The 57,671-nt window shown below is 72.3% G+C and carries 17 protein-coding genes (1 of these 17 running past the window's edge); 4 read left to right on the plus strand and 13 right to left on the minus strand.

The window, feature by feature from the left end; all coding sequences use genetic code 11:
• Both ACGFN2_RS06555 and ACGFN2_RS06560 read left to right on the plus strand, forming a co-directional pair.
• On the plus strand, positions 1–2,704 hold a 2,704-nt coding region (locus ACGFN2_RS06555), incomplete at its 5' end, for a type I polyketide synthase (RefSeq protein WP_393358023.1).
• Between the two features lie 38 nt (positions 2,705–2,742).
• A complete protein-coding gene (locus ACGFN2_RS06560; protein WP_393358025.1) occupies positions 2,743–3,777 on the plus strand; it encodes a ketoacyl-ACP synthase III family protein in 1,035 nt (344 codons plus the stop codon).
• Between the two features lie 311 nt (positions 3,778–4,088).
• Here ACGFN2_RS06560 and ACGFN2_RS06565 read toward each other — a convergent pair whose 3' ends face one another.
• The 4 genes from ACGFN2_RS06565 to ACGFN2_RS06580 form a co-directional block, all read right to left on the minus strand.
• A complete protein-coding gene (locus ACGFN2_RS06565) occupies positions 4,089–5,300 on the minus strand; it encodes a macrolide family glycosyltransferase (protein WP_393358027.1) in 1,212 nt (403 codons plus the stop codon).
• Between the two features lie 310 nt (positions 5,301–5,610).
• On the minus strand, positions 5,611–6,048 hold the full coding sequence (locus ACGFN2_RS06570; protein WP_393358029.1) for a cold-shock protein: 438 nt from the start codon (positions 6,046–6,048) through the stop codon (positions 5,611–5,613).
• Between the two features lie 154 nt (positions 6,049–6,202).
• Complete coding sequence (locus ACGFN2_RS06575; RefSeq protein WP_393358031.1) at positions 6,203–7,240, minus strand: ketoacyl-ACP synthase III family protein; 1,038 nt, start codon at positions 7,238–7,240, stop codon at positions 6,203–6,205.
• 36 nt (positions 7,241–7,276) lie between these two features.
• Positions 7,277–9,895 carry a type I polyketide synthase gene (locus ACGFN2_RS06580; RefSeq protein WP_393358033.1) on the minus strand — a complete coding sequence of 873 codons (2,619 nt, stop codon included), beginning with the start codon at positions 9,893–9,895 and terminating at the stop codon, positions 7,277–7,279.
• A 549-nt stretch (positions 9,896–10,444) separates the two neighbouring features.
• Between ACGFN2_RS06580 and rfbH the strand changes: the two genes are divergently transcribed.
• Complete coding sequence (rfbH, locus tag ACGFN2_RS06585) at positions 10,445–11,746, plus strand: lipopolysaccharide biosynthesis protein RfbH (RefSeq protein WP_393358035.1); 1,302 nt, start codon at positions 10,445–10,447, stop codon at positions 11,744–11,746.
• Between the two features lie 35 nt (positions 11,747–11,781).
• Here rfbH and ACGFN2_RS06590 read toward each other — a convergent pair whose 3' ends face one another.
• From ACGFN2_RS06590 to ACGFN2_RS06610, 5 genes are all read right to left on the minus strand, one after another.
• Positions 11,782–13,008, minus strand: a complete 1,227-nt coding sequence (locus tag ACGFN2_RS06590; RefSeq protein WP_393358037.1) for a macrolide family glycosyltransferase — start codon at positions 13,006–13,008, stop codon at positions 11,782–11,784.
• Positions 13,009–13,018: 10 nt separating this feature from the next.
• A complete protein-coding gene (locus ACGFN2_RS06595; protein WP_393358039.1) occupies positions 13,019–14,110 on the minus strand; it encodes an NAD-dependent epimerase/dehydratase family protein in 1,092 nt (363 codons plus the stop codon).
• A gap of 17 nt (positions 14,111–14,127) precedes the next feature.
• Positions 14,128–15,129: a dTDP-glucose 4,6-dehydratase gene (rfbB, locus tag ACGFN2_RS06600; RefSeq protein WP_362611799.1), complete on the minus strand. Its 1,002-nt coding sequence runs from the start codon at positions 15,127–15,129 to the stop codon at positions 14,128–14,130.
• Positions 15,130–15,233: 104 nt separating this feature from the next.
• Positions 15,234–16,301, minus strand: a complete 1,068-nt coding sequence (locus ACGFN2_RS06605) for a glucose-1-phosphate thymidylyltransferase (protein WP_362611797.1) — start codon at positions 16,299–16,301, stop codon at positions 15,234–15,236.
• 66 nt (positions 16,302–16,367) lie between these two features.
• On the minus strand, positions 16,368–17,615 hold the full coding sequence (locus tag ACGFN2_RS06610) for an activator-dependent family glycosyltransferase (RefSeq protein WP_362611796.1): 1,248 nt from the start codon (positions 17,613–17,615) through the stop codon (positions 16,368–16,370).
• 536 nt (positions 17,616–18,151) lie between these two features.
• On the opposite strand from ACGFN2_RS06610, the gene ACGFN2_RS06615 reads away from it, so the two are divergent.
• A complete protein-coding gene (locus ACGFN2_RS06615; protein WP_393358042.1) occupies positions 18,152–19,249 on the plus strand; it encodes a cytochrome P450 in 1,098 nt (365 codons plus the stop codon).
• Between the two features lie 32 nt (positions 19,250–19,281).
• On the opposite strand, the gene ACGFN2_RS06620 is transcribed toward ACGFN2_RS06615, so the two are convergent.
• The 4 genes from ACGFN2_RS06620 to ACGFN2_RS06635 all read right to left on the minus strand — a co-directional run.
• Positions 19,282–19,485: a ferredoxin gene (locus ACGFN2_RS06620; protein ID WP_189101938.1), complete on the minus strand. Its 204-nt coding sequence runs from the start codon at positions 19,483–19,485 to the stop codon at positions 19,282–19,284.
• Between the two features lie 183 nt (positions 19,486–19,668).
• Positions 19,669–30,600, minus strand: a complete 10,932-nt coding sequence (locus ACGFN2_RS06625) for a type I polyketide synthase (protein WP_393358045.1) — start codon at positions 30,598–30,600, stop codon at positions 19,669–19,671.
• 46 nt (positions 30,601–30,646) lie between these two features.
• Positions 30,647–44,485 (minus strand): type I polyketide synthase, encoded by a 13,839-nt coding sequence (locus ACGFN2_RS06630; protein WP_393358047.1) that lies wholly within the window; start codon positions 44,483–44,485, stop codon positions 30,647–30,649.
• A 45-nt stretch (positions 44,486–44,530) separates the two neighbouring features.
• On the minus strand, positions 44,531–57,671 hold the 3' portion of the coding sequence (locus ACGFN2_RS06635; RefSeq protein ID WP_393358049.1) for a type I polyketide synthase. Its footprint extends 12,242 nt past the window's final position; 13,141 of the gene's 25,383 nt are visible here — the last part of the coding sequence; the start codon falls outside the window, past its right edge — the gene reads right to left on this strand; its stop codon occupies positions 44,531–44,533.

The following is a 57,671-nucleotide window of genomic DNA, read 5'->3' on the forward strand; positions in this document are numbered from 1 at the left end:
CTACACCCACGGCATCCCCCTCCACACCCCCACCACCACACCACCCCACCCCAACCTCCCCACCTACCCCTTCCAAGGCCACCACCACTGGCTGAAGGCGGCCCCAGGGGCGTCCCGCGGTGGTGCCGGTATCGGGGCGGTGCGCACAGAGCACGCGCTTCTGGGGGCGGCCGTAGAACTCCCCGACTCCGAAGCAGTGTTGTTCACGGGCCGGCTGTCGACGGCCGGCTATGGCTGGCTCGCTCGGCGCGACATCGGCGGTGCGCCCCTCGTACCTGAATCGGTGCTGGTCGAACTGGCCGGCCGGGCCGGTGACCAGATGGGCGTCGGGAAGCTGGCGGAGCTGACGGTGCAGACCCCGCTGGTGCTGCCGGAGTCCGGTGCCGTCCAGCTCCGGGTCACGGTCGGTGAGCCCGGGGAGACGGGGACGCGTCCGGTGACCGTGCACACGCGACGGGGCGACGAAGGCGTCGGGCGGCCATGGACGTGCCATGCCACGGGCTTGCTGACTGAGGAAGGTCCGACGCCCTCATGGGACCTGGCGGCGTGGCCCCCGGCCGAGGCCGAGGCCGAGGAGGCACCGTACGCCCCGGAAGGGGCGGACGTCCGAAGGAGCTCCGAGGCGGTCGTATCCCCGGTGTGGCGACGTGGCGACGAGCTCTTCGCGGAGATCGCCCTGCCCGAGCAACTACGAGCGGAGGCAGCGGAGTTCGGACTGCACCCGGTCCTGGCCGACGCGGTGCTGGATCTGCTGCGGATCGAGGACGTGCTGCCGGAGCCCGCACAGCCGTCGCGGGCCGTGGTCTGGCAGGGGGTTTCCCTGCACGCCTCCGGGGCCTCCGTGCTGCGGGTGCGCATCAGCCCCCTGCCCGACGGCTCCTTGTCGGTACGGGCGGGCGATGCCACCGGTGCTCCGGTGCTGACGGTGGACTCACTGACGCTGCGACCGGTTTCGCGGAGCGGTGTCCGGGCGGCGGGCGCCGCCCAGCAGGACGGGCTGTTCGGCGTGGAGTGGACCGATGTGGACCTCGCGGCGGTGGCCGGCGCGGCGCCCGCCACGTGGGCAGTCGTCGGCGAGGACCCGCTGAGGGTGCGGTCGGGGTTGATGTCAGCGGGCCAGTACGCCGAGACCTACCCTGATCTGGCGGCGTTGTCCGCGGCCGTCGGTGACTCCTCCGAAGCACCCGCTGTGGTCGTGGTGACCTGCGCGTCCGACGCGTCGGGCGCAGCGGGGCGGACCGGCGAGGATCTCGCGGGCGCCGTCCACGACACCACGCGCCGAGCGCTGGAGTGGGCACGGTCCTGGGTGACGACACCCGCGTTCGACCGGTCCCGGATGGTGTTCCTCACCCGGGGCGCGGTGCCCGCCTGGGAAGGCGGCGGGGTGAGCGGCCGGCTCGACCTCACCGCAGCCGCGGTCTGGGGGCTGGTGCGCTCGGCGCAGACCGAATTCCCGGGCCGCTTCCTGCTGGTGGACACCGACGGCCGCAAACCGGCCTGGCGTGCGCTGCTCAAAGCCGCGGGCTCCGAAGAGCCGCAGTGGGCCCTGTGCAAGCGGGCGGTACGGGTGCCGCGACTGGCGCGCCTCTCTCCCGTGAGCGATGCCGCTGTGCCGGCTCTTACCGGAGGCACGGAGGGCACGGTACTGGTCACCGGCGGAACGGGCATGCTGGGCTCCGCGGTGGCTCGTCACCTGGTCGCGGAACACGGCGTACGGGACGTGCTGCTGATGAGCCGGCGGGGCCTCGGCGCACCGGGCGCGGTCGAGCTCCAGGCGGAGCTGACCGCATCGGGTGCCCGGGTCACCGTGGCCGCCTGCGATATGACGGACCGCAAGGCACTGGCTGATCTGCTGGCGGGTCTTCCGGCGGACCGTCCGCTACGGGCCGTGGTGCACGCCGCCGGTGCGCTCGACGACGGAGTCATTCCGTCCCTGACGCCCGACCGGCTGAGTGCGGTGCTGCGGCCCAAGGTGGACGCGGTGCTCGCGCTGCGCGAGGCGACCCGGGATGCGAACCTCTCGGCGTTCGTGTTGTTCTCGTCGGTCGCGGGCATCCTCGGCGGCGCGGGACAGGGCAACTACGCGGCGGCCAATGTCTTCCTGGACACGTTCGCGTACGAGGCACGCTCCCAGGGAGTCCCCGCCGCCTCGATCGCCTGGGGCATCTGGGGTGGTCATGACCGGCTCACCGCGGGCAAGGCACGGCTCGCGCTACCGGGGGTGGGAGAACTCTCCCCGGTGCACGGGCTCCAGTTGTTCGACGCGGCGCGCGGGCTGGGGCACGGGCTCACCGTCGCAGTACGCCTGGACTTCGGCGTGCTGCACGAGCGGGCCAGGGCCGATGAGGCACCTGCGCTGCTGCGTTCGCTGCTGCCGGCCCCGGCGCGCCGGTCGGCGCAGGACACCCCGGCACAGCCGTCGGAATTGCGGCACCGGCTGGCCGCGATGACCGACGAGGAACGCGACGCGACGCTGACCGATCTCGTGCGGGAACAGATCGCGGCCGTGTTGGGGTACTCGTCCGCTGACTCGGTGACCGCGACCACGGAGCTGAACGGTCTCGGCTTCGACTCCCTGACCTCGCTCACCCTCCGCAACGCCCTGAACAACGTCGTCAAGCTCCCCCTGGCTCCTGGCGTGGCGTTCGACTTCACGACACCCGTCGAACTGGCCCAGCACATCAAGGAACAGCTGCTCGCCTGAACCGGCCCCGAGGCCGGACGGAAACGGAGAGATCCCGCATGAGGGTAGAGAACGTCCACATCAACTCCCTGGGAGTCGCTCTGCACGAGTGGGTGAGCGCGGAACAGGCCGTGGCCGACGGCCTGCTCAGCCCGGAGGTGCCAACGGCGAACGGCCTCACCGGAACCCATGTGTCCAAGGACGTGCCGGCCGTCGACCTGGCCGTGTCGGCTGCCCGGACCGCCCTGGAGCGTTCGAAGCTCGACCCCGAAGAGATCACGTCGCACCTCCACAGCGGGGTCTATTACCAAGGGCCTGCGGGCTCCTATCCGCCCGGGTACATCCAGCGGGAGCTGGGCCTGGAGGGTCTCTCCGCGCTCTACCTCCAACAGGGCTGCAACGGCATGCTGGGCGCCTTGGAGGTGGCCATCGGCCAGATCACCGGTGCCTCGGAGACGGAGGCCGTGCTGCTGACCACGGGAGAGAACTTCACCTCCCCGGAGATCGACCGGTGGACGGGCTATGGCCAGTCGTACTTCCTGGGCGATGGGGGCGCCGCTGTTCTGCTCAGCGCAGAGGAGGGTTTCGCCGAGGTGCGGTCACTGCACGCCGGACTGCTGCCCGCCCTGGAGAAGTGGCACCGCGGCGACGCCCCGCTGCTGCTGCGCGATGAGCCCGGGTCGATGGCGGACATGGCGGAGCGGGCCGAACGGTTCACCGAGACGGAACTGTCGCTGTCGGAGACGCTGGAGAGGCTGAGCGTCTTCGACCTGGGCGTCATCCACCGGGCCCTGGTCGACGCCGACGTGAACGCATCCGACCTCGCCAAGGTGGTGCCGATCCACATGGACGGCCGGATGATCGAGTACTCGGTCATGACGCCGCTCGGGTTGCCGATGTCGAAGTCGTCCTTCGACATCGGCAAGGGCGTCGGTCATGTCGGCGGCGCGGACGTCTTCCTCTCGCTGGAGCGTCTGGTTCGCACGCGGGAGGTCGGCACCGGTGACCACGTCCTGCTGATCTCCCAGGGCCCCGGCTGGATCTGCACCGCGTGCGTCGTCACCATCAGCGAACTCCCCACCTGGTCGGGGTGACGGCGCCCCCGGCCTTCCCGTGCGGCACGGACCGAAAGCGCCGGGGGGGGGGGGGGGGCCCGGGGGCCCCGGCCCCCCCCCGGGGGGGGGGGGGGGCCCCGACACAACCCCCACCACAGGCGGCGCAACCCCCCCCGGGGGGGGGGGCGCCGCCCCCCCCGCCCGCCCGGGGCCCCCCCCCCCCACCCCCCGGGGGCGCCCCCCCACCGCCCCCCCCCCCCCGCTCCGGCCTTCCTGGGGACGGTCACGCAAACCGTCAGCAGCAGCGGGCTTCCTCGCCCGCCCCGCGGCACACCTTCGGAGACACGTGCTCAGCCGGCCACCCCGGCCCGCGATTCCAGCATGTCCGCCGCACGGGTCACTCCGCCGGCGGCGTCCGTCAGCTCCCGCATCCGGCGCAGCCGGGTACGTGTGGCCTCATCGGCGATCAGGTGCTCCAAGGTGGTGACGATCTGCTCCTCAGTGGCCTCCCGGGGGTGGTCGAGCAGCACTCCCAGGCCCAGCTCCGCCGCACGTACGCAGGTGACCTGATGCTCCGGCAGATGGGGGGCCATGAGCATCGGGGTGCCGGTGTGCACCGCGCCCATGAGGCTGCCCAGGCCGCCGGAGGTCACGAAGACATCGGCCTGTTCCAGGACGGCGAGCTGGGGTATCCACGGACGCACCTCGATGTTGGCGGGCACGGCCCCCAGTGTGGTGGTGTCGAATCCGTTGCCCACCGTGATGACGGCGCGCCAGGGCCGGCCGCTGAGCGCACGCACGCAGGTGCGGAAGAACTCCGACTGCGCTTGGGACATGGTCCCCATGGAGATCACGATCAGGGGGGTGTCGTCCTGCGGGGTGTCCCAGGTTGCGGTGAGGTCTTCCGTGAGGAAGCACGGCCCGACGAAGGCGGTCTCGTCACCGAAGGTCTCCTGGGCGGTCTGGAACACTCGGGGTGCGTACACCACGCTGTCCACCGGCCGGTGCCAGCCCAGCAGTTCCTCGACGGTCGCGGAGATCCCGCGTTGCTCGGCGAACTCTCCGGCACGGCGGAAGACTTCAGGGAACGCCGGGTGGTCCTCGGGGACGCCGATCATGGCGAACATGGTGTCGAGGTCCGAGTAGTGCGCATTGGAACCCATGGCGGGGGTGGACTGCACGGCGGGGCGGTTCCAGAGCATTCCCAGGGCCCGGCCTGCGAAGGAAAGGGATGTGTCGTGGAAGAGGAGATCGGGCGGATCGTCGGTGAGGTGCTCCTCGGCCGCCCGTATCACTGCCTCGCTCTCGTACTGGAGCATGACGAGTGACCAGGCCATGTGGTCAGGGGGGAGATCTACGTCCTGCCCGGCGGCGAACGCCTCGGCCAGCGGCGAAGCGTAGGGAATCACGCTCGCGCCGGTTTGCTCGACGGCCCCGGTGAATCCTCCCGGCGTCAGAAAGCTTACGCGGTGCCCCCTTCGCACAAGCTCTTCGGTGACGGCCAGGGAGGGGCGCATATGCCCGTGAGCGGGAATGCAGAGAACAGCGATATGGCTGGACACGGCGACGCTTCTCCTCGTTGAGTACAGGGCCGCAGGGAACTCCGGCTGCGCACGGACAGGCCGGCGGGCCCTACCCGGATACGGGTTTCCCTGCGAGCGTGCGGGGTCCTGAAATGCGGAGTCAACGATGGCGACGCATGACTAGTTGATTCCTTGAGTGCGCAGCGGCAGGCCAGCGCCGGGTGTCGCCGACCGGGCGGAGACACACCGAAGGGCGGAGGTGTCAGTGGGTGTCCGACGCTCGCAGCACCGGGACGGCACCGACTCCTCCGCCCTGCCTCGTTCCAGCCCGTCGCCGGGGCGCGGTGGGTCAGTCTTCGGTCCAGTTGTGCCCGTCGACCAGTTCCATGACGCGCCGGCGCACCTGAAGGAGCTGTGCGGCGGTGAGCGAGGGAACAGCTTCGAGCAGCGCCTCGGTCAGTTCGTTCCGGAATTCGGCGTGGGACAGGACATCGCACAGCAGGTCCCCGTCGGACTCCGCGCTCCCCTGCCCTTCCGGGCCGTCGGCCACCGGAGCCGACCGCCGCACCGCGGCCGCTCGCACGGGCCCCAGCAGCTTCACGTCGCTGGCCTTGAGCCCGCGCTCCCCGACCTCCGTGGTGAACTCGACCCTGAGCCCACTGCCGAACAGGTGCTTGTCGTCCCGCAAGTCGTTGGCATGGACGAAGACATCCTCGCCACCGGCGTCGGGGGCGATGAAGCCATACCCGCGCACCTCGTCAAATCGCACCACTGTACCTGTAGCCACCACAGCGTTCCTCACCCTCTACACCCTCTGCCACTGCACATTGTCGCCCTCAAGCACCCCACAGGGGCTCGGCACCTGGGCCCGGCAGGCAGGAGTGCGCCGTTCCGTCCCCTCTTCGGTCCCGTCCCCCCTGGTGCGGTCGTTCGCCGAGGTGTCACACGGCCCATGGGGGAGGATTCAGCACGGTCACCACGCTCGCAGTGCACATCCAACCGGGCGCCTGGGAGAACAACAGGACGTTATCACCCGTACCCACCTCGCCCGTACGGACCAGATGCTCCAGCGAGATGAAGACATCGGCCCCTCCCATATGCCCGACCGACCTCCCGAAATCGAAGCTCGACCGCTCCATGGGGAGGCCGAGCGGCATCATCGTCCCGTAGTCCAGCATCCGCCCGTCCATATTGATCAGGACGACCTTGGCGAGATCGGAGGCGTTGAGTTCCGCGTCCACCAAGGACTCATGAATGATGTCCATGTTGAAGTGCGTGATCTTCTCCAGGGCCTCGGACAGCGGCATTTCGGTTTCGTTGAAGTGCTGCGCCCGCTCGGGCATGCTCGGCGTTTCCTCGGGACTCCCGGGCTCCAGCAGCGGCCCGTTGCCGCGGTGCCACTTTTCCATGGGGCTCAGGACGCCGGAACTCAGGGAACGCACCTGGGCGAACCCCTCGTCGGCGGTGAGCAGAACCGCCATGCCGCCGTCGGAGAAGAAGTGCGACTGGCCGAAGCCGTCGTTCCAGCGGTCAGCTCCCGGCGCGGTGAAGTTCTCGCCCGAGGTCAGCAGTACCGCCTCGGCTTCCGCGGCACCCGTCATCTGTCCGATGGCCACCTCCAGTGCCCCCAGCATGCCGTTGCACCCCTGCCGGAGATACTGCGCCGTGGCCTTTCCGATGCCGAGCTCCCGCATGATGTAGCCCGGCGGGTAAGACCCCACGGGGCCCTGGTAGTTGACCGCACTGTGGATGAGTCCGTCGATGGCGGCGACATCCGTCTTCGAGCGCTCCAGGGCGGTCCGAGCGGCACTGACCGCCATGTCCATCGCCGGGATGTCCCCCGCGGCGTAGGTGCCGGTGAGTCCGTTGGTCCTGGGAATCTCCGGGTCCAGGATGCCGTCGGCGACCGCCTGCTCCACGCTCAGCCATTCAGGAAGGAACACTCCCAGGGAGTCGATGTAGACATCATCCACCTTCACGAACAATCTCCTCATTCCGTGTGGCGCCCGAGGCCGTCAGCATGCGAGCAGTTCTGTCTTGAGGTGCTGCACCAGCGCCTGCGGGCTGGCGAAGTCGAACACCACCGCAGGGGGCAGGGACAGTTGGGTGACCTCGTTCAGTGCGTTGCGGACCGTCAGGGCCGTCAGCGAGTCGAAGCCGAGATCCCGGAACGCGTGGTCCGGCCCGATCTCCTCGGCAGAGGCATGACCCAAGCCGGCGGCCACGTGCCGGCGTACCAGTTCGAGGAGGGTCTCGTCCCGCTCGGCGTCGGTCATCGCGGCGAGGCGGTGGCGCAGCGCGGACGCCTCCGCCGGCTCGTCGCGCGCCATCGGCCGGGCCGACGTCCGCACCAGTCCGCGCAGCAGGGGCGGGAGGGCGCCGGCCGCGGCCTGGGCGCGGATCTCGGCGCCGTCCAGCCGCGCCGCGACCACATGGCCCTCGTCCAGGCCGCGCACCGCATCGAACAGTTCCAGGCCCTCGTCCAGGGGGAGGGGCTGCACCGGCAGCCGGATGGAGCCGGGCGCCAGGACGTCCCGGCCGGCCCACAGGCCCCAGGCGATGGACAGGGCCGGGGCGCCCTGCGCCCGGCGGTGCTGAGCGAAAGCGTCCAGGAAGACGTTGGCCGCGGCGTAGTTGCCCTGGCCCGCGCCGCCGAGTACCCCCGCGATGGACGAGAACACCACGAACGCCGACAGGTCGTCCAGGCCCTTGGTCGCCTCGTGCAGCACCAGCGCGGCGTCCACCTTGGGCCGCAGCACCGCCTCCAGCCGATCAGGTGTCAGGGACAGCACGATCCCGTTGTCGGCGACGCCTGCCGCGTGCACCACGGCAGTGAGCGGACGGTCGTCCGGCAGCGTCGCCAGCAGGTTGTCCACCGCACCGCGGTCGGCCACGTCGCAAGCCGCCAGCGTCACCTGTGCGCCGAGCGCGGTCAGCTCGGCGCACAGTTCCGCTGCCCCCGGGGCGTCAGGTCCACGACGGCTGGTCAACAGCAGGTCGTGTACGCCGTGTTCGGTGACGAGGTGCCGGGCGAGGGCTGCGCCCAGCAGGCCGGTGCCGCCCGTGAGGAGGACCGTGCCGCGACGGCCGGCGAACAGCGGCGCGCGCTCGGCCGGGGCAGCGCACCGGACCAGCCGGGGTACCCGTGATGCGCCCTTGCGCAGGGCGAGTTGGGGCTCGTCGGACCCGGCGACGCCGAGCAGGGTACGCCAGGCTGCCTTGCTCGCGTCGGTGTCGACGAGGCGGAAGCGGCCGGGCGCCTCGGTCTGCGCCGAGGCGATCAGGCCCCATACGGCGGCCGCGGCGAGGTCCGGTGCGGTGGTCTCGTCCCAGGCGGCGACCGCGTCGCGGGTGAGGACGAGCAGCGTGGCAGCGGTGAAGGCGGGAGTGCGCAGCCACTCCTGGGCCCAGGACAGTGCCTGCCGGGTCAGCCGGTGGACGGCGTCCGCGGTGTCGACACCGCCGGCCTCCGTACTAGCGGTGACCACCACGACGTCCGGTACGGACGCGCCGCCGTCGACCTCCTTTGCCAGGGCCTCCAGCGTCGGGTACCGCTCGGCGTACTGTCCGGCCCGCATCAGTCCGGACCGCGCCCGGAGCGGGTCGTCGCCCACGACGGCCCACGACATGGGGACGTCCGCCGCGGCCGACGCGCTCGGCGCATCGGCCCACTCCACCCGGAACAGGCTGTCCTGCTGGGCCGCACCCGCGACCCGGAGGGCATGGGAGGACACCGCTCGCGGTTCAAGGTGCTCGACGGTGAGCACCGGCCTGCCGGTCGCGTCGGCGGCAACGACAGTGCACTCCCCCGACGGCGCCCGGGTGATCCGTACGCGAAGGACCGACGCTCCCGCCCTGTGCAGGCACACCCCGCGCCACCGGCCCGGCTCCCTCGCCGTTCGCGCGTCGTCGCCGCCCTGCGCCCACAGCGGGTGCAGCGCCGCGTCCAGCAGGGCGGGGTGCAGGCCGAACGCCGCGGCCTGCGCGCGATGCTCCTCGGGCAGGGCGATCTCGGCAAAGAGGTCGTCGCCGCGCCGCCACACCCCCCGCACCCCCTGGAAGGCAGGGCCGTACTCGTGGCCGGCGGCGGCCAGCGCGGGGTACAGCTCGGTGGTCTCCACAGCGGTGGACTCGGCCGGGGGCCAGACGTCGAGGCGCCACGACGGGGCGGGGCCGCTCGCGGCGACGGTGCCGGTGGCATGGCAGGTCCACGGCCGGCCGGTGCCCCCGTCCTCACGCCGAGCATGAACGGTGACCGGCCGGCGGCCGGTCACGTCCGGTGCGCCGACCCTCACCCGGAGCTGGACGGCTCCCTGCTCCGGAAGAATCAGTGGCGCCTCCAGGGAGAGCTCCTCCACCAGGCCGCAGCCCACCTCGTCACCCGCGCGGACCGCCAGCTCGACCAGCGCCGAGCCGGGTACGACCGTGCGCTCCGCCACCCGGTGGTGGGCCATCCAGTCGTGGGCCGGTGCCGAAAGGCGCCCGGTGAACAGCACCGGCTCGGAGTCGGGGAGTTCCACGGTCGCGCCCAGCAGGGGGTGCTCGGTGGCGGCGGCCCCCACAGCGGGGGCCGCCCCGGCATCGTGCGGCGCGTCCGGCGACCGCGTCGGTTCGGTGCGCATCGTGGCACTCACTCTCAGGCGCTCCCAACACATCAGAGAAGGGTGTTCCGGCATCGGGGAGACACGGCCGCCCGGGCACCCCCGGCACATTCCCGCCCGCGCTTCCGGTGCCCGGCACAGCTCCGGGCTCGGCGGAACGCCCTCGCGTCTGCCGGGCAAAGACCTGCGCTGCCGGCACACGACCGCGAGAAACGCCTGCCTGTCCGGCACCAGTATCCGCAGTGTGATGGTGGGAGATTCCCTAGGACTTGTCCGGCCGCACTCCTGCGCAGCGACCTCATGGGGAAAGGCTCGTCCCGTGTGCTCCGGCCGCGATCCGGGCAATGGCGTGGTGGTTCACCGCCCCGGCTCTATGGCAATTCCTAGACTTCACGGGCCGATCTGGCTCCTGCCGGAGCAGCGTGCTGAAGTGAAGGCCCCCGATCAGCCGACCGGATACGCAGCGCCTGTGTGCCGCGTGGCAAATCGTCGGACATTCGCGCTCGGCGCCGGGCACCGGGATCACCCCCGGTGGCAGTGCGACGGAACTTCGAGCAGGACACTCACAGGAGGCGGCAGTCGATGGGGTACAGCAAGAGCGACATTCTGGAGCTGGTACGCGAGTACCACCAGGGGAACGTCGCTTCCGGATTCGTGCCAGGGGTGACGCCGGTGCCGGCCTCGGGCGCCGTCCTCGACGAGGACGACCGGGTCGCCCTTGTCGCAGCGGCCCTCGACCTGCGGATCGCGGCCGGGACCAGTTCGCGCAGGTTCGAGCGTGCGCTCGCCAAGTACTTCGGGCTGCGGAAGGCGCATCTGACCAACTCCGGCTCGTCGGCCAATCTGCTGGCGCTCAGTGCGCTGACCTCGCCTCAGTTGGAGGATCTGCGGCTGATGCCGGGGGACGAGGTCGTCACGGTGGCAGCAGGTTTCCCCACGACGGTGAACCCCATCATTCAAAACGGCCTGGTACCGGTCTTCATCGACGTCGAACTCGGTACGTACAACGCGTCCCCGGAACGCATCGAGGAGGCCATCGGCCCGCGCACCCGGGCCATCATGATCGCCCATGCGCTCGGCAACCCGTTCGCCGTCGAGGAGGTCGCGGAGATCGCCGACGAGCGGGGCATGTTCCTGATCGAGGACAACTGCGACGCGTTGGGCAGTACCTATCGCGGCAAACTGACCGGGACCTTCGGGGACCTGGCGACAGAGAGCTTCTATCCGGCCCACCACATCACCATGGGCGAGGGCGGGTGCGTGGTGACGGACAACATGGTGCTGGCCCGGATCGTGGAGTCACTGCGGGACTGGGGGCGCGACTGCTGGTGCGAGCCCGGTGAGGACAATCGCTGCTTCAAGCGATTCGACCAGCAGATGGGCGACCTGCCGCACGGCTACGACCACAAGTACATCTTCTCGCACGTCGGGTACAACCTGAAGTCGACCGACCTGCAGGCCGCGCTCGGCCTCTCGCAATTCGCAAGGATCGAGGACTTCGGTGCCGCCCGGCGGCACAACTGGTCACGGCTGCGCGCCGGGCTGGACGGCCTGCCCCATCTCCTGCTTCCCGAACCCACGCCGGACAGCGACCCGAGCTGGTTCGGCTTTGTGATCACCGTCCGGGACAGCGCGCCCTTCTCGACCGCCGACATGATCGAACACCTGGAGTCCCAGCGGGTGGCCACCCGCCGCTTCTTCGCCGGTAACCTCATCCGCCACCCGGCCTATCTGTCACGGGAGTTCCGGGTGAGCGGGCCGCTGACCAACAGCGACCGCATGGCCGAGCGCACCTTCTGGATCGGGGTGTTCCCCGGGCTGACCGACGAGATGATCGACCACAGCATCCGCAGCATCACCGAGTTCATCACCTCCCGCACCTGACAAGGGCGCAGGACGGGCGGGGCGCACGTCGGAGATCAGGTCGCCACTGTCGAAGCGGAGGGGTCGGCCCACTGCTCCAACAGGCGTGCGGCCCGTGCCGCGCCGCCTGCCGCGCGCACGCTCGCGCGCATCCAGGCCATCCGCTCCGGGATCTCCGGGTCTGCCACGATGTCGCCCACGGCGGCGCCCAGAGTGTCCGCGGTCAGCCGGTCACGGTCGATCATCCGGCCCAGTCCCAGCTCCGCCACCCGCCGTGCAGTCAGGGTGTGTTCGAAGCCCTGGGGCACCACGACCACGGGTGTGGCGAAGTGCAGCGCCTCCATGAGACAGCTCATGCCGCCGTGGCAGACCAGGACGTCGGCGTGCGGCAGTACCGCCGGGTGCGGCAGCCACCGGTGGGCCTGTACATGCGGCGGGAGGTCACCGAGGCCGGCGAGGTCCGCCTCACGGCCGAGGGTCATCACCACCTGCCACTCGGCTCCGTCGAAGGCATCCGCACAGGTACGGAAGAAGTCACGCTGCCGGTTGGACTCGGTCCCGAGGGAGACCAGCGCGGTCCGCCTGCCGTCGGCCGGCGGCGACCACGGCACGTCCCCGTCGGGGTCGGTGACCGTGGGCCCGACGAAGGCGTAGCTCTCGTCGAACGTGGTGCCCTCGATCTGGAACTCGCGCGGCAGGAAGGCCAGGTTGCGGTCGTCCCACTCCCGCAAGAAGCGGGCCAGCCCGTCCGGGGCGAGGCCGTTGTTCCCGGCGAACCGCATCAGTGCCTCCCCTCCCTCGCGCATCGACGGGGCGTCGGGGTCGAGCAGCAGCCTCCGCAGGGAGAACACCTCGTTCGACACGTGGCTGATGCCCAGCTGCACGGTCGGGACGCCGCCGAGCGTGTGCGCGGTCATCCGCGCGGCCGGAAACGACTCGAAGTCGTAGAGCACGAGATCCGGCGGGTCGGCCGCCAGGGTGGAGAGCGCGAGCGGATAGACCCGCTCCATCGACTCGACCAACAGGTCATGACCTTCGGCCGCCATACGGGCCGCGTCAGCGTCGGGCACCTTGGCGAACGCGCCACGCCGGGACGTGTAGACCACGGCCCGGGCGTCGGTCCGCTCGACCACCTCGCGGTACTGGTGATCGACGAAGTACGTCACCCGGTGGCCGCGGCGGATGAGTTCACGGGTCAGGCCGAGCGTCGGGCTGAGGTGCCCGAAGTCGGCGAACACGAAGACGGCGACATGCCGCCTGGGAGTGGCTGCGAATGCTGACACATCGACACCTTCATTCGGGCTGGGGAACGGGGCGGATCGGTGGCGGCCAGCTGCTCGTGCTGCCACCACAAGGCGGGTCGTCCGCGGTCTCCGGCCGGGACGAGGCCGGCGCGGCGGCTGCCGGCTGATCGGGGGGCGACGGCTCGGCTTCAGGGGCGGTGGCCTCCCACAGGTCGCGTGCCGAACTGTCGATGCTGTGGCGCACATTCCAGTGGAGCAGCCGTCTGGCCATCGCGGTCTCCACCCGCATCCAGTCGGTCCCGGCAGCGACCCGGGCGCCGGGCGCCGCCTCCTCGACGATCCGCGCCCGCCGGCCACTGACGGCGATCAGCTGCTCCACCATGGTGCGCACGGGGACCGCCTCGCCGCGCCCGACGTTGATGAGCTCGTTGCCGAGCGGCAGGGCCGCTGCCGCCAGCACCGCGTCCGCTGCGTCCCGGGCATCGACGAAGTCCCGGCTCGCCCGCAGCGGGCTGAGCCGCACTATCGCTTCCCGGTCCGTCTCCACGGCCCTCAGCTGCGCCGCGACGCGCCCCAGCAGGCTGCCCGGTGAGGTGCCGGCGCCGATCATGTTCGACACCCGCAGGACGACCGCCGCCACCTGGCCGGCCGCGGCGGCCGTGCGGACCGCTTCGGTCCCCCGCAGTTTCGTCTGTCCGTACAGCGTGGTCGGCCGGGTCGGCGTCCGCTCGTCCAACGCGATGCCCGGCGGCTGCGGGGTGTACTCGTGCACCGAGCCCACGTGGACCAGCCTGGGGCGCCAGGAGGCGGCGGCCATGGCCGCCAGCACCTTGTCGACCAGGACGTGGTTGGCCTGCCACATGACCTCCGGCGAACACAGCCATGCGGCGCCGGCGGCGTTCACCACGGCGTGGGGCCGTTCGGCGTCGATGAGGCGGGCCAGGCCGTCCGGTCCCTCGCCGATCAGGTCCATCGGGAAGAACCGTCCTGCCCCGGGCGCGGGGCCCGGCCGGCGTGCCACCCTCAGCAGCTCCCCGCCGGCGGCGCGTACCGCCGCACAGACGTGGCGGCCGACGGCTCCGGTCGCGCCGAGGACGATGATCCGGCAGTGGATATCGTCCGGGTCTTGAGCCGTGCTCACGTTGCCGTTACCCGCCCTCAGCATGTCTTGGCGAGCAGCTCGGCGCGTTGCTTGAGCGGCTCCCACCAGTCACGGTTGTCGCGGTACCAGGCGACCGCCTCGGCCAGGCCGTCGGCGAAGTCCTTGCCCGGCTTGTAGCCCAGCTCGGTCTGGATCTTGGTCCAGTCCACCGAGTAGCGCCGGTCGTGTCCCTTGCGGTCGACGACGTACTCGATCATCTCCGGCCCCGCCCCGCAGCTCTCCAGCAGCAGATCGGTCAGCTCCCGGTTGCTCAGTTCGGTGCCGCCGCCGATGTTGTAGACCTCGCCCGGGCGGCCGCCGGTGCGGACCAGTTCGATGCCCTGGACATGGTCGTCGATGTGCAGCCAGTCGCGGACGTGCAGGCCGTCGCCGTACAGCGGGACCTTCTTGCCGTCCAGGAGATTGGTGACGAACAGCGGGATGACCTTCTCCGGGAACTGGCGGTGCCCGTAGTTGTTGGAGCAGCGGGTGACCCGCACATCGAGGCCGTGGGTGCGGTGGTAGGAGAGCGCGATCAGATCGCTGGAGGCCTTGGAGGCCGCGTACGGCGAGTTGGGCTCGACCAGATGGGTCTCCGAGGAGGACCCGGTGGCGATCGAACCGTAGACCTCGTCGGTCGAGACGTGGACGAAGGTGTCTATACCGTGCCGGAGCGCGGCGTCGAGCAGGACCTGGGTGCCCAGGACGTTGGTGCGGACGAACTCCGCGGGGCGGAGTATGGAACGGTCGACATGCGACTCGGCCGCGAAGTGGACGACCTGGTCGTGTCCGGCCATCAGCTCGTCGACGAGTGCCTCGTCGCAGATGTCGCCGGCGAAGAAGCGGAAGCCGTCCAGGTGCCGGACCTCGTCCAGGTTGGCCGTACTGGCCGCGTAGGTGAGGCTGTCGAGCACGGTGATATGGATGTCGCCCGGCCCGAACGGTCCCAGGAGCGTGCGGACGTGGTGCGACCCGATGAAGCCGGCGCCGCCGGTCACCAGGATTCTCGTGGGGCTCATCGAGGTTGTGGCGCGAGGGCCTGGGGTTCCAGGCCGGTGGGGAGCGCCTTCCCCCTTCCGTTGTTCGGTGCGGGTGAGTTTGTCGGCCTGCCGCGTGAGCGGCGTCAGGACTGGATGTGCACCTTGGCGTCGTCGCCGATGACCAGCCGGTGGGCCACCGGACGCTGTGGTGCGAGCGCCACCTTGGCGTTCCGTCCGACCAGCGAGGCCTCCACCCGGCGCACGCTCTCGAACGACGAACCGCGCAGCACGATCGAGGAGGCCAGTTCGCTGTCGTGGATGCGGCAGTCCTCCGCGATGGAGGTGGACGGACCGATGTAGGACTCGGTGACGACGGTGCCGGAGCCGATCACGGCGGGTCCGACGATCCGTGAGGCGCGGACCGTCGCGCCGGGGCAGATGCGCACCCGGCCGAGGATCTCGCTCGCCTCGTCCACCGAGCCCTCGATGCAGCGTTCCTGGCTCTCCAGCAACATGCGGTTGACCTCCAGCATGTCGACGACGCTGCCGGTGTCCCGCCAGTAGCCGGACAGCTCACCGGAACGGATGTCCTGGCCGGCCTCGACCATCCACTGCACGGCGTCGGTGATCTCCAGTTCGCCGCGCGCGGACGGCCGGATGGCCCGTACCGCCTCGTGCACCGCGGGGGTGAAGAGGTAGACGCCGACCAGCGCCAGGTCGCTCTTGGGGTGCTGCGGCTTCTCCTCCAGCCCGGTCACCCGGCCCGTGGCGTCCAGCTCCGCCACCCCGAACGCGGTGGGATCGGGGACCCGGCTGAGCACGAGCTGGGCGTCGGGACGCTCCTTGCGGAAGCCCTCGACCAGATCGGTGATGCCGCCGGAGATGAAGTTGTCCCCCAGGTACATCAGGAAGTCGTCGTCGCCCAGGAAATCGCGGGCGATGAGGACGGCGTGGGCGAGGCCGAGCGGTGCGCTCTGCGGAAGGTAGGTCACCTGGACGCCGAACTGTGCGCCGTCGCCGACCGCCTCGCGGATCTCCGGTCCGGTGTCGCCGACGATCATGCCGACCTCGGTGATGCCGGTTTCGGCGATGGCCTCCAGCACGTAGAAGAGGATCGGCTTGTTGGCGACCGGGACGAGTTGTTTGGCGGAGGTGTGGGTTATGGGCCGCAGGCGCGTACCAGCGCCTCCCGAGAGCACAAGAGCCTTCACGGTTTCCATCCAGGGGCGAGGGGTGTCAGGGGGAGGGCCTGTCGGTCGCCGGCCGACGTGGCCCGGTCAGCGCTCCGCGACCAGTTGTTCCAGTGTGGCGACCATGTCGCGCGGGCTGGGCATCGCCGCCGCCTCGTCGCGCAAGCGCTGCGCGGCGGAGGTGAAGCCTGGGTCGTCGAGGAGCCGCCGGGTGTGCCGGAGCACCAGGTCGGCGGTGACCTCGCTGTGGTGGGCGTGGATACCTGCGCCGGCGCGCTCCAGGGACCGGCCCCGCCACTCCAGGTCGACGACATTGGTGGAGAGGGCGAGTTGCGGGACGGCGTTGACGAGGGCGGTGGCGAAAGTACCCCAGCCACCGTGGTGGATGACGGCCGAGCAACTGGGCAGCAGGGTGTGCAGCGCCACGCCTTCGACGACGCGCACATTGGCAGGGATATCGACGAGCGCCTCCCGTTGCTGCGGAAGGAGCGCGGCGACCACCTCGATGTCCAGTGGAGCCAGCGCCCCGAGGATGTCGGGGACGGAGACGTAATCGCCGCCGTACGCCTCGGTGTTGGTCGTTCCGAGGGACAGACAGACTCGCCGTCGCTCGGGAGCCTCGCGCAGCCACTGCCACCACACCGCGTCCCCGTTGTACGGCACATAGCGCATGGACAGCGCCTTCAGTGTGGTGGGCGGCCGCATGCTCGGCGGCAGGGTGTCGAGGGTGTACTGCCCGTGGAGCAGCTCTTCGTCGCAGGAGACGCCGAAGGGTGCGCCACGCTTGTCGAGCCAGTCGGCAAGCGGGTCCACCTGCTCTTCGGGCGGGACCTGGCCCCTCAGAGCGAGAAAGGTCCGACGTGCTCTGCTGTAGACATCGGCGCTCCACAGCAGTCTGACGTGGAGGGCATCGCAGGCGCGGGCGGCGATGGCTCCCGCGTAGCAGAGCGGGTCCCGCACGACCAGATGCGGCCGCCAGCTCGCTGCCAGGGCGGCCACATCGTCGATCATCGGATCGTTGTAGAGCGCGAAGCCGTAGGGGACGCTGGTCTCGTAACGGTCGCGGATGGTGGGCCAGTCCACTTCCTCCGGTCCCAGTCGGCTCCAGTTGGCGACGTCCTGGTCCTGGGTCTCGGGGGCCTGCTTCATGGCCTCGTGCAGTCCGTGATCACGGCCGACCGGAGCTGAGACCAGGCCGGTGTCCGTGACGATGCCGGTGAGTGCCGGGGCGTTCACCATGCGTACCTCGTGTCCTGCCGCGGTCATCGCCCAGGCCAGCGGCACCATGGGATACAGATGGGACCTCTCGGGCAGTGCAGCGAACAGCACGCGCATGGGGGATCACCTCTCGGTCGCGCGTAGTTTGGGTGGCCTCGCTGTGGCCGCGAGGCACGGCTTGACGGATCAGAGCGCGGATGGCGTCGATGCTTATCCTGTGGTCTGAACACTGCACCGTGGTACCGCGCCGCCATGGTCTGGGGATTCCTCCAGACAATGACGTGCCCGCCCACAGCCCGCCTCCCGGGTGCCAGAGGCGCGCCGCCGCGTGCCCCGCCGCTCCGAGTGGGACCAGAACGCCACCGCGGCCGGGCCCGGGATTGGGAAATCCCTAGCGCTTCGCCACATTCCTGTCCTGTGCCGCGCCGCCGTGCTGAGCTTCGTACTTACCTGTAAGAGGTGGCTTCGACGGCAGGACGCGTGCTGCGGTACGCGCCCGGGCCGGCGCGAGAGGGGAATCATCGGTGCCGCAGAAAATGTCGAACGTCCTCCCGAAGGTGCCGCACCCGCCGTGGGCGCCCGGCCCGGAGGTCGTCCAGCCTCCGACGGTGGAGCCGGACGGAGGAGCCACTTTGCTGGCTTGGATGCGCCGGATGCGGAACGAAAGCCCGGTCTGGCGCGACGAGTCGGGCAACGCGCATGTCTTCAGACATGCGGATGTGGCGCGCATCTTGGCAGATCCGGGGTTGTACTCCTCCGACACCGTGGGGCGCCTCGGCGGCGGTGAGACACCCAGCGGGGTCCTCCTGCTGCTCGACCCGCCGCAGCACGGCAAGCTGCGCCGCCTGGTCAGCCGCGCGTTCACCAACCGGCTGATCTCCGAACTGGCCCCGCAGATCACCACCCTCACCCGGGAGCTGCTCGACGCGGTCGACGGTGACCGCTTCGACCTGGTGGAGGCGGTGGCCAATCCGCTGCCGGTAATGGTGATCGCCACGATGCTGGGCGTACCGGTCGCCGACCACGACAGGTTCCAGGCGTGGGGGGAGCAGCTGCTGGCCACGGACGCGTCCGATCCGGAGAGCGTGCGGCGCATGGAGGAGACCGGCAAGGAGATCTCGGCGTACCTGCAGGAGTTCGTGGACGCCCGCCGGCGCATCCCGCACGACGATCTGATCGGCACCCTGGTGCAGGCGGAGGTCGACGGGCAGCGGCTGAGCGACGACGAGATCGTCAGTTTCGCCACGCTGCTGCTGCTGGCGGGCCACATCACGACCTCGGTACTGCTCGGCAACACCCTGCTGTGCCTGGACAGCGCGCCGGAGCGCTGGGAGGCGCTGCGCGCGGACCGGTCCGGGATACCCGCGGTGATCGAGGAGACCTTGCGCTGCCGACCGCCGTTCACCCGCGTCGAGCGGGTGCCGACCCGCCAGGTGGAGATCGCCGGAGAGGTCATCGAGCCGAACACCATGATTCATCTGTGGCTGCTGTCCGCCAACCATGACGAGCGGGCCTTCGACGACCCCGCGGCCTTCGTGCCGGAGCGGCCCAACTCCCGTCAGACGGCGTTCGGTCACGGCATCCACTACTGCATCGGCGCCCCGCTCGCCCGGCTGGAGAGCCGGATCGTGCTGGAGCTGATGCTGGACCGCTTCCGCACGGTGCGAGTGGATTCCGGCACCCCGCTCTCGTTCCACGGCAGCAATGTCTTCGGCGCCGAGCGGCTGCCGCTGGTGGTCCGGCGCGACTGACGCCCTCGTGCCGACGGACCTCGCCGCACCGGTCAGGAGGCGGCGGGGTCCACCGTGATGGCCCGGGACGGGCACAGCTGCTCCGCCTCCTCCACGTCGTCCGCGCACCGCTCGGGCGGCTCGGTCAGCAGCAGCACGACACGGCCGTCGTCCTCGTGCTGCTCGAAGACCTCGCCGGCGGTCATCGCGCACATCCCGGCGCCGACACACCGGTCCCGGTCAACCGTGATCTTCATGGTGTCTTCCTCCCTCTCATCGTGGCCCTGCGGCCGCGTCGTGTGGGCCGGTGGGCCTGCCGACCATGGTGTCCGCTGTGCGGCGCGCCGCCGACCGTCACCGGCCGGGTCTGGTGAATCGCCCAGACAATGGGCCCGGGGCCCTGGGGCCCCGGGCGGCCGTCGCAGGCCGCTGCCCACCGCTCATCGCGGCGTGCCGCCCCGCTGCCGTGGCCCCGGCAGGGCCTCCGTCCAGGCAGCGACGGTCTTGGCGGTGGAGGCCGCGTGGTCCTCCATCATCGTGAAGTGGTTGCCCGGCACCTCGGTCACGGCGTCCGCACCGTCCCAGGAGGCCTGCCACTCCTCCGGTGCGAGCTGTTCGCCCTGCTCGGCGCTCACCGGCGGCTCGCTGGAGCGCACCAGCAGCACCGGGCAGGACAGCCGGTCCGGTGACCAGGCGCCGACGACGTGGATGTACCAGCTCATCGCGGTGAGCCGGTCGGAGTCCATGTGCGCGAACAGGGACTCGCGGGCGAACATGCCGCCGATCATCTCCCCGGCGAACCGGGTGAACGGCGAGTCCTCGCGCGGCAGATAGGTGTCCAGCAGCGCCACCCCGGCGGGCGGGGTTCCCGCCTTCTCCAGGTGGTGCGCCACGGCGAGGGCCAGGATGCCGCCGGACGACGAGCCGAGCAGCACGAACGGGCCGCCGTCGGCGCACCGCAGCACCGCCTCGGCCTGGAGCCGGACGGCCGCGTCGAAGGAGGCCGGCAGGTGCTCCCCGCGGCCGAAGCCCGGGGTGGGCAGCGCCCACACGTCACGCGCGCCGCGGTGGACGGAGGCGAACCTGGCGTACTGGTGGACACCGGCGAGCGCCACGTAGGAGCTGAAGCAGATCAGCGCCGGCTCGGACGCCTCCGGGGAGTCGCCACCACGCGCGAGGCGCACGGGGGTGCACTGCGCCCCGGCGTCCTGCGGCGCGTCGAACGTCGGCCGCAGTTGGGCGGCCGCCTGCAGCAGCGCGAAGCCCTCCTCGACCCGTCCCGACTCGCAGGCTCCCCGGAAGAGGGCGCCGAGGGTGTCCTGCGCGCGCGCCGGCGCGGACGACCGGTCATCGGGACCCGCCGTACCGGACCGCGGGAGGGCCCCCGCCGCCAGCTCCTCACCCAGCCGGGCGGCGAGGTCCTGCGGAGTGGCGACGTCGAACACGAGGGTGGCCGGCAACCGCAGGCCGGTGACGGTTCCCAGCTGGTTGCGCAGTTCCACGGCGGTCAGCGAGTCGAAGCCCAACTCCAGGAATTCGCGCTCCGGTTCGATGTCGTCGGGCGAGCCGTGGCCGAGGACCGCGGCGACCTGGCGACGGACCAGATCCAGCAGCAGCGCCTCCCGCCCCTCGGGGCCGGCATCCGTGAGCCGGGCGAGCAGATCGTCCTTGTCGGCCGCGGACGCGGCGACCGTGCGCCGGGTCCGGCCGGGAGCGGCGCCGCCCAGCAGTGCCGCCGCTCCGCCCTTGCCCAGGCCCACGGTGACCAGGGCGGGGTCGCCCGTCGCCAGTGCGGCGTCGAACAGCGCGAGCCCGTCGTCGGCGGAGAGCGGCCGCATCCCGCCGCGGGCCATCCGCCGCCGGTCGGTGTCGGCGAGCCCCTTCGTCATCCCGCCGTCCTCGGCCCACGGCCCCCACGCCAGCGAGGTGGCCGGCAGCCCCTGGGCGGCCCGGTGTCCGGCCAGGCCGTCCAGGAAGGCGTTGGCGGCCGCGTAGTTGGCCTGGCCGGCCGACCCGAAGGTGCCGGCCGCCGAGGAGAAGAGCACGAACGCGGACAGCTTCTGGCCCTTCGTCAGCTCGTGCAGCAGCCAGGCGGCGTCGGCCTTGGGGCGCAGTGTCCGGTCGATCCGTTCCTCGTCGAGCGCGGTCAGCACCCCGTCGTCGACGACCCCGGCGAGATGTACGACGGCGGTCAGCGGGTGGTCCGCCGGGACCGAACCGAGCAGCCCCGCCACCTCCGCCCGCTCGGCGACATCGCAGGCCACCAGAGAGGCCTGCGCGCCCTGGTCGGCCAGCTCCGCGCACAGCTCCGCCGCGCCGTCGGCCGCGGGCCCGCCGCGGCTCGCCAACAGCAGATGCCGTACGCCGTGCCGGGTGACGAGATGGCGCGCCAGGAGCCGCCCCAACGCGCCGGTGGCCCCGGTGACCAGCACCGTGCCCTCCGGGTCGAACGGTGACTGCGGGCGCTGGGCGGGCTCGGCGCGGGTGAGCCGCGGCAGCCGCAACTCGCCCGCCCGCAGCACCGCCTGCGCAGGCGCGGCGGCCACGGCGTCCGCGAGTACACGGCGGGACGCCTCGCTGTCGTCCAGGTCGAGCAGCCACAGCCGCCCGGGGTGTTCCCGCTGCGCGGAGCGGACCAGTCCGCACAGCGCCGCGCCCGCGAGATCGCCGACGTCCTCCCCGGGCCCGGCGGCGACGGCGCCCCGGGTGACGAGCACCAGCCGGGAGCCGGCGAACCGCTCCTCGGCGAGCCACTGGCGGCAGGTGGCGAGGGTGGTGGCGAGCAGCCCGCGGACGTCCGGAGAGCCGGCGCCGGCGTCCGTCGCGCACACCAGCAGCACGGTGTCGGGCATCGTCATCCCCGTGGCCACCGCGTCCGCCAGCGCGTCGAGGTCGGCGTAGGACTCGGTGTGCACGCCCGAACCGTCCAGCGCCTCCGTGACGCCGGCGTCCGCGGCTGGGCCGGTCGCTGCGCCGGCCGGGCCGCCGAGCACGACCCACCGCGCGGCCCCGGAGCGTGCGGCCAGGGAGGCGGCCTGCCAGTCGAGGCGCAGCGGCACCTCGGGGCCGGCCTGCGGGGCGGCGGGCAGCTGCTCAGGAGTCACCGTGCGCAGGGTCAGCGCGTCGGCGGTGGCGACAGGCCGGCCGGAGGTATCTGTGACCAGCACCGAGAAGGCGTCTCCACGGCCCTCGGCGGGCGTCAGACGTACCCGCAGCGCATCGGCGCCCTCGGCATGGAACGTCACCCCGCTCCAGGCGAACGGCACCATCGCACCGCCGTCACCCGCCTCACCCGTGTCCCGCCCGCCGACGAGCAGCGTCTGCACGGCCGCGTCGAGCAGCGCGGGGTGCAGCGTGAACCGGGCGGCGTCGGCGCGGTACGGCTCGGGCAGTGCGGCCTCGGCGAACAGCTCGCCGCCGCGCCGCCAGACGCGTCCGAGGCCCTGGAAGGCCGGCCCGTAGGCGAACCCCGCTTCGGCGAAGGCGTCGTACCACTCCCCCGCGCCGACCGGCTCGGCACCCTCGGGCGGCCAACTGGCCAGGGTGTCGGGCTCGTTCGCCGGAGCGGTGGCCAGGGTGCCTTGGGCGTGCCGGGCCCATGGCGCGGCGTCGTCCGCTGCCACGGGCCGGGAGTGCACGGTGAACGACCGGCACCCGGTGTCGTCGGGTGCGCCCACCACGACCTGGAGCTGGACCGCGCCCTGCTCCGGCAGGACGAGCGGCGCCTCCAGGGTGAGTTCGGCGAGATGGTCGCATCCGGTCCGGTCACCGGCGCTGACGGCCAGGTCGAGGTAGGCCGTCGCCGGCAGGATCACCCTGCCGAGCACCGCGTGGCCGGCGAGCCAGGCATGGGTGGCCGACGACAGCCGCCCCGTGAAGACCACGGATTCCGCACCGGCCACGGTGACCGCCGCGCCGAGCAGCGGGTGCCCGGCCGCGCGCAGCCCCACGGCGTCGAGGTCGCCCGCCGCGGCGACCGCGTCCCACCAGTAGCGCTTCCGCTGGAAGGCGTAGGTCGGCAGGTCGACCCGGCGGGCACCGGGGAACAGCGCGGCCCGGTCGAGTACGGCGCCCGAGGTGTGGAGAGCGCCGGCCGCGGCCATGACCCCGTGCGCCTCGGACCGGTCCTTGCGCAGCGCGGGGATCAGCATCCGTTCCCCGTCCAGGCACCCCTGTGCCATGGCGGTCAGGGTGCCGTCCGGCCCGAGTTCCAGGAACCGGGTCACGCCCTGCTGCGCCAGCCACCGGGCGCCATCGGCGAAGCGGACCGCCTCACGGACGTGCCGCACCCAGTAGCCGGGGGACATCAGCTCCTGCGGCGTGGCGAGTTCGCCCGTCAGGTTCGAGACCACCGGGATGCGGGGCTCCGCGTACGACACGCCCTCGGCGACGGCACGGAACGCGTCGAGCATCGGCTCCATCAGCGGGGAGTGGAAGGCGTGGCTCACCTGGAGCCGCCGCACCTTCCGGCCCTCGGACTCGAAATGCCCGGCGATCCCGGCAACCGCGGACTCCTCGCCGGAGACCACGATCGACCGCGGACCGTTCACCGCGGCGATGCTCACCTGCTGATCGCGGCCCGCCAGCAGCGGCAGCACCTCGGCTTCCGACGCCTGGACCGAGACCATGGCCCCGCCCGCCGGCAGGGCCTGCATCAACCGGCCGCGCGCCGCCACCACACGACACGCGTCCTCCAGCGACCACACCCCCGCCACATGCGCGGCCACCAACTCGCCGATGGAATGCCCCACCAGATAGCCGGGCCGCACACCGAACGACTCCATCAGCCGGAACAGCGCCACCTCCAGCGCGAACAACGCCGGCTGGGTGAAGCCCGTGCGGTTCAGCAGTTCGGCCTCCTCGCCGAACACCACCTCCCGCAGGGGCGACATCAGCTCGCCGTCGAAGTGGGCGCAGACGGCGTCAAAGGCCTCGGCGAATACCGGGAAGGCGTCATACAGCTCCCGGCCCATCCCCGGCCGTTGCGCGCCCTGCCCCGTGAACAGCAGGGCGGTCCGGCCCTCGCCCCGTACCACCCCGGTGACGGCGTGTGCCGGGGTCTCGCCGGCCGCGAGTGCGCTCAGGCCGCTCAGCAGCTCCTCACGGGTGCTGCCGACGAGCGCGGCGCGGTGCTCGAAGGCGGACCGGGTCGTGGCCAGGGAGAGTCCCACGTCCTGCGGGCCGCATTCGGGCCGGTGCTCCAGATGCGCGAGCAGTCGGCCGGCCTGGGCCCGCAGGGCGTCACGGGTGGTGCCGCTGAGCAGCCAGGTCACGGGGGTGGCCGGGGTGCCGGCCGGCGGCGGGGCAGGGGTGGCGGGGGCCTGTTCCAGGATGGCGTGCACATTGGTGCCGCTGATGCCGAAGGAGGACACCCCCGCCCGTCGGGGCCGGTCGGTGTCGGGCCACTCCACGGTGTCCGTGAGCAGCCGAACGTTCCCTTCCGACCAGTCCACGTGGGTCGACGGCCGGTCGATGTGCAAGGTGGGCGGCAGCGCGCCGTGCTGGAGCGCCAGCACCATCTTGATCAGGCCCGCCACGCCGGCAGCGGCCTGGGTGTGCCCGATGTTGGACTTGACGGAGCCGAGCCACAGCGGACGGTCGGCCTCCCGTCCCTGCCCGTAGGTCGCCAGGAGCGCCTGGGCCTCGATGGGGTCGCCGAGGGTCGTGCCGGTGCCATGGGCCTCGACGGCGTCGACGTCCGCAGCGGACAGGCCGGCGCCGGTCAGGGCCTCGCGGATCACCCGTTGCTGGGAGGGGCCGTTGGGGGCGGTGAGTCCGTTCGAGGCGCCGTCCTGGTTGACGGCGGAGCCGCGGAGCAGCGCCAGCACCGTGTGTCCGTTGCGCCGGGCGTCGGAGAGGCGCTCGACCAGAACGACGCCGACGCCCTCGGAGAAGCCGGTGCCGTCGGTCCGGTCGGCGAACGCCTTGCAGCGGCCGTCCGCGGCCAGGCCCTGCTGGCGGCTGAAGTCCAGGAAGAGCCCCGGGGTGGACATCACGGTGACGCCCCCGGCCAGCGCGAGGTCGCATTCGCCCGACCTCAGGGCCTGCGCCGCGAGGTGGAGGGCGACGAGCGAGGACGAGCAGGCGGTGTCGACGGTGACCGCGGGCCCCTCCAGGCCGAAGGTGTAGGAGAGGCGGCCGGACATGACGCTCGCCGCGTTGCCGGTGCCGAGGTGGGCCTCGGCGTCCGGTGCCGGGGCGAGGGAACGGGAGGAGTAGTCCTGGTAGTTGGTGCCGGCGAAGACGCCGGTGCGGCTGCCGCGCAGCGAGACCGGGTCGATCCCGGCCCGCTCGAACGCCTCCCACGACGTCTCCAGCAGCAACCGCTGCTGCGGGTCCATCGCCACCGCCTCCCGCGGCGAGATCCCGAAGAAACCCGCGTCGAAGCCACCGACATCGTCCAGGAAACCGCCGGCCCGGGTGTAACTGCGTCCGGGCGCCCCAGGCTCCGGGTCGTACAGCGCCTCCACGTCCCAGCCACGGTCCGCCGGCCACTCGCCGATCGCGTCCACCCCGCCCGCAAGCAACCGCCAGAACTCCTCCGGCGACCCCACCCCACCGGGAAAGCGGCAGCTCATCGCCACGATGGCGATCGGGTCGTCCTCGTGGGCCGTCGCCCTGTCGGGGGCGGGCGCGGGCGGGGCCTGCGCCTCGTCGAGGTCCAGTTCGGCACGCAGCCGGGTGGCCAGCGCCGCCGGGGTCGGGTGGTCGAAGATGAGCGTGGCCGGGAGCCGTTTGCCGATGGCGGTGCTGAGGGCGTTGCGGAGTTCGACGGCCATGAGGGAGTCGAAGCCCAGCTCGCGGAAGGCCCGGTGGGGGGCGATCTCGTCGAGGTCGGTGTGGTTGAGGACGGCGGCGATGTGGGCGCGGACGAGTGCCGACAGGGCCTGGCGTTGTTCCGCCTCGTCCAGAGCGGCGAGCTGCCGGGCGAGCGCGGGGCCTTCGGTCGTCTCCTCCGTCGCCGGTGCGGCGGTGGCGAGCACCCGCTGTGCGTCGGGGAGGTCGGCGATCAGGGGCCGGTGGCGGGCCGTGGTGTAGGCGTGGGTGAAGGTGTCCCAGTCGACGTCGATGACGGCCAGTGTGGTGTCGTCATGGTCGAGGGCGCGCTGGAGCGCGGTGACGGCCGACTGCGGGTCCATGAGGCGTACGCCGTGCCGGTGCAGTCGCTCGCCCACGGTGCCCTCGGCCATACCGGCTTCCGCCCATGGGCCCCAGGCGACGGAGGTGGCCCGGTGCCCGGCGGCGCGGCGCTGCTGAGCCAGGGCGTCGAGGTAGGCGTTGCCGGGGGCGTAGTTGGCGTGGCCCGGTGCGCCTATGGTGCCGGCGGTGGAGGAGAACAGCACGAAGGCCGACAGGTCGTGCGCTCTGGTCAGCTCGTCGAGGTTGCGTGCGCCGCCGGCCTTCACCCGGAGTACCCCGGCCAGTTGGGCGGGGGTGAGGGAGTTGATGGTCCCGTCGTCGAGGACGGCTGCGGTGTGCAGGACGGCGGTGAGCGGCCGGTCGGCGGGGATGGTGGCGAGGAGGGCGGCGAGCGCGTCGCGGTCGGCGATGTCGCAGGCCGCGAATTCGGCATGGGTGCCGAACTCGGCCAATTCGGCGGCGAGTTCCGCCGAGCCGGGGGTGTCGGCGCCGCGTCGGCTGACGAGCAGCAGATGGGGTGCGCCGTTGCGGGCGAGCCAGCGGGCCACGTGCCGTCCGAGAGCGCCGGTGCCGCCGGTGACCAGGACGGTCCCCTGGGGAGTCCACCGCCGGGTGGTGTCGAGTGCGCCGGTGGCGGCGCGGACCAGCCGGCGCGCGAGGACACCGTGCGGCCGGATCGCGAGCTGGTCCTCGTCGCCGATGCCGGCGAGCGCCCGGACCACGGTGGTGGCCGCGGCCGGGTCCAGGGTTTCGGGCAGATCGAGCAGTCCGCCCCAGCGCTCCGGCTGCTCCAGGGCGACCACCCGGCCGAAGCCCCACACCAGGGCCTGTTGGGGTGCGGTGACGCCGCGCAGCGGGTCGGTGGTGACGGCGCCGCGGGTGGCGAACCACAGCGGGGCCTCCACGCCGAGGTCGTCCAGTGCCTGGACGAGGGCGACGGTGGCGGCGAAGCCCCGGGGCAGGCCGGGGTGGGCGCGGTGCTCGTCCTCGTCCAGGGCGAGCAGGGAGACGATCCCGGCGACCGGGGGCAGCGGTGCGTCCGGGGAGGCCGTGCCGCGCAGGGCCGCCCCGATCGTCCCGGCGAGCGCGGCGCGGTCCGCTTCGGTGTCCACGGGCACGGTGACGGGGTGCGCTCCGGCGGCGGCGAGTGCCGTCGTCAGGTCGTCGGCCGGGGCGGGGTCGCCGGGGGTGAGGACCAGCCAGGTGCCGCGGAGGGTGGCGGGCGCGGCGTCGGCGGGGACGGGCTTCCAGGTGATGCGGTAGCGCCACGAGTCGGCCTGCGCGCCCTCGCGGTGGCGCCGGTGGTAGTCGGACAGGGCGGGCAGCAGCGCGTCGAGGGTGGCCGGGGCCACGTCCAGTGCGGCGCCGAGCGTGTCGGCGTCGCCGCTCTCGACGGCTTCCCAGAAGCGGGCGTCGGTGGCGTCGCCGGGGCCGCCGCGCAGGGCGGGGGCGGGCTCGGGCCAGTAGCGGCGGCGCTGGAAGGGGTAGGTCGGCAGGGCGATCCGCCGGGCGGCGCCGGACCCGTCGGGGTCGAGGACGGTGCGCCAGGTGACGGGCCCGACGGCGACGGAAAGTTCCGCGAGCGAGGTGAGGAACCGCCGCGGGCCGCCCTCGCCCTTGCGGAGGGTGCCGACGACGGCGGCGTCCGCGAGGTCGAGTGCGTCGAGCGTCTCGCGTACGGCGGTCGTCACCACGGGGTGCGGCGAGGTCTCGACGTAGGAGCGGTAGTCCTGTGCGGCCAGGGAGCGGACGGCGTGTTCGAAGCGGACGGTGCGGCGCAGGTTGCGGTACCAGTACTCGGCGTCGAGCCGGCCGGTGTCGATCCAGTCGCCGGTCACCGTGGAGAAGAACGGGGTGGCGCCGCTGCGCGGGCGCACCGGTGCCAGGTCGGCGAGCAGTTGCTCACGGATCTCCTCGACCTGCGCGGAGTGGGACGCGTAGTCGACCGGTATCCGGCGGACCTGGGCGCCGTCGGCCTGCAGCGCGCCGAACAGCTCGTCGAGGGCGTCCGCTTCGCCGGAGACGACGACGGAGCGGGGGCCGTTGACGGCGGCGACGGAGAGGGCGTCGCCCCAGGGGGCGAGGCGGTCCTCCACCTCGGACAGCGGCAGCAGGACGGACATCATGCCGCCGCGCCCGGCGAGCACGGTCAGTGCGCGGCTGCGCAGGACGACGACCCGGGCGGCGTCGTCGAGACTCAGGGCCCCGGCGACACAGGCGGCGGCGATCTCGCCCTGGCTGTGCCCCACGACGGCGTCGGGCTCCACTCCCCGGGTGCGCCAGAGACCCGCCAGCGCGACCATCACGGCGAACAGGGCGGGCTGGACGACATCCACCCGGTCCAGGGACGGCGCCCCCTCCGCGCCGCGCAACACCTCGTCGAGGGACCAGCCGGAGTACCGTTGCACGGCCTCGGCGCACTCGGTGAAGCGGGCCCGGAACTCCGCGTCGGTGTCGAGGAGTTCGGTGGCCATCCCCGCCCACTGGGAGCCCTGGCCGGGGAAGAGGAAGGCGGTCCGGCCGTCCGCGCCGCTCGTGCCGCGCACCACCCCGGAAGCGGGCACGTCGCGGGCGAGCAGGTCCAGGCCGCGCAGCAGCTCCTCGTGGTCGGCGGCGATCACGGCGGCCCGGTGCTCGAAGGCGGTGCGGGTGGTGGCCAGCGACCAGGCGAGGTCGCGCAGTGGCGGCGGGGTCGGGCCGGCGAGCCGCTGGTGCAGCCGGGCGGCGAGGGTGCGCAGCGATTCCGCGGTGCGCGCGGAGAGCGGGAAGGCGAGGTCCTGGGGGTCGGTGTCCGTCCCGGGGGCGATGGCCGGCTCCGGGGCTCCGCCGGTCTCGGGGGCGGGTTCCCGGACCGGGGCCTGTTCGAGGATGACGTGGGCGTTGGTGCCGCTGACGCCGAAGGAGGAGACCGCGGCCCGGCGCGGCCGCCCGTGGTCGGGCCAGGCGGTGGCCTCGGCCAGGAGCGACACCTTCCCCGCCGACCAGTCGACGTGTGACGAGGGCCGGTCGATGTGCAGGGTCGAGGGCATCAGCCCTTCCTGGAGGGCGAGTACGGCCTTGATGACGCCGGCCGCGCCCGCCGCTGCCTGGGTGTGCCCGATGTTGGACTTCACGGAGCCGAGCCACAACGGCTGCCCCTCGTCCCGGTCCTGCCCGTAGGTCGCCAGGAGCGCCTGGGCCTCGATGGGGTCGCCGAGGGTCGTGCCGGTGCCGTGGGCCTCCACCATGTCGATGTCCGCCGTGGCCAGGCCCGCGCCGGACAGCGCCTGCCAGATGACGCGTTGCTGGGAGGGGCCGTTGGGGGCGGTCAGGCCGTTCGACGCGCCGTCCTGGTTGACGGCGGAGCCGCGCAGCACGGCGAGCACCGGATGCCCGTTGCGCCGGGCGTCGGAGAGCCGCTCGACCAGCAGCATGCCCGCGCCCTCGCCCCATGCGGTGCCGTCGGCCGCGTCCGCGAACGCCTTGCAGCGGCCGTCCGCGGCCAGTCCGCGCTGCCGGCTGAACTCCAGGAACACGCCGGGCGTGGACATCACGGTGACGCCGCCGGCCAGCGCGAGGTCGCACTCCCCCGTCCGGAGGGCCTGTGCCGCCAGGTGGAGGGCGACGAGCGAGGACGAGCAGGCGGTGTCGACGGTGACCGCGGGCCCCTCCAGGCCCAGCGCGTAGGAGACCCGGCCGGACACCACGCTGGCGGCGTTGCCGGTGCCGATGTGGCCTTCCAGCCCTTCCGCGGCGCCGAGCAGCAGCGCGGTGTAATCCTGCCCGTTGGTGCCGGCGAAGACGCCGGTGCGGCTGCCGCGCAGCGCCGCCGGATCGATCCCGGCCCGCTCGAACGCCTCCCACGACGTCTCCAGCAGCAACCGCTGCTGCGGGTCCATCGCCACCGCCTCCCGCGGCGAAATCCCGAAGAAACCCGCGTCGAAACCGCCGACATCGTCCAGGAAACCGCCGGCCCGGGTGTAACTGCGCCCGGGCACCCCAGGCTCCGGGTCGTACAGCGCCTCCACGTCCCAGCCACGGTCCGCCGGCCACTCACCGACTGCGTCCACCCCGCCCGCAAGCAACCGCCAGAACTCCTCCGGCGAACCCACCCCACCGGGAAAACGGCAGCTCATCGCCACGACGGCCACCGGTTCCTGGCGCCCGGCCTCCACTTCCTGGAGACGCTGGCGCGTCTGGTGGAGGTCGTTGGTGACCTTCTTGAGGTAGTCGAGGAGCTTCTGTTCGTTCATACACCCTCATCCACGTGGCGGTTCCGGGGGTCCTGCGGTCGGCGCGTCATGACATGCCGAGGTCGTTGTCGATGAAGTCGAAGATCTCGTCCACGGTGGCGGAGTTGATCCGGTCGCTCACCCCGGCGCCGGTGTCCACCACCGGGTCGGTGTCCGCCCGCTCACTCCACTTCGCGAGCAGCGTCTGCAGCCGGGAGGCGATCCTGGCCCGCTGCGGATCGTCCTGCGCCACCTCGGCGAGCGCGTCCTCCAGCCGGTCCAGCTCGGCGAGCGCGGGCGGTTCCCCGGCCGTGTCGCCCGCCGCGACCTGCTGGCGCAGATGTCGAGCGAGGGCCGCCGCGGTCGGGTGGTCGAACAGCAGCGTGGCGGGCAGCTGGGTGCCGGTGGCCAGACAGAGTCGGTTGCGCAGCTCGACGGCCATGAGCGAGTCGAAGCCCAGCTCGCTGAAGGCCCGCTTCGGGTCGATCGCGTCCACCGCGTCGTACCCGAGGACACCGGCGACATGGGTACGCACGAGCGTGACGAGGACGCGTTCCTGGTCCGTCTCGCTCCGCCCGGCCAGCTGTGCCCGCACCGTCCGCGGACCGCTCTGTCCGTCGCTGTCTGCGGACTCGCGTTCCGGGGCCGCCTGCCGGGCCTCCGGCAGCTCGGCGAAGAGCGTGCTGGCCCGCACCGAGGTGGAGCCGGGTACGAAGCGCGCCCAGTCCACGTCGGCCACGGTCAGTGTGGTGTCGCCACGGGTGAGGGCCCGCTCCAACGCGTCGACCGCGAGCCGCGGGTCGAGCATGCCCATACCGCTGCGGCCGAGGCGCTCGGCCAGCTCCTCGTCGCCCGCGCTGCCGGCCGCCATTCCGGCGCCGGCCCACGGGCCCCAGGCGACGGAGGTGGCGGGGAGGCCCAGGGCGTGCCGGTGCTCGGCCAGGGCGTCCAGATAGGCGTTGGCCGCGGCGTAGTTGGCCTGGCCGGTCGCCCCCGCCGTGCCGGCGAAGGACGAGAACAGCACGAACGCCGTGAGGCCGTCGGTCAGCTCGTGCAGATGCGCGGCGGCCGTCATCTTGGACCGCAGTACGGCGTCCAGGCGGTCCCCGTCGAGTCCGGCGAGCAGTCCGTCATCGAGTACGCCCGCGGCGTGGAAAACCGCGTCGACGGGGTGTTCGGCCAGCAGCCGCGCGAGCGCGTCGCGGTCGGCGGCATCGCACGCGGCGAGCGTCACCCGGGTGCCCAGGGCGGTGAGTTCGGCCCGCAGCTCGGCCGCGCCCTCGGCCTGCGGTCCACGCCGGCCCGCCAGGATCAGGTGTTCGGCACCCCGGTCGGCCAGTCGGCGGGCGACGTGTGCGCCGAGCGCGCCGGTGCCGCCGGTGATCAGTACGGTGCCGGTGCACGCCCACGGCTTGTCGGCGCCGGGTGCGGCGTCCGGGGTCTGGGCGCGGACCAGCCGCCGGACGAACACGCCCGAGCCGCGTACCGCGACCTGGTCCTCGACCGGTCCGGCCGCCAGGACCGCGCACAGTCGTTGCACGGCCCCCTCGTCGGGCTCGGTGGGCAGGTCGACCAGACCGCCCCAGCTGTGCGGCTGCTCCAGCGCGGCGACCCGCCCCAGGCCCCAGACAGCTGCCTGGACGGGCGACGGCACGGCCTCGCCCTCGCGCACCGCGACGGCCCCGGTGGTCGCGCACCACAGGGGCGCGCCGGTGCCCAGGTCGTCGAGCGCCTGGACGAGGGCCATGGTCGCGGCGAGTCCGCCGGGCGTGGCGGGCCGGCTGCGGTGCGGTTCCTCGTCGGTGCCCAGCAGCGACAGCACCCCGTGCACGGGGCCCGACTCGTCCAGCAGTGTGCCCAGTTGGCCGGTGAGCGACCTGCGGTCGGCGCGGCCGCAGTCGACCTCGACCGGGACGACCGCGGCCGCGCCGTGGGCGGTGAGCCCGGCCGCGAGCGCCGTCTCCCAGGCACGGCCGGCGTGGCCCGCGGGGTGGGCGAGCAGCCAGGTGCCGGAGAGCACGGGAGCCGGGGTGTCGCCGGCCGGCCGCCAGGTGACCCGGTACTCCCAGCCGTCAGCGGCGGCGCGTTCGCGCTGCTGGTGGCGCCACGAGGACAGCGCGGGCAGGATCTCGCTCAGCGGGGCGTCACCGGCCAGGTGGAGACGCTCGGCCAGCTCGCCCGGGTCGGCGTGCTCCACGGCGGCCCAGAACTGGTCGTCGAGCGACTGTGCCGCCCCGTCCCCGGTCTGCGGGCCGGCCGGCTCCAGCCAGTACCGGCGCCGCTGGAAGGCGTAGGTGGGCAGCTCGACGCGGCACGCGCCCTCGCCGTACAGCGCGGCGGGTCCCGCGCCGAGACCGCGGGCGTGCAGGTTCGCCGCGGCGAGCAGGGCGCTGCGCGCCTCGGGCCGGTCGCGCCGCAGCACGGGCAGCGCGACGGCCTCCTCGCCGGGTTCGCGCAGGCTCTCCCACGCCATGGCGGCGAGGGTGCCGTCGGGGCCCAGCTCCAGGTAGGTCCGTACGCCGTCGGCCGCCAGCCGGCGGATGCCGTCGCCGAAGCGGACGGCCTCGCGGACGTGCCGCACCCAGTAGTCGGGCGACGTCAGGTCGGCGTCGGCCGCCGGTTCCCCGGTGAGGTTGGAGATGACGGGCAGGCGCGGCGGTGCGTAGCGCACACCGCGCGCGATCTCGTCGAACTCCGCCAGCATCGTGTCCATCAAGGGAGAGTGAAACGCATGGCTGACCCGCAAACGCCTAGTCTTTCGCCCGCGCTCGGCCAGCTGTGCGGCGATCTCGGTGACCGCTTCCTGCTCACCGGAGACGACGACGGCCGACGGCCCGTTCACCGCGGCGATCCCGGCCCGGTCCGCCAGGCCCGCCAACAGGGGCAGCACCTCCTCCTCGGCGGCCTGTACGGCGATCATGGCGCCGCCTTCCGGCAGTGCCTGCATCAGCCGGCCGCGGGCGGCGACCAGCCGGCACGCGTCCTCCAGGGTCAGCACCCCGGCGACATGCGCGGCGGCCAGCTCGCCGATGGAGTGGCCGATCAGGACGTCGGGCCGGATGCCCCACGAGGTGACAAGCGCGTGCAGCGCGGTTTCCACGGCGAACAGCGCGGGCTGGGTGTAGGCCGTGCGGTCGAGCAGCGCGGCCTCGGGCGTGCCCTCGTCCGCGAAGACGATCTCGTGCAGCGGCCGTTCGAGGTGGCGGTCGAACTCCGCGCAGGCCTCGTCGAAGGCCGCCGCGTAGGCGGGGAAGCGCGCGTGCAGCTCGCGTCCCATGCCGGCGCGCTGGGCTCCCTGGCCGCTGAACATGAAGGCGAGCTTCCCGCCGGTGTCCGCGCGGCCGCGCACCAGCTCGGCCGTGTCCTCGCCGCGGGCCAGCGCGGCGAGGCCCTTCAGGAACGTGTCCCGGTCCTCGGCGACCAGCGCCGCCCGGTGGTCGAAGGCGGCCCGGGTGGTGGCGAGCGAGTACCCGATGTCGCGGACCGGCAGGTCCGGGTGGCCGGTGAGGTGGACGCGCAGCCGCTTCGCCTGGTCGCGGAGTGCGGCGGCGGAGCGGGCGGACAGCGGCCAGACGACGGGCCCCGCCAGGTCACCGGCCCCGTCGTCCGCGGCCCGCACGGCGTCGGCGGACGCGGCGCCGTCGAGCGCGGTGACTCCCTCCGGCCCGCCGTCAACCGCCCCGTGCTGTTCGAGCACCACGTGCGCGTTGGTGCCGCTGATCCCGAACGAGGACACCGCGGCCCGGCGCGGCAGTCCGTGCTGCGGCCACTCCACGGCCCGGGTCAGCAAACGCACCTCACCCGCCGACCAGTCGACGTGCGAGGACGGCTCATTGACGTGCAGCGTGCGGGGCAGGACGCCCTTCTGGAGGGCCAGCACCATCTTGATCACACCCGCGATGCCGGCGGCGGACTGAGTGTGTCCGATGTTGGACTTCAGCGAGCCCAGCCACAACGGCCGGTCCGCCGCACGGTCCTGGCCGTAGGTGGCGATCAGTGCCTGGGCCTCGATCGGGTCGCCCAGCGACGTTCCGGTGCCGTGTGCCTCGACCGCGTCCACCTCATGGGCGTCGAGCCCGGCGTTGGCGAGCGCGGCCCGGATGACCCGCTGCTGGGAGGGCCCGTTGGGGGCGGTCAGACCGTTCGACGCGCCGTCCTGGTTGACCGCCGAGCCGCGGAGCACGGCGAGCACCGGGTGCCCGTTGCGGCGTGCGTCGGAGAGCCGCTCGACGAGGACGATGCCCGCGCCCTCACCCCAGCCGGTGCCGTCCGCACCGTCGGCGAACGCCTTGCACCGCCCGTCACCCGCCAGCCCTCCTTGCCGGCCGAATTCCACGAAGGCGCCCGGAGTGGCCATCACGGTCACCCCGCCCGCGAGGGCGAGATCGCACTCCCCGAGCCGCAGGGCCTGTGCGGCCAGATGCAGCGCCACCAGCGACGACGAGCACGCCGTGTCGACGGTGACGGCGGGACCTTCGAGACCGAAGGCGTAGGAGATCCGGCCGGACGTCACACTGGTGGCGTGGCCGGTGAGCAGCTGCCCCTCGGCGCCCTCGGGCAGGGTGTGTGCGGCCGAGCCGTATCCCTGGTAGTTCGTCCCCGCGAACACCCCGGTGCGGCTGCCGCGCAGCGCCGCCGGGTCGATGCCGGCCCGCTCCAGCGCCTCCCACGAGATCTCCAGCAGCAGCCGCTGCTGCGGGTCCATGGTGACCGCCTCACGCGGCGAGATCCCGAAGAAGTCCGCGTCGAAGTCGCCGCTGTCGTAGAGGAATCCGCCCGCGCGCGTGCGGCTCGAACCCAGGTGGCCGGCGTCGTTCCCGAAGAGGGAACCGAGGTCCCAGCCACGGTCCGTCGGGAAGCCGGAGATCGCGTCCTCGGCTCCCGCCACCAGCCGCCACAGATCCTCCGGGCCGGCCACCCCACCGGGAAGCCGGCAGCTCATCCCGACGATGACCACCGGATCGTCGGAGGTGGACGCCGGCACCGGCAGACCGGCCGACGTGTCCTTCCCGGTACCGAACAGTTCAGCGTCCAGGAAACCGGCCAGGTCTCTCGGCGTCGGATAGTCGAAGGCCAGAGTGGCGGGGAGCCGAAGGCCGGTCTCGACTTTCAGTCCGTTGCGCAGCTCGACCGCGGTGAGCGAGTCGAAGCCCAAGTCGCGGAAGCTGGCGCCGATTTCGAGATCTGCGGGCTTGTGGTGGCCGAGGACCGCGGCGGCGTGCGTACGCACCAGCTCCAGCAGCGCCCGCTCGCGCTCGACAGCCGGCAGCCCGGAGAACCGCTCCCGCGTCACGCCGGCATCGGCATCCTCACTGCCGGCGTCGGCAGCCAATGCCGCCCGCACCTCCGGCAGGTCCTCCAGTAGCGGGCTCGGACGGGCGCCGGTGAATGCCGGAGCGAAGCGTTCCCACTCCACGTCCGCCACGACCACCGAACCCTCGCCCGCACCGACGGCCGACTCCAGCGCCGACACCGCGAGAGCCGGATCGAGCGGCCTCAGCCCACGGCGCAGCAGGTGTTCCTCCGCGCCCTCCGTGCCGGCCATGCCGCCGCCGGCCCACGGGCCCCACGCCACCGCGCAACCGACCGCGCCCCGGGCACGACGCGCCGCCACCAACCCCTCGACGAAGGCGTTCCCCGCCGCATACGCCGCCTGACCACCGCTCCCCCACACACCAGCGATCGACGAGAACACCACAAAGGCATCCAGGTCCCGGTCGCCCAGCACCTCATCCAGCACCACAGCACCGGAGACCTTCGCCCCCATCACCTCGGCAAAATGCTCCGCATCCGCATCGCCCAACGGCACGGAATCCACCACACCCGCCGCATGGACCACGGCGTCCACCGCGCACCCGGACAGCAAAGCCGCGACCGCGTCCCGGTCAGCGACATCGCAGGCCGCCACCGTCACCTGAACACCCAGGCCGGACAGCTCGGCCTCCAGCTCCATCGCGCCAGGAGCCTCCCGACCACGGCGACTGGTCAGGACCAGATGCTCCGCACCACGTTCGGCCGCCCAACGTGCCACACGAGCGCCCAGCGCACCCGTGCCACCCGTGATCAGCACCGTTCCGCGCGGTTGCCAACCACCGCCCACGTCCCCAGCCGGAGCCGGAGCGTGCACCAGTCGCCGCCCGAACATCCCAGAAGCCCGCACCGCAACCTGATCCTCGGCACCGTGCGCGAGTACCGCGACCAACTGGTCGAGCACCCCGCGGTCCACGGCCTCCGGGAGATCGACCAGACCGCCCCAACGATGCGGCAGCTCCAGCGCAGCCACCCGGCCGAGGCCCCACACCGCCGCCTGCGCGGGAACCGGCCCGCCATCCGACGCACCGACGGCGACAGCCCCCCGCGTCACCACCCACACGCGCCCACCCACACCCGCATCACCCAGCGCCTGCACGAGCACCGCGGTACCCGCCGTGTCCGCCGCACCCACCACCAGCACCCCGGCGACCGGCTCCCCGCCCGCCACCTCACGCACCCGCTCGGCCAACAGCCCCCGGTCCCTCTCCCCCGCGGCACACTCCACCCGCTCAACCGCCACACCACACGCCGCCAGCCCCTCCACCACGGCCTCGGACCACACCTCACCCGGAGCCACCACCGCAAGCCAACGACCACCCAGCACCCCACCCGACGGCGCCGTCAGTGGCTTCCACTCCACCCGATAGCGCCAGTTCTCGGACGGGTCCGCGGCAGGTGCAGGCGTCGGCCAGTAGCGCTCCCGCTGAAATGCGTACGTGGGCAGATCCACTCGCCGGGCGGCAGGGAAGCACGTAGCCCAATCCACGTCCGCGCCGAGCACAAACGCATGCGAGACAGCGGTCAGCAGGGCTTCCGTCTCGGCGCGGTCCTTCCGCAGGACGGGGAGCAGAAGCAGGTCAGATGCCGAGAGGCAGAGCTGTGCCATGGCGGTCAGGGTGCCGTCCGGCCCGACCTCCAGGAACCGGGACACCCCCTGCTGCTCCAACCACCGCACACCGTCGGCGAATCGGACCGCCTCCCGCGCATGCCGCACCCAGTAGTCGGGCGAGGTCAACTGCTCCGCCGTGGCGAGTTCACCGGTCACGTTCGAGACCACCGGGACATGTGGCTCCGCGAACGACACACTCTCCGCGACCGCCCGGAACTCCTCCAGCACCGGCTCCATCAACGGGGAATGGAAAGCGTGGCTGACCTGGAGCCGCTTCACCTTCCGGCCGTCGGACTCGAAGTGTCCGGCGATCTCGGCAACAGCCGACTCGTCACCGGAGACCACGACCGACTGCGGGCCGTTGACCGCCGCGATGCTCACCCACCGCTCCTGGCCCTCCAGCAGCGGCGACACCTCGGCTTCCGATGCCTGGATCGAGACCATCGCCCCACCCACCGGCAACGCCTGCATCAACCGGCCGCGGGCAGCAACCAGACGGCAGGCGTCCTCCAGCGACCACACCCCTGCCACATGCGCAGCCACCAGCTCACCAATGGAATGCCCCATGAGGTAGTCGGGGCGGATGCCGAACGACTCGACGAGCCGGAACAGCGCCACCTCCACCGCGAACAACGCCGGCTGAGTGAAACCCGTCTGATCCAGCAGCTCGGTCTCGTCACCGAACACCACACCCCGCAGCGACGACTCCAACTCGCCGTCGAAGTGCGCACACACCTCATCAAACGCATCCGCGAACGCCGGGAAAGATGCGTACAGTTCGCGGCCCATTCCCGGCCGCTGGGCGCCCTGCCCCGTGAACAGCAGAGCCAGTGGGCCCTCCGCACGGGTGCCACTGATGACACCGGGTGTGCGGTGGCCGTCGGCGAGCGCGGCCAGGCGCTGGAGTACCGATGCCTGGTCGTCCGCCAGTACCACCGCGCGGTGGTCGAAGCGCAGCGAACGGGTGGCGGCGAGGGAGAAGCCCAGGTCCGCCAGGTCGAGTGCGGGGTCGGCCTTGTAGACCGCGCGCAGGCGAGCCGCCTGCGCGCGGAGGGCGGGCTCGGTACGTGCCGCGAGCACCAGCGATGTGAGGGAAAGCCGTTCAGACACGGCGGCCGGGACGACCTCAGTGGTGGCTTGCGGCTCGGGGGCGCTTTCGAGGACCACGTGTGCGTTGGTGCCGCTGATGCCGAACGAGGACACACCTGCCCGACAGACATGGGCTGCCGCTGCGCCGTCGAGCGGCCAGGCGACCGGCTCCGTGAGCAGCCGTACGTTGCCCTCCGACCAGTCCACATGGGGTGAGGGGGCGTCCACGTGCAGGGTCCGCGGCAACACGCCGTGCTGGAGTGCCAGCACCATCTTGATCACACCCGCCACACCCGCGGCGGCCTGGGTGTGTCCAATGTTCGACTTCACCGAACCCAGCCACAACGGCCGGTCCTCGGCCCGGTCCTGGCCATAGGTGGCGAGGAGTGCCTGTGCCTCAATGGGGTCACCGAGTGCCGTTCCCGTGCCGTGCGCCTCGACCGCGTCCACATCCGAGGCCGCCAGGCCGGCGCTCGCCAGTGCCTGCCGGATCACCCGCTGCTGGGACGGGCCGTTGGGCGCCGTCAGACCGTTCGACGCGCCATCCTGATTCACCGCGGAACCGGCCACGACAGCCAGTACGCGGTGTCCGTTGCGGCGGGCGTCCGACAGCCGCTCCACGACCAGCACCCCAACGCCCTCGCCCCAGCCGGTGCCGTCGGCGCCCGCGGCGAATGCCTTGCACCGGCCGTCCGGAGCGAGTCCGCGCTGCCGGCTGAACTCCACGAACGCTCCGGGCGTCGACATCACCGTCACACCGCCCACCAGCGCCAGGTCACACTCGCCGGAACGCAGGGCCTGCGCTGCCCAGTGCAGCGCCACCAGCGACGAGGAGCACGCCGTGTCCACGGTCACCGCCGGGCCCTCCAGGCCGAGCGTGTAGGCCACACGCCCGGACACCACACTCGCGGCATTTCCGGTACCGACATAACCGTCGAAGTCGTCCGGGGAACTGGCCAGCAGCGCCGGATAGTCCTGACCGTTCGTGCCCACGAAGACGCCCGCCCGGCTGCCCCGCACGGAATGCGGATCGATGCCGGCGCGCTCCAGGGCTTCCCAGGAAACTTCGAGCAGCAGACGCTGCTGCGGATCGGTCGCCACCGCTTCCCTGGGGCTCATGCCGAAGAAAGCAGGCTCGAACTGGTCCACGTTCTTCAGGAAGCCACCGACATTGACGTACGTGGTCCCCAGGTGTTCCGGGTCGGGATCGTAGACCGCGTCCAGGTCCCAGCCTCGGTCAGCCGGGAAGGCTCCGGCAGCGTCCGCACCGTCCGACAGCAGCTTCCAGAAAGCCTCCGGGGAGTCAACACCGCCCGGGAAGCGGCAGCTCATCCCCACAATGACGAGCGGGTCACCGGCGACCGCGGAGGAGGGCACGGCCTGTCCGGTGTCCACGTGGGACGGTGCGACGATCCGGGTGCGCAGGAAGCCAGCCAATTCCGCCGGCGTCGGATAGTCGAAGACCACCGTCGCGCTCAAGGCGATCCCGCACGCCAGGCTCAGGGCATTCCGCAGCTCCACGGCGATCAGCGAATCGACACCGAGGTCCCGGAAGGACCGGTCCGGCGCTACCTGAGCGGGACCCGCGTAGTGCAGCACCCCGGCGGCATACGACCGGACGAGATCGGTGAGCACGCGCTCCTGCTCGGCCGGCTCCAGCCCCGCGAGCTGCCGGTGCAGCTCGGACCGGGGGTCGTCGCCGCCCGTCTCTGCGGCCTGCTCGACCGCGGCACGCATCTCCGGAAGATCGCCAATCAGCGGGCTCGGCCGGACCATGGCGAAGCCAGCACGGAAGTCCGTCCAATCGATGTCGGCAATCACCAGACCGGGTGCACCGGAGCGGATCGCGCTCCCCATCGCCTCGACGGCGAGGTCCGGCTGCAGCGGACACACTCCACCCCGGCGCATCCGCCGGGCCATCGACTCATCACTCGCCATGCCCGTCTCGCCCCAGGGCCCCCAGGCAAGGGACGTCGCGGCAAGCCCTTCGCCCGCCCGCCGCTCGGCAAGGGCATCCAAATAGGCATTGGCCGCCGCATAGTTGGCCTGTCCGGCGGCGCCGATGACACCGGCGACGGACGAGAACAGGACAAAGGCCGACAGGTCACGACCGCGAGTCGCCTCGTGCAAGTTCCAGGCCGAGACGGCCTTGGCCCGCAGCACAGCGGCGAACCGCTCCGGCGTCAGGGAGTCCAGTACGCCGTCATCGAGTACGGCCGCGGCGTGGAAGACGGCGTCCACCGGATGTTCGCACAGCAGTGCCTCGACCGCGTCCGGATCGCCGACATCGCAAGCCACCACGGTCACGCATACACCGAGGGCAGACAGCTCCGCCTCCAGCTCCGAGGCACCAGGCGCCTCCCGACCACGACGACTGGACAGGACCACATGCTCGGCACCGCGTTCGGCCACCCAGCGCGCCACCCGGGCACCCAACGCACCCGTACCACCCGTGATCAGCACCGTCCCACGCGGCCGCCAACCCTCGACCGCGTCATCGGATGCGGGAGCCGGAGCGTGTGCCAGCCGACGCCCGAACACCCCCGACGCCCGCACCGCCACCTGATCCTCACCACCATCGGCAAGCACCCCGGTCAAGCGGTCGAGCGCCCTACGGTCCACCGCCTCCGGCATGTCCACCAGACCGCCCCAACGATCCGGGTACTCCAGCGCCGCCACCCGACCCACACCCCACACCGCCGCCTGCACCGGATCGGGCCCACCATCCGACCGACCGACCGAAACAGCCCCCCGCGTCACCACCCACACATGCCCACCCACAGCGGCGTCCCCCGTCGCCTGCACCACCACCGCAGTGCGCACAGCGTCCCCAGCACCCACCACCAACACACCGGCGACCGGCTCCGCACCAGCCACCTCACGCACCCGCGGGGCGAGCACACCCCGGTCCCACTCCCCCGCGCCACACTCCACCCGCTCAACCCGCACACCACACGCCGCCAGACCCTCCACCACAGACTCGGCATACACATCCCCGGCAGCCACCACTGCAAGCCAACGACCACCCAGCACGCCACCGGGCTGTCCCGCCAACGGCTTCCACTCCACCCGATACCGCCAGCCGTCCACGGCGGACTGCTCGTGCGGCTCGGGGGTGGCGCCCGTCGGCTCCAGCCAGTAGCGCTCGCGCTGGAACGCGTAGGTGGGCAGGTCCACCCGCCGTGCCCCGGTGCCTGCGAAGTACGCGGCCCAGTCGATCGGTGCGCCCGACGCGAAGGCGCCGGCCACCGCCGACATCAGCGACAGGGGCTCGGGCCGGTTTGCCCGCAGGGAGGCGAGGAACACCCGCTCGGTGCCATCGTCGGCGGAGTCCGCGAGGCAGGCCTGTGCCATCGCGGTGAGGGTGCCTCCGGGGCCCAGCTCCAGGAGCCGCGTCACGCCGTGCTCTGCGAGCCGGCGGACGCCGTCGGCGAACCGGACGGCCTCCCGTACATGCCGCACCCAGTAGTCAGCAGAGGCCAACTCCTCCGCCGTGGCGAGTTCGCCGGTCACATTCGAGACCACGGGGATGCGCGGCTGCTCGTATGTGACGCTCTCCGCGACCGCACGGAACTCGTCGAGCATCGGCTCCATCAGCGGGGAATGGAAGGCATGGCTCACCTGGAGCCGCTTGACCTTCCGCCCCTCGGACTCGAAACGCCCGGCGATCTCGGCAACCACCGACTCGTCACCCGAAACCACCACCGACTGCGGACCATTCACCGCAGCAACACTCACTCGCTGCTCCTGGCCCTCCAGCAGCGGCAGCACCTCCGCCTCCGACGACTGAAGCGACACCATCGCCCCACCCGCCGGCAGCGCCTGCATCAACCGGCCACGGGCGGCGACCAGTCGGCAGGCGTCCTTCAGGGACAGCACGCCCGCCACATGCGCGGCCGTCAACTCGCCGATGGAGTGCCCCAGCAGGTATTTGGGCTTGAGGCCCCAGGACTCGACCAGCCGGTAGAGCGCCACCTCGACGGCGAAGAGCGCGGGCTGGGTGAAGGCCGTCCGGTGGAGGGCGTCGGGGTCCTCGCCGAAGAGGACGTCGCGCAGGGGGCGTTCCAGCTGGGTGTCGAGGAGCGCGCACGCCTCGTCGAGCGCTGCGGCGAAGGCCGGGTACGCGGCATACAACTCGCGTCCCATTGCGGCACGTTGGGCACCCTGGCCCGTGAAGAGGAAGGCGGTGGCACCGCGCATCGTGCGGCCGCCCACCACGTCGGCGTTCGGGCCCTCGGCTCCCGTGGTGGCCAGTTCCTCCAGGCCGCGCAGGGCGGCGGCCCGGTCCTCGGCGAATACCACGGCGCGGTGTTCGAACGCGGTCCGTGTGGCGGTCAGGGAGTGGCCGACGTCGGTCAGGTCCAGTTCGTCCTGCTTGACCCGGGTCAGCAGCTGTGCCGCTTGTGCGCGAAGGGCTTCCGCGTTACGGGCGGACACCACCCAGGGGACGAGGGGCAGAGCACGGGCGGGCTCGTTGTCAGCCTCCGGTGCGGGTGCCTCCTCGTTCGCCGGTGCCTCCTCCAGGATGGCGTGTGCGTTGGTGCCGCTGATGCCGAACGAGGAGACACCGGCCCGGCGCGGGCGCCCGTCCGGCTGCCAGGGCCTCGCCTCGGTCAGCACCTCGACGTCTCCTGCCGTCCACTCGATGTGGCGGGACGGCTCGGAGATGTGGAGGGACTTGGGCAGCGTCCCGTGGTGCATGGCCATGACCATCTTGATGACGCTGCCGACGCCGGCCGCCGACTGGGTGTGGCCGATGTTGGACTTGAGCGAGCCGAGCCGCAGCGGCCCGTTGTCCGCGCGGTCCTTTCCGTAGGTGGCGAGGAGCGCCTGTGCCTCGATGGGGTCACCCAGCGAGGTACCGGTGCCGTGGGCGTCGACGGCGTCGACATCGCTCGGGGCGAGGCCTGCCCGGGACAGTGCGGAGCGGATGACCCGCTGCTGGGAGGGGCCGTTGGGGGCGGTGAGGCCGTTGGAGGCGCCGTCGGAGTTGATGGCGGTGCCCCGGACGACGGCCAGCACCGGATGGCCGTTCTTCCGTGCGTCGGAGAGCCGCTCGACGAGCAGCATGCCGGCGCCCTCGGACCAGCCGGTGCCGTCCGCGTCGTCGGAGAACGGCTTGCAGCGGCCGTCCGCGGCCAGGCCGCGCTGCCGGCTGAACTCGAAGAACATCGCCGGTGTGCACATCACGGCGACTCCGCCGGCCAGCGCCAGATCGCATTCGCCGCGGCGCAGTGCGTGGCAGGCCCAGTGCAGGGCGACCAGCGAGGAGGAGCAGGCCGTGTCGACGGTGACGGCGGGGCCTTCGAGGCCGAGGGTGTAGGCGATCCGGCCGGACGCGACGGAGGTGGCGTTTCCGGCGAGGAGCAGTCCTTGTACGCCTTCGGGGAGGTCGGCGACGCCGATGCCGTACCCGGAGGTGGCCGCGCCGACGAACACTCCGCCGTTGGCGCCGCGCACCGAGGTGGGGTCGATACCCGCGCGTTCGAAGGCCTCCCAGGCCACTTCGAGCAGCAGTCGCTGCTGTGGGTCGGTGGCCAGTGCCTCCCGGGGGCTCATCCCGAAGAACGCCGGGTCGAAGTACCCCGCGTCGTGGAGGAAGCCGCCTTCGCGGACAGAGATCGAGCCCGGCTTGTCCGGGTCCGGGTCGTAGGCCGCGTCGACGTCCCAGCCCCGGTCGACCGGGAAGCCGGAGACGGCGTCCCCGCCTTCGGCGACCAGCTGCCAGAGGTCTTCGGGAGTACGGACGCTGCCGGGGTAGCGGCAGCTCATCGCGACGATGGCGATGGGCTCCTGGTCTCTGCCCTCGGCTTCGCGAAGCTGGCGACGGGTCTGCCGAAGCTCGGTCGTCACCCGCTTCAGGTACTCCATGTACTTCTCGTCGTCAGCAGCCACCAACGTCACATCCTTGAGCAAAGCCGAGCGGTTCCCCGCGTCCGGTCACGACGTTCCCAGTTCCTTGTCGATGAGGTCGAACAGCTCACCGGCGGTCGAGGCCGATGCCAGCTCCCCGTCTTCCTCATCGTTTTCCGCGTACGGACCCGCGCCTTGCGCCTGCTCGCCGTCGCCCTGCCAGTGCGCGGCCAGTGCCCGCAGCCGGCCGGCGATCTCGGCCCGTTCCTCGTCCCCGACCGTGGCCCCGGCCAGCGCCGCCTCCAGCCGGGTGAGCTCGCCGAGGACCGGCTGCGCACCCGAGATCTCGGGCAGGTCGATCTCGTCCAGGACATGGCGCACCAGGACGAGCGGTGTCGGGTAGTCGAAGACGAGGGTGGCAGGCAGCCTCAGCTGTGTCGCCGCGTTGAGGTGGTTGCGGAGTTCCACCGCCGTCAGCGAGTCGAAGCCCAGTTCCTTGAAGGCCTGGTCGGGTTCGATGTCCTCGGCGGCTCCGTGTCCGAGGACGAGGGCCACCTGTGTGCAGACCAGGTCGAGCAGATACTGTTCGCGGTCCGCCGGAGGCAGTGCGGCCAGGCGCGCCGCGAGATCCTGCGCCGCCTCCGTTCCCTTCGCCGCCGCGGCGGCCGCGGTCTGGTGGCGGGCCGGTGCCCGGACCAGGCCGCGCAGCAGCGGCGGTACGGCCTCGGGGTGGGCGCGCAGGGGCGCCGTGTCGAGGTTCATCGGCAGCAGCAGCGGCCGGGCCAGGTCCCGTGCGGTGTCGAGGAGACCGAGCCCCTGTTCCGGGGTGAGCGCGAGCATGCCGCCGCGTGCCATGCGCTGCAGATCGGCCTCGCTCAGCTCGCCCGTCATGCCGACGCCGGGAGCCCAGGCGCCCCACGCCAGTGACTGTGCGGGGAGCCCCAGTCCACCGCGCCGGCAGGCCAGCGCGTCCACGAAGGCGTTCGCCGCCGCGTAGTTGGCCTGTCCGGCACTGCCGAACGTCCCCGCCACGGAGGAGAAGACGACGAACGCCGCCAGGTCCTCGTGCCGGGTCAGCTCGTGCAGGTTGCTGACCGCGTCCGCCTTCGGAGCGAGCACCGTGTCCAGCCTCTGCGGTGTCAGCGAGGACAGGATGCCGTCGTCGAGCACTCCGGCCGTGTGCACGACCGCGGTGAGCGGGTGCTGCGGCGGTACGGAGGCCAGCAGGTCGCGCAGTGCCTCACGGTCGGCGCTGTCGCAGGCGGCGACGGTGACCTCGGCGCCGAGGGCGGTGAGTTCCTCGCGCAGCGCGTCGACGCCCGGAGTCTGCGGCCCCCGGCGACTGGACAGCAGCAGATGCCGGACCCCGTGCTCGGTCACCAGGTGCCGGGCCACCAGCGCGCCCAGACCGCCCGTGCCACCGGTCACCAGCGCCGTGCCCTGCGGGTCGAGGGGAGCCGGCACGGTCAGCACGACCTTGCCGACGTGCCGGGCCTGGCTGAGGTACCGGAAGGCTTCCGGTGCTCTGCGTACGTCCCAGGCCGTCACGGGCAGGGGCTGCAAGGCGCCCTGCTCGAAGAGGTCGAGAAGCGCGGTCAGCATCTCCCCGATCCGCTCGGGGCCTGCCTCCCAGAGATCGAACGCCCGGTATCGCACGCCCTCGTGCGCGGCCGCGACCTCCCACGCGTCACGGACATCGGTCTTCCCCATCTCCAGGAACCGCCCACCGCGCGGCAACAACCGCAACGAGGCATCCACGAACTCCCGCGCCAGGGAGTCCAGCACCACATCCACACCCCGGCCACCGGTCGCCGCCAGGAACGACCGCTCGAAGTCCAGATCACGCGACGAAGCGATATGCGCCTCGTCCAGACCCGAACCGCGCAGCGTCTCCCACTTCCCCGGACTCGCCGTACCGAACACCTCCGCCCCCAGATGCCGCGCCAACTGCACCGCGGCCATACCGACACCACCCGCGGCGGAGTGCACCAACACCGACTCGCCCGCCTGCACCGCACCGAGTTCCACCAGCGCGTAGTACGCCGTCAGGAACACGACGGGTACCGAGGCGGCCTGCGCGAAGGACCAGCCCTCGGGGATGCGGGCCAGCAGTCGGCGGTCGGCCACCGCGAGCGGGCCGAAGGCGCCGAAGAACATACCCATCACCCGGTCACCCGGTTGCAGGTCCGTTACTCCGGGTCCGACCTCCAGCACCACTCCGGCGCCCTCACTGCCGAGTGCGCCGGCCTCGCCGGGGTACATCCCCAGCGCGTTGAGCACATCGCGGAAGTTGACACCTGCCGCACGCACCCCGATGCGCACCTGTCCGGCCGCCAACTCGGCTTCTGCGTCCGGGCATTCGGCCAGCAGCAGATTGTCCAGGGTGCCCTTCTCGGCGATGTCGAGCCGCCAGGCGTCCCCGTCCGTGTCGGGCCGGCGCAGCGCGTCCGCGGTCGAGACCCGGGCCAGCCGCGGTACGTGCAGCGTTCCCGCCCGTAGCGCGGCCTCGGGCTCGCCGCTCGCGAGGGCGCCGGGCACGGCCGCGGCCGAGGCCGCCGTGCCGTCGAGGTCGAGGAGCGTGAACCGTCCCGGGTTCTCCACCGCGGCTGCCCGCACCAGGCCCCAGACCGCGGCCTGCGCCGGGTCCGGGTGGTCCGCGTCCGAGGTGCTCACCGCGCCGTGCGCGAGGATGACCAGCCGGGAGGCGGCGAAGCGCTCGTCGGCCAGCCACGTCTGGAGCAGTGCGAGCGTGTCGTGGGCAGCGGTGTGCGCCCCGGCGGCAGCGTCCGACGGGTCCGTCGTCCTGGTGGCGCTGACCAGCACCACGGCGGGGACCTCATCGGCCAGGTCGGTCAGGCTGTCCGTCGCTTCCACCCGTACGCCGGTGCCGTCCAGGGCAACGGCCGGCGCCATGTCCCCGACGACCGCCCACCGCTCGCCGGACGGTGCGGTGGGCATCGGCACGGTGTTCCAGTCCACCTGGAACAGCGCGTCGTGGTAGGCCGCGCCGCCGCTCACCTGCCCACCGGATACCTGACGGAGCGTCAGGGACTCGATGGAGGCGACCGCGCCTCCTGCGGGGTCGGCCAGTTCGAGGGAGACCGACTCGGGCCCGGACTGGACCAGGCGGACCCGCAGGGCGGTGGCTCCGGCGGCGCGCAGGGAGACGCCGTTCCAGGAGAACGGCAGCCGTCCCCGGCCGACATCCTCCATGGACACGAACATCATCGCGTGCAGTGCGGAGTCGAGCAGCGCGGGATGCAGCCCGAAGGCTCCGGCCGGCCCGTGGTGGTCCTCCGGCAGTCCGACCTCGGCGAAGATCTCGTCGCCGCGCTGCCAGACGGCCTTGAGTCCGCGGAAGACCGGGCCGTAGGCGAATCCGGCCTCGGCGAACCGGCCGTAGAAGTCGTCGACCGAGGTGGCCTCGGCGCTGGGCGGGGGCCAGACCGTGAAGTCGTACGGCTCGCCCTGGTCCGCGGCCGCCCCGGAGGACACCACACCGCTGGCGTTACGCACCCACGGCTGTTCGCCGAGGTCGTCCTCCGGCCGGGAGAACAGGTTCAGCGTCCGCCGCCCGGACTCGTCCGGCGCCTCCACCGCCAGCTGCAACTGCACCGCCCCGCGCTCCGGCAGGACGAGCGGCGCGGCGATGGTGAACTCCTCCACCCGGTCGCAGCCCACCTCGTCGGCCGCGCGTACGGCCAGTTCGAGGAAGCCCGTACCGGGGAACAGAACGGTCCCGGTCACCGCGTGGTCGGCGAGCCACGGGTGGGTGCGCAGCGAGAGCCTGCCGGTGAAGAGGAAGGCATCGGAACCGGCCACTTCGACCGCCGCACCGAGCAGGGGATGGTCGGCCGAACCGAGCCCCGCCGAGCTGATGTCCCCGGTCGGCATGACGGGCGGCTTGGGCCAGTAGCGGTGCCGCTGGAACGCGTAGGTCGGCAGACCGACGCGCCGGGCGTTGCCGCCCTTGAAGGCGGCCTCCCAGGTCAGCGGTGTCCCGGCGGTGAACATCTGGGCGAGGGCGGCGAGCAGGCCGGACACCTCCGGACGGTCCTTCCGCAGCGCGGGGACGAGGAGGTGGCCGGGTTCGTCGAGGCAGCTCTGTGCCATGGCGGTCAGCGTGCCGTCCGGCCCGATCTCCAGGAAACGGGTGACCTCGTGCTCCTCCAGCCACCGGACCCCGTCGGCGAAGCGGACAGCTTCACGGACATGGCGCACCCAGTATTCGGGGGAGGTCAGTTCCGCTGCCGTGGCGAGTTCGCCGGTGACGTTCGAGACCACCGGGATGCAGGGTTCCTCGTACGACACACTTTCCGCGACGGCACGGAACTCATCGAGCATCGGCTCCATCAGCGGCGAGTGGAAAGCATGACTCACCTGGAGCCGCTTCACCTTCCGCCCCTCGGACTCAAAACGCCCGGCGACGTCCGCGACCACGGACTCCTCACCGGCTATGACGACCGAGTTCGGACCGTTCACCGCGGCGATACTCACCTGCTGCTCTAGGCCTTCCAGCAGCGGAAGTACCTCGGCCTCAGCGGCTTGCAGGGAAACCATGGCGCCACCGGCCGGGAGAGCCTGCATCAAGCGGCCACGCGCCGCCACCAAACGACAGGCATCCTCCAGAGACAGGACGCCCGCCACATGGGCAGCCACCAACTCACCGATCGAATGACCCATGACGTAGTCGGGCCGCACACCGAGCGACTCGAAGAGCCGGAACAGCGCCACTTCCACCGCGAACAACGCCGGCTGAGTGAAGCCGGTCCGGTTCAGCCGCTCCACATCCGAGCCCTCATCCTGGCCCTCATCCGAACCGAACACCACACCCCGCAACGGCGACACCAACTCACCATCGAAGTGCGCACACACCGCATCAAAGGCATCCGCGAAGACAGGGAACGACTCGTACAACTCCCGGCCCATCCCCAGCCGCTGCGCACCCTGCCCCGTGAAGAGCAGAGCCAGTCGGCCGGCCGTCCGGACGGCCCCCGTGACGGCATGCGGAGAGGGACCGTCAGCCGCCACGGCAGCCAGGCCTCCGAGCAGCTCGTCCCGGTCCGAACCGAGAACCACGGCCCGGTGCTCCATGACCGAGCGCGTGGTGGCCAGCGACAGGCCCACATCGGCAGTGCGCAGAGCCGGGAAGGTCTCCATGTGTGCGAGCAGCCGTGCGGCCTGTGCGCGGAGCGCGGACCTGGTCTTACCTGTGATCACCCAGGGGACGGGAGAGGACTCCGTAGACGTCCGGGCTCCCTCGGCGTCCTCTTCCGCAGGCGCGGGTGAGGTACCGGGTTCCGTGGACGGGGCTTCCTCCAGGATGGTGTGGGCGTTGGTGCCGCTGATGCCGAACGAGGACACGCCGGCCCGCCGAGGCCGCTCCGACTCGGGCCACTCCACCGCCTCCGTCAGCAGCCGCACCTCCCCCGCCGACCACTCCACATGCGACGACGGCTCATCCACATGCAGCGTCCGCGGCAGAACACCATGCTGCAACGCCAGCACCATCTTGATCACACCCGCCACACCCGCAGCCGCCTGCGTATGCCCAAGGTTCGACTTCACCGACCCCAGCCACAACGGCCGATCGGCCTCCCGGCCCTGGCCATACGTCGCAATCAGCGCCTGCGCCTCAATCGGGTCACCCAGCGACGTCCCCGTACCATGCGCCTCCACCACATCCACGTCGGAGGACGAGAGCCCCGCACCGGCCAACGCCTGCCGGATCACCCGCTGCTGCGAAGGACCATTCGGCGCCGTCAGACCGTTGGAGGCGCCGTCCTGGTTCACGGCGCTGCCGCGTACGACCGCCAGCACCCGGTGACCCTTCCGCCGGGCATCCGACAACCGCTCCACCACCAGCACACCCACACCCTCGGAGAACCCCGCACCATCCGCAGCATCCGAGAACGCCTTGCACCGACCATCAGCAGCCAACCCCCGCTGCCGACTGAAATCCACAAACAACCCCGGCGTCGACATCACCGTCACACCACCCGCCAACGCCAGATCACACTCACCCGCACGCAACGACTGCACCGCCAAATGCAACGCCACCAACGACGCCGAACACGCCGTATCCACCGTCACCGCAGGCCCCTCAAGACCAAACACATACGACAACCGCCCCGACACCACACTCGCCGCATTACCCGTACCGATGTAGCCGCCCAAGTCCTCCTCTCCGGAGGCCACCAACAACCCGGTGTAGTCCTGGCCGTTGGTGCCGGCGAAGACGCCGGTGCGGCTGCCGCGCAGCGAGGTCGGGTCGATCCCGGCCCGTTCGAACGCCTCCCATGACGTCTCCAGCAGCAGCCGCTGCTGCGGGTCCATGGCCACCGCCTCCCGCGGCGAGATCCCGAAGAAGCCCGGGTCGAACTCATCCACTCCCGGCAGGAACCCGCCCTCGCGTGTGGAGACCTTCCCGGGACGGCCCGGCTCCGGGTCGTACAGCCCCTCGACATCCCAGCCACGATCCTCCGGGAACGGCACCACACCGTCCCCGCCCTCGGCCAGCAAGCCCCACAGCTCCTCCGGCGACGCCACACCACCGGGGAACCGGCAGCTCATCGCCACGATCGCCACCGGCTCGTCATGCTCCGGCTGTCCTGCGGGCGCGGTGGCCGGCACGGTGGCCGATGCCGTCGCGGCTCCGTCGTGGGCTGTCGTGTCGGACAGTTCGGCCAGCAGGAAGTCCGCGAGTACCGCGCAGGTCGGGTAGTCGAAGACGAGGGTGGCGGGCAGCCGCAGACCGGTGATGCCGTTCATGCCGTTGCGCAGCTCGACGGCGCTGAGCGAGTCGAAACCGAGGTCGCTGAAGGCCCGTTCGGGATCGACCGCCGAGGGGCCGGCGTAGCCGAGCACGGTGGCGACATAGCTGCGGACGACGTCCAGGATCATGCCGGCGCGTTCGGACTCGGCGAGTCCCGCGAGGTGCTGGAGCAGCTTGGCGGCGTCCGAGCCGGTGTCGTCGCTCTCCTGTGCCGTGTCCAGGAAGCGTTGCGCATCCGGCAGGTCGCGCAGCAGTGCGCTGGGCCGGGAGGCGGTGAAGGCGGGGGTGAACTTGTCCCAGCCGAGGTCGGTGACGGAGATGTAGGTCTCGTCGTGGTCCAGGGCCTGCTGGAGTGCTCCGCAGGCGAGTTCGGGCTGCATGTCGTAGACGCCGTAGCGCCGGAGCCGGTCGCCGACGGCGCCCTCGCCCATTCCGTCTCCGGACCAGTGGCCCCAGGCGACGGCGGTGGCGGGGAGTCCTTCGGCGCGGCGCCGGTCGGCGAGTGCGTCGAGGAAGGCGTTGCCGGGGGCGTAGTTGCCGAGGCCGGGGCCGCTGATGGTGCCGGACGTGGAGGAGAACAGCACGAACGCGGACAGCTCGCGTTCCCGGGTCAGATCGTCGAGGTTGAGCGCCGCGGTGACCTTGGCGCGCAGCACGGTGTCCATCCGGCCGGGGTCGAGGGAGTCGATCACGCCGTCGTCCAGCGAACCCGCGACATGCATGACCGCGTCGAGGGGGTACTCCTCGGGCACGGCTGCCAGCAGGTCGTGCAGCGCCTCGCGGTCGGCGACGTCGCAGGCGGCGAGGGTGACGCGGGAGCCGAGCGCGGTGAGTTCGGCCTTGAGTTCCGCTGCGCCGGGTGCCTCGGAGCCGCGGCGGCTGGTGAGCAGCAGATGCTCGGCGCCCTGGCGGGCCAGCCAGCGGGCGATGTGGCCGCCGACGGCTCCGGTGCCGCCGGTGACGAGGACGGTGCCGCGGGGCCGCCAGGTGCGCCGTGCGGGTGTGCCGGCGAGCGGGGCGCGTACCAGGCGGCGGCCGTAGGCTCCGGAGGCGCGCAGGGCGATCTGGTCCTCGCCGTCCGGGCTCGCGAGCAGGGCACAGAGCCGGTCAGCGGCCCGCCTGTCGAGCGTCTCGGGCAGGTCGAGAAGGCCTCCCCAGCGGTCGGAGTGTTCCAGGGCGGCGACCCGGCCCATGCCCCAGACCAGGGCCTGGTGGGTGTGGGTGACGGACTCGGAGCGGCCGATGGCGACCGCCCCGCGGGTGGTGCACCACAGGGGTGCCTCGATGCCCAGGTCGCCGAGTGCCTGGAGGAGGGACAGGGTCCCGGCCAGTCCCACGGGGACGGCGGGGTGGGCGGGATGGGCGCGCTCGTCCAGCGGGAGCAGCGACAGCACTCCGGTGAGGTCGCCGCCGTCGAGCGCCTCACGCAGCCGGCCCGCGGTCCGCTCACGGCAGGAGCCGTCCTCGGCGGGCAGCTGCACGAGGCGCACCCGGGCGCCGTGTGCGGTGAGCGCTTCCTGTACGGCGGCCACCCGGTCATCGGCGGTTTCCGCCGCCGGGGCGACCAGCAGCCAGGTGCCGTGCAGGGCGGCGGCGGTGCGCTCGGCGAGCGGCGACCAGCGCACGGTGTAGCGCCAGTTGTCGACGGTGGACCTTTCGCGGCTGTTCCTGCGCCACGACGACAGGGCGGGCAGTACGGCGCTCAGCGGCTCGTTGCCGTCCAGGGCGAGGGTGTCGGCGAGGGCCTGGAGGTCCTCCTGTTCGACGCTCTCCCAGAACTTCGCCTCGACGGCGTCGGACAGCGGCTTCTCCTGGCCGTCGGCGGCCGCCAGTTCGCGTGCCTGGGGCCAGTACCGCGCACGCTGGAAGGCGTAGGTCGGCAGGTCGACGCGGCGGGCGCCGGTGCTCGCGTGGACGGCGGTCCAGTCGACGGTCACGCCCTGCGCATGTGCTTCGGCGAGGGAGGTGAGGAGCCGGCGGAGGCCGCCGTCGTCCCGCCGCAGGGTGCCGAGCACGGCAGCGTCCGTGCCGAGTGCGTCCACGCAGTCGCGGAGCCCGCCGGACAGCACGGGATGCGGGCTGACCTCGATGAAGGCACGGTGTCCCGCGGCCACCAGACCGCGGATGGCATCCTCGAACCGCACGGTCTGCCGCAGGTTCGTGTACCAGTAGTCGGCGTCGAGGCCGGTGGTGTCCTGCCACTGGCCGGTGACGGTCGAGAAGAAGGGGATGGTGGCGGCGGCCGGGCCGATGCCGTCGAGTGCGTCGAGCACCTGGGCCCGCACCGGCTCGACCTGCGCCGAGTGGGAGCCGTAGTCGACGGAGACCTTGCGGGCCTGCACGCCGTCCGCGGTCAGCGCGGCGAACAGCTCGTCGAGCGCGTCCGCGGCGCCGGAGACGACGACGGACGCGGGGCCGTTCACGGCGGCGACGGACAGCCGCTCGCCCCACGGCCCGAGGCGCGCACGCACCGCTTCGGCGGGCAGCTGGACGGACATCATGCCGCCGCTTCCCGTGACGGCGGTCAGGGCCAGGCTGCGCAGGGCCACCACGCGCGCCCCGTCGTCCAGGGTCAGCGCCCCGGCGACGCAGGCGGCGGCGATCTCCCCCTGGCTGTGTCCGACGACCGCGTCGGGCTCCACTCCGTATGAGCGCCACAGCTCGGCGAGCGACACCATGACGGCCCACAGTGCGGGCTGGATGACGTCGACCCGTTCGAGGTCCGGTGCGTCGGCGTCGCCGCGCAGGACGGCCGTCAGTGACCAGTCGACGAAGGGGGCGAGGGCGCGTGCGCAGTCGGCCACTCGATCGGCGAACACCGGTGAGCTGTCGAGCAGTTCGCGTGCCATGCCCGCCCACTGGCTGCCCTGGCCGGGGAAGACCAGGACGGGGCGGGCACTGCCGTCGCGGGCGACGCCGCGGGGCACGTCGGAGACCATCGTGCCCTCGGCGATCTCGCGCAGGCCGCGGTCGAGGTCGTCCCGGTCGGCCGCGACGAGCACCGCCCGGTGCTCGAAGGCGGAGCGCGTGGTGGCGAGCGAGAAGCCGAGCCCGGCGAGGTCGCAGTCGTCCGGCCGGGCGAGCAGGTGGGAACGCAGCCGTGCGGCCTGGTCGCGCAGCGCGTCCTCGGTACGCGCCGACAGGGGCACCGGCACGACGGGGAGCGCGGTTGCCGCGGAGGTGTCCGGACGCGTCCGCTGCCGGGGTGCCTCCTCGACGATGACGTGCGCGTTGGTGCCGCTCATCCCGAACGAGGAGACACCGGCCCGGCGGGGCTCGGCCGCGTCCGGCCACGCGACAGCCTCGTTGAGCAGCCGTACGTTGCCCGCCGCCCAGTCGACGTGCGGGCTGGGCTCGTCGGCGTGCAGCGTCCGGGGCAGCAGCCCGTTGCGCAGCGCCATGACCATCTTGATGACGCCGCCCACGCCGGCGGCGGCCTGGCTGTGTCCGATGTTCGACTTGAGCGAGCCGAGCCACAGCGGGCGGTCGTCGTCGCGGTCCTGCCCGTAGGCGGCGATCAGGGCCTGGGCTTCGATCGGGTCGCCGAGTGTGGTGCCCGTGCCGTGCGCCTCGACGGCGTCCACCTGCTGCGGGCCGAGCCCGGCGGCGGCCAGTGCCCGCCGGATGACGCGCTGCTGGGACGGGCCGTTGGGCGCGGTCAGGCCGTTCGAGGCACCGTCCTGGTTGAGGGCGCTGCCGCGGATGACGGCCAGTACGGGATGCCCGTTGCGCCGGGCGTCGGACAGCCGCTCGACGGCCACCATGCCGACGCCCTCGGCCCAGCTCGCGCCGTCGGCGTCGGCCGAGAACGGCTTGCAGCGGCCGTCCTCGGCGAGCGCCCGCTGCCTGCTGAACTCGATGAGCGAGCCGGGGGTGGACATCACCGTCACACCGCCGGCGAGCGCGAGATCGCACTCACCCTGACGGAGCGACTGGACGGCCAGATGCAGGGCCACCAGGGACGAGGAGCAGGCGGTGTCGACGCTGACGGCCGGCCCTTCGAGGCCGAGGGTGTAGGCGATCCGCCCGGACAGCACGCTGGGCGAGTTCCCGGTGCCGATGTATCCCTCGAAGCTCTCCTGCGCTCCGCCGAGGATGCCGATGTAGTCCTGGTAGGTGACACCCGCGAAGACACCGGTGAGGGTGCCGCGGGCGGCCGCGGGGTCGATCCCGGAGCGTTCCAGGGCCTCCCACGACGTTTCGAGGAGCAGCCGCTGCTGCGGGTCCATCGACAGCGCCTCGCGGGGGCTGATGCCGAAGAAGCCCGGGTCGAAGTGGCTGGCGTCGTGCAGGAAGCCGCCTTCGCGGGTGTAGCAGGTGCCCGGGTGGTCCGGGTCCGGGTGGTACAGGCCGGCGAGGTCCCAGCCACGGTCGTCGGGGAACGGGGAGATCCCGTCGCCACCCGCGGCGACCAGCTCCCACAGCTCCTCGGGGGTACGGATGCCGCCCGGGTAGCGGCAGCTCATCCCGACGATGGCGATGGGGTCGTCGTCGACGGGCACACCGGACGACGTGGGCACCAAGTCGCCCGCGTCTCCCGTGAGTTCGCCGTCCATGTAGCGGGCGAGTGCCACCGGGGTCGGGTAGTCGAACACGAGCGTGGCGGGCAACGCCATACCCGTCGCTTCCCTGAGCTGGTTGCGCAGCTCGACGGCGGTGAGGGAGGTGAATCCGAGGTCGGTGAAGCTCCGGGAGGGCTCGACCTCGTCGGGGCCGGCATAGCCGAGGACATGGGCGATTTGGGTACGCACGAGCGTCAGCAGCACTCGGCCGCGCTCGGCCGTCCCCTTCCCGGCGAGCTGCCGCGCCAGGCCGGAGGCTGCCGTCGCCTGCGCACGTGTGGCAATCCGCCGCCCGGAGCCCTGCACCAAGGCGCTGAGGACCGCCGGCAGCGGGGCCGGGGAGCCGCGCAGTGCGGCGCGGTCCACCCGCGCGGGCAGCAGCACGCTCCGGCCCGTCGCCTGAGCGGCACCCACCAGCGTCGCGATCTCCTCGGCCGGCACCGCGGAAAGCCCCGGAGTACCGGCACCGGGCGGCGGCAGCAGTGCCAGGGCGGGCAGCCCGGCGGCGGCACGCCGGTGAGCGAGCGCGGCCAGCCGCCCGCCCGCCGGAGCGTCGGCCGGACCGACGCCGATGAGAACGAACGCGGGCGGCGCACCGTCTCCGTCGGTCCCGCGGGTCAGCTCGTCGAGGCGCTCTGCCGTGTCTATGTCGCGGCTGCGGCTGAGATCGGCGGTGTGGAGGATGGCGCTGATGGGTCGTGCGGTCGCCTGGAGCGCGGCGATGGTCGACTCCAGGGGGGTCGGGGTCTGGTCGCCTTCTCCGTCTTTTTTGTCTTCTCCGTCTTCTCCGTCTTCCTGGTCCTGGTCCTGGTAAGCAACGGTCTCAACCTGGGCCTCGACCTCAAGGGCGGCGGCGAACTGCCCGGCGAACGGGCCGGTGACCAGGACCGTTCCGCCGGGATTCACATCCAGCGCGGTGAGGGCGGTCGGCGCACACCTCACCAGCCGCGCCGCCGACACCTCACCCCCACGAACAGCGATCTCGGACTCGCCCGTGGCAACCGCGGCGGGCAGCACACGGAGGGAGTCGAGTTCGTCGTCGATGTCCACGAGGACTATCCGGCCGGGGTGTTCGGCCTGGACAACGCGGAGCTCGTGCCAGAGGGCGGTGGCCTCCGCGTCCGGTGCCTCGTCACCGATGGCAACGGCGCCCCGGGTGACGCACACCAGACGGGCCGCCGGCTCCTGGGCCAGTCGGTCGCCCAGTGCCGTGAGGGTGCTGTGCGCTTCGGCCGCGGTGGCGACACTGGTCACGAACACCGTGTCGGCAGTCGGGGAATCGGCAGGAGCCGTGGGGTCGGCGGCCTCGGCTGTGGTGGTGCCCAACGTGTCGGCCAAGCCCCAGCGGTCGCTCCTTACTACGGTCATCCGCGACGTATGGGCATCCGCTATGGCTTGCACGGCCTGCACGTCGATCGGCGCCCAGTGGAGACGGAGCAGCGAGGCCGGGAGCGCGGGTGTCCGGTGGTCCCGCAGCTCGCCGGTCTTGCGCATCAGCATCGAGTCGACCGCGAGCACCGGCTGCCCGGAGCCATCGGCTGCCTGGAGGGACACCTCGTCAGGTCCGCGGCGGGTCAGTCGGATGCGCAGTGCGGTCGCGCCGGTGGCCTGCAAGGACACCCCACGCCACGCGAACAGCATGGTCTCCGTCGCCACACCCTCCAGCGCGCCGAGGCCGAGGGGATGGAGCGCCGCGTCCGACAGCGCCGGGTGGAGAGAGAACCCCTCGGTCCCGGCCCCGGCCTCCGGCAGCTCGACCTCGGCATACACCCCGTCGGTGGCCTGCCAGACGCTTCGCACGCCACGGAAGGTCGAGCCGTATGCGAACCCGGCCGCCGCCAGCCCGTCGTACAGGTCGTCGATGTCCACGGGCTCCGCGCCGGCAGGCGGC

Source organism: Streptomyces sp. NPDC048612 (assembly GCF_043199295.1).
Classification (GTDB): domain Bacteria; phylum Actinomycetota; class Actinomycetes; order Streptomycetales; family Streptomycetaceae; genus Streptomyces.

Coding starts and splice junctions, on each gene's coding strand:
- ACGFN2_RS06560 (WP_393358025.1), top strand. CDS start 2,743: ATGAGGGTAGAGAACGTCCACATCAACTCCCTGGGAGTCGCTCTGCAC.
- rfbH (WP_393358035.1), top strand. CDS start 10,445: ATGGGGTACAGCAAGAGCGACATTCTGGAGCTGGTACGCGAGTACCAC.
- rfbB (WP_362611799.1), bottom strand. CDS start 15,129: ATGAGCCCCACGAGAATCCTGGTGACCGGCGGCGCCGGCTTCATCGGG.
- ACGFN2_RS06610 (WP_362611796.1), bottom strand. CDS start 17,615: ATGCGCGTGCTGTTCGCTGCACTGCCCGAGAGGTCCCATCTGTATCCC.
- ACGFN2_RS06615 (WP_393358042.1), top strand. CDS start 18,152: ATGCGGAACGAAAGCCCGGTCTGGCGCGACGAGTCGGGCAACGCGCAT.
- ACGFN2_RS06620 (WP_189101938.1), bottom strand. CDS start 19,485: ATGAAGATCACGGTTGACCGGGACCGGTGTGTCGGCGCCGGGATGTGC.
- ACGFN2_RS06625 (WP_393358045.1), bottom strand. CDS start 30,600: ATGAACGAACAGAAGCTCCTCGACTACCTCAAGAAGGTCACCAACGAC.